Origin of the sequence: Novosphingobium sediminis, from assembly GCF_007991615.1 — a bacterium.
Classification (GTDB): Bacteria; Pseudomonadota; Alphaproteobacteria; order Sphingomonadales; family Sphingomonadaceae; genus Novosphingobium; species Novosphingobium sediminis.
The window spans coordinates 1-57671 of sequence record NZ_BJYR01000023.1 but is presented as its reverse complement, the minus strand read 5'-3'; the positions used below and the strand labels follow the sequence as shown (position 1 = coordinate 57671).

The 57671-nt window shown below is 63.9% G+C and carries 52 protein-coding genes (1 of these 52 running past the window's edge); 17 read left to right on the top strand and 35 right to left on the bottom strand.

Annotation, left to right across the window (positions count from 1 at the left end; translation table 11 throughout):
- The 5 genes in view from NSE01_RS17185 to NSE01_RS17165 are tightly spaced (at most 57 nt apart) and all read right to left on the bottom strand, a layout consistent with a single transcriptional unit that may run on beyond the window.
- Positions 1–1763 carry the 5' portion of a dihydrolipoyl dehydrogenase family protein gene (locus NSE01_RS17185; protein ID WP_147160876.1) on the bottom strand. The gene continues 388 nt to the left of window position 1, outside the view, so 1763 of the gene's 2151 nt are visible here — the first part of the coding sequence; the start codon lies at positions 1761–1763; its stop codon lies off the left edge, out of view.
- A 57-nt stretch (positions 1764–1820) separates the two neighbouring features.
- Positions 1821–2012 carry an anti-sigma factor family protein gene (locus tag NSE01_RS17180; RefSeq protein WP_246135263.1) on the bottom strand — a complete coding sequence of 64 codons (192 nt, stop codon included), beginning with the start codon at positions 2010–2012 and terminating at the stop codon, positions 1821–1823.
- A gap of 2 nt (positions 2013–2014) precedes the next feature.
- Positions 2015–2617: a sigma-70 family RNA polymerase sigma factor gene (locus NSE01_RS17175; protein WP_147160875.1), complete on the bottom strand. Its 603-nt coding sequence runs from the start codon at positions 2615–2617 to the stop codon at positions 2015–2017.
- Complete coding sequence (nrtS, locus tag NSE01_RS17170) at positions 2618–2836, bottom strand: nitrate/nitrite transporter NrtS (RefSeq protein ID WP_218033297.1); 219 nt, start codon at positions 2834–2836, stop codon at positions 2618–2620. It lies immediately after the preceding gene.
- Positions 2833–3996, bottom strand: a complete 1164-nt coding sequence (locus tag NSE01_RS17165; protein WP_170233885.1) for an FAD-dependent oxidoreductase — start codon at positions 3994–3996, stop codon at positions 2833–2835. The genes nrtS and NSE01_RS17165 overlap by 4 nt, the downstream gene beginning before the upstream one ends.
- A 124-nt stretch (positions 3997–4120) precedes the next feature.
- Here NSE01_RS17165 and NSE01_RS17160 point away from each other — a divergent pair, with 124 nt between their 5' ends.
- The 4 genes from NSE01_RS17160 to NSE01_RS17145 all read left to right on the top strand — a co-directional run bounded on the left by NSE01_RS17160 (position 4121) and on the right by NSE01_RS17145 (position 9209).
- Entirely contained in the window at positions 4121–4867 is a 747-nt protein-coding gene (locus NSE01_RS17160; protein WP_147160874.1) for a DUF1499 domain-containing protein, read from the top strand.
- 116 nt (positions 4868–4983) lie between these two features.
- Positions 4984–5376: a DUF2946 family protein gene (locus NSE01_RS17155; RefSeq protein ID WP_147160873.1), complete on the top strand. Its 393-nt coding sequence runs from the start codon at positions 4984–4986 to the stop codon at positions 5374–5376.
- Positions 5377–5466: 90 nt separating this feature from the next.
- On the top strand, positions 5467–7809 hold the full coding sequence (locus tag NSE01_RS17150; RefSeq protein ID WP_147160872.1) for a TonB-dependent receptor: 2343 nt from the start codon (positions 5467–5469) through the stop codon (positions 7807–7809).
- Positions 7810–7811: 2 nt separating this feature from the next.
- Positions 7812–9209 carry a PepSY-associated TM helix domain-containing protein gene (locus NSE01_RS17145; protein ID WP_147160871.1) on the top strand — a complete coding sequence of 466 codons (1398 nt, stop codon included), beginning with the start codon at positions 7812–7814 and terminating at the stop codon, positions 9207–9209.
- Positions 9210–9281: 72 nt separating this feature from the next.
- On the opposite strand, the gene NSE01_RS17140 is transcribed toward NSE01_RS17145, so the two are convergent.
- Positions 9282–10025, bottom strand: coding sequence for an SDR family oxidoreductase (locus NSE01_RS17140; protein ID WP_147160870.1), 744 nt, complete (start codon positions 10023–10025; stop codon positions 9282–9284).
- A 241-nt stretch (positions 10026–10266) separates the two neighbouring features.
- Between NSE01_RS17140 and NSE01_RS17135 the strand changes: the two genes are divergently transcribed.
- Complete coding sequence (locus NSE01_RS17135; RefSeq protein WP_147160869.1) at positions 10267–11499, top strand: cytochrome P450; 1233 nt, start codon at positions 10267–10269, stop codon at positions 11497–11499.
- A gap of 10 nt (positions 11500–11509) precedes the next feature.
- Here the strand turns inward: NSE01_RS17135 and NSE01_RS17130 are convergent, their stop codons facing one another.
- The 11 genes from NSE01_RS17130 to gloA all read right to left on the bottom strand — a co-directional run bounded on the left by NSE01_RS17130 (position 11510) and on the right by gloA (position 20703).
- Entirely contained in the window at positions 11510–12325 is an 816-nt protein-coding gene (locus NSE01_RS17130) for a sulfotransferase family protein (RefSeq protein WP_147160868.1), read from the bottom strand.
- Positions 12326–12370: 45 nt separating this feature from the next.
- Positions 12371–12937 carry a hypothetical protein gene (locus NSE01_RS17125; RefSeq protein WP_147160867.1) on the bottom strand — a complete coding sequence of 189 codons (567 nt, stop codon included), beginning with the start codon at positions 12935–12937 and terminating at the stop codon, positions 12371–12373.
- A 1-nt stretch (position 12938) separates the two neighbouring features.
- Positions 12939–13178 carry a hypothetical protein gene (locus tag NSE01_RS17120; RefSeq protein ID WP_147160866.1) on the bottom strand — a complete coding sequence of 80 codons (240 nt, stop codon included), beginning with the start codon at positions 13176–13178 and terminating at the stop codon, positions 12939–12941.
- A gap of 60 nt (positions 13179–13238) precedes the next feature.
- Positions 13239–13616, bottom strand: a complete 378-nt coding sequence (locus NSE01_RS17115) for an EthD domain-containing protein (RefSeq protein WP_147160865.1) — start codon at positions 13614–13616, stop codon at positions 13239–13241.
- Between the two features lie 99 nt (positions 13617–13715).
- Positions 13716–16184: a TonB-dependent receptor gene (locus NSE01_RS17110; RefSeq protein WP_147160864.1), complete on the bottom strand. Its 2469-nt coding sequence runs from the start codon at positions 16182–16184 to the stop codon at positions 13716–13718.
- A gap of 226 nt (positions 16185–16410) precedes the next feature.
- Positions 16411–16629, bottom strand: coding sequence for a hypothetical protein (locus tag NSE01_RS17105; protein WP_170233884.1), 219 nt, complete (start codon positions 16627–16629; stop codon positions 16411–16413).
- Between the two features lie 28 nt (positions 16630–16657).
- Positions 16658–17422, bottom strand: coding sequence for an SDR family NAD(P)-dependent oxidoreductase (locus NSE01_RS17100; RefSeq protein ID WP_147160862.1), 765 nt, complete (start codon positions 17420–17422; stop codon positions 16658–16660).
- Between the two features lie 13 nt (positions 17423–17435).
- Positions 17436–17567, bottom strand: coding sequence for a hypothetical protein (locus tag NSE01_RS21900; protein WP_281289530.1), 132 nt, complete (start codon positions 17565–17567; stop codon positions 17436–17438).
- 17 nt (positions 17568–17584) lie between these two features.
- On the bottom strand, positions 17585–18742 hold the full coding sequence (locus NSE01_RS17095; protein ID WP_147160861.1) for an acyl-CoA dehydrogenase family protein: 1158 nt from the start codon (positions 18740–18742) through the stop codon (positions 17585–17587).
- A gap of 132 nt (positions 18743–18874) precedes the next feature.
- Complete coding sequence (locus NSE01_RS17090) at positions 18875–20242, bottom strand: FAD-binding oxidoreductase (RefSeq protein ID WP_246135262.1); 1368 nt, start codon at positions 20240–20242, stop codon at positions 18875–18877.
- 2 nt (positions 20243–20244) lie between these two features.
- Positions 20245–20703 carry a lactoylglutathione lyase gene (gloA, locus tag NSE01_RS17085; protein WP_246135261.1) on the bottom strand — a complete coding sequence of 153 codons (459 nt, stop codon included), beginning with the start codon at positions 20701–20703 and terminating at the stop codon, positions 20245–20247.
- Positions 20704–20951: 248 nt separating this feature from the next.
- Between gloA and NSE01_RS17080 the strand changes: the two genes are divergently transcribed.
- Both NSE01_RS17080 and NSE01_RS17075 read left to right on the top strand, forming a co-directional pair.
- On the top strand, positions 20952–22163 hold the full coding sequence (locus tag NSE01_RS17080) for an acyl-CoA dehydrogenase family protein (RefSeq protein ID WP_147160860.1): 1212 nt from the start codon (positions 20952–20954) through the stop codon (positions 22161–22163).
- 6 nt (positions 22164–22169) lie between these two features.
- A complete protein-coding gene (locus tag NSE01_RS17075; protein WP_147160859.1) occupies positions 22170–23303 on the top strand; it encodes an acyl-CoA dehydrogenase family protein in 1134 nt (377 codons plus the stop codon).
- 90 nt (positions 23304–23393) lie between these two features.
- Here the strand turns inward: NSE01_RS17075 and NSE01_RS17070 are convergent, their stop codons facing one another.
- The 7 genes from NSE01_RS17070 to NSE01_RS17040 all read right to left on the bottom strand — a co-directional run bounded on the left by NSE01_RS17070 (position 23394) and on the right by NSE01_RS17040 (position 33259).
- On the bottom strand, positions 23394–24815 hold the full coding sequence (locus tag NSE01_RS17070) for an aromatic ring-hydroxylating oxygenase subunit alpha (protein ID WP_170233883.1): 1422 nt from the start codon (positions 24813–24815) through the stop codon (positions 23394–23396).
- Positions 24816–24960: 145 nt separating this feature from the next.
- Positions 24961–25743: an enoyl-CoA hydratase/isomerase family protein gene (locus tag NSE01_RS17065; protein WP_170233882.1), complete on the bottom strand. Its 783-nt coding sequence runs from the start codon at positions 25741–25743 to the stop codon at positions 24961–24963.
- A 14-nt stretch (positions 25744–25757) separates the two neighbouring features.
- Entirely contained in the window at positions 25758–29249 is a 3492-nt protein-coding gene (locus NSE01_RS17060) for an indolepyruvate ferredoxin oxidoreductase family protein (RefSeq protein WP_147160856.1), read from the bottom strand.
- 88 nt (positions 29250–29337) lie between these two features.
- Positions 29338–30072 (bottom strand): SDR family NAD(P)-dependent oxidoreductase, encoded by a 735-nt coding sequence (locus tag NSE01_RS17055; protein WP_147160855.1) that lies wholly within the window; start codon positions 30070–30072, stop codon positions 29338–29340.
- Positions 30059–31063: an acyl-CoA dehydrogenase family protein gene (locus NSE01_RS17050; RefSeq protein ID WP_147160854.1), complete on the bottom strand. Its 1005-nt coding sequence runs from the start codon at positions 31061–31063 to the stop codon at positions 30059–30061. The genes NSE01_RS17055 and NSE01_RS17050 overlap by 14 nt, the downstream gene beginning before the upstream one ends.
- The gene (locus NSE01_RS17045) at positions 31060–32214 is read right to left on the bottom strand and encodes an acyl-CoA dehydrogenase family protein (RefSeq protein WP_147160853.1); all 1155 of its coding nucleotides are present in this window, start codon (positions 32212–32214) and stop codon (positions 31060–31062) included. Before NSE01_RS17045 ends, NSE01_RS17050 begins: the two co-directional genes overlap by 4 nt.
- A gap of 13 nt (positions 32215–32227) precedes the next feature.
- On the bottom strand, positions 32228–33259 hold the full coding sequence (locus tag NSE01_RS17040; RefSeq protein WP_147160852.1) for a phosphotransferase family protein: 1032 nt from the start codon (positions 33257–33259) through the stop codon (positions 32228–32230).
- Positions 33260–33426: 167 nt separating this feature from the next.
- Between NSE01_RS17040 and NSE01_RS17035 the strand changes: the two genes are divergently transcribed.
- A complete protein-coding gene (locus tag NSE01_RS17035; protein ID WP_170233881.1) occupies positions 33427–34251 on the top strand; it encodes an IclR family transcriptional regulator in 825 nt (274 codons plus the stop codon).
- Here NSE01_RS17035 and NSE01_RS17030 read toward each other — a convergent pair.
- The gene (locus tag NSE01_RS17030; RefSeq protein WP_147160850.1) at positions 34234–35964 is read right to left on the bottom strand and encodes an FAD-binding protein; all 1731 of its coding nucleotides are present in this window, start codon (positions 35962–35964) and stop codon (positions 34234–34236) included. The genes NSE01_RS17035 and NSE01_RS17030 overlap by 18 nt on opposite strands.
- 167 nt (positions 35965–36131) lie before the next feature.
- On the opposite strand from NSE01_RS17030, the gene NSE01_RS17025 reads away from it, so the two are divergent.
- A complete protein-coding gene (locus NSE01_RS17025) occupies positions 36132–36887 on the top strand; it encodes an SDR family NAD(P)-dependent oxidoreductase (protein ID WP_147160849.1) in 756 nt (251 codons plus the stop codon).
- The gene (locus tag NSE01_RS17020) at positions 36884–38548 is read left to right on the top strand and encodes an AMP-binding protein (protein ID WP_147160848.1); all 1665 of its coding nucleotides are present in this window, start codon (positions 36884–36886) and stop codon (positions 38546–38548) included. Before NSE01_RS17025 ends, NSE01_RS17020 begins: the two co-directional genes overlap by 4 nt.
- Here the strand turns inward: NSE01_RS17020 and NSE01_RS17015 are convergent.
- A complete protein-coding gene (locus tag NSE01_RS17015; RefSeq protein WP_147160847.1) occupies positions 38545–39117 on the bottom strand; it encodes a nuclear transport factor 2 family protein in 573 nt (190 codons plus the stop codon). The two genes, NSE01_RS17020 and NSE01_RS17015, sit on opposite strands and share 4 nt — an antisense overlap.
- Entirely contained in the window at positions 39092–39886 is a 795-nt protein-coding gene (locus tag NSE01_RS17010; protein ID WP_147160846.1) for an SDR family NAD(P)-dependent oxidoreductase, read from the bottom strand. The genes NSE01_RS17015 and NSE01_RS17010 overlap by 26 nt, the downstream gene beginning before the upstream one ends.
- A 468-nt stretch (positions 39887–40354) precedes the next feature.
- Between NSE01_RS17010 and NSE01_RS17005 the strand changes: the two genes are divergently transcribed.
- From NSE01_RS17005 to NSE01_RS16995, 3 genes are all read left to right on the top strand, one after another.
- Positions 40355–41419: an AraC family transcriptional regulator gene (locus NSE01_RS17005; RefSeq protein ID WP_147160845.1), complete on the top strand. Its 1065-nt coding sequence runs from the start codon at positions 40355–40357 to the stop codon at positions 41417–41419.
- Positions 41420–41568: 149 nt separating this feature from the next.
- The gene (locus NSE01_RS17000) at positions 41569–42126 is read left to right on the top strand and encodes a nuclear transport factor 2 family protein (RefSeq protein ID WP_147160844.1); all 558 of its coding nucleotides are present in this window, start codon (positions 41569–41571) and stop codon (positions 42124–42126) included.
- Between the two features lie 354 nt (positions 42127–42480).
- On the top strand, positions 42481–43215 hold the full coding sequence (locus NSE01_RS16995; protein WP_147160843.1) for an alpha/beta family hydrolase: 735 nt from the start codon (positions 42481–42483) through the stop codon (positions 43213–43215).
- Between the two features lie 96 nt (positions 43216–43311).
- Here the strand turns inward: NSE01_RS16995 and NSE01_RS16990 are convergent, their stop codons facing one another.
- From NSE01_RS16990 to NSE01_RS16975, 4 genes are all read right to left on the bottom strand, one after another.
- Positions 43312–44139 carry an SDR family NAD(P)-dependent oxidoreductase gene (locus tag NSE01_RS16990; RefSeq protein WP_218033296.1) on the bottom strand — a complete coding sequence of 276 codons (828 nt, stop codon included), beginning with the start codon at positions 44137–44139 and terminating at the stop codon, positions 43312–43314.
- A 494-nt stretch (positions 44140–44633) separates the two neighbouring features.
- Positions 44634–45164, bottom strand: a complete 531-nt coding sequence (locus tag NSE01_RS16985) for a 2,4'-dihydroxyacetophenone dioxygenase family protein (protein WP_147160842.1) — start codon at positions 45162–45164, stop codon at positions 44634–44636.
- A gap of 50 nt (positions 45165–45214) precedes the next feature.
- Positions 45215–46291, bottom strand: coding sequence for a zinc-binding dehydrogenase (locus NSE01_RS16980; RefSeq protein WP_147160841.1), 1077 nt, complete (start codon positions 46289–46291; stop codon positions 45215–45217).
- A gap of 198 nt (positions 46292–46489) precedes the next feature.
- On the bottom strand, positions 46490–47503 hold the full coding sequence (locus NSE01_RS16975; RefSeq protein WP_147160840.1) for an AraC family transcriptional regulator: 1014 nt from the start codon (positions 47501–47503) through the stop codon (positions 46490–46492).
- 157 nt (positions 47504–47660) lie between these two features.
- Here NSE01_RS16975 and NSE01_RS16970 point away from each other — a divergent pair, with 157 nt between their 5' ends.
- Positions 47661–48227, top strand: coding sequence for a TetR/AcrR family transcriptional regulator (locus NSE01_RS16970; protein ID WP_147160839.1), 567 nt, complete (start codon positions 47661–47663; stop codon positions 48225–48227).
- On the opposite strand, the gene NSE01_RS16965 is transcribed toward NSE01_RS16970, so the two are convergent.
- On the bottom strand, positions 48194–49567 hold the full coding sequence (locus NSE01_RS16965; protein WP_147160838.1) for an MATE family efflux transporter: 1374 nt from the start codon (positions 49565–49567) through the stop codon (positions 48194–48196). The two genes, NSE01_RS16970 and NSE01_RS16965, sit on opposite strands and share 34 nt — an antisense overlap.
- Before the next feature lie 107 nt (positions 49568–49674).
- Here NSE01_RS16965 and NSE01_RS16960 point away from each other — a divergent pair, with 107 nt between their 5' ends.
- A complete protein-coding gene (locus tag NSE01_RS16960; RefSeq protein ID WP_218033295.1) occupies positions 49675–50859 on the top strand; it encodes an alpha/beta fold hydrolase in 1185 nt (394 codons plus the stop codon).
- Positions 50860–50902: 43 nt separating this feature from the next.
- Here the strand turns inward: NSE01_RS16960 and NSE01_RS16955 are convergent, their stop codons facing one another.
- Positions 50903–53374, bottom strand: a complete 2472-nt coding sequence (locus NSE01_RS16955; protein WP_147160837.1) for a TonB-dependent receptor — start codon at positions 53372–53374, stop codon at positions 50903–50905.
- Positions 53375–53791: 417 nt separating this feature from the next.
- On the opposite strand from NSE01_RS16955, the gene NSE01_RS16950 reads away from it, so the two are divergent.
- A complete protein-coding gene (locus tag NSE01_RS16950; RefSeq protein ID WP_147160836.1) occupies positions 53792–54580 on the top strand; it encodes an SDR family NAD(P)-dependent oxidoreductase in 789 nt (262 codons plus the stop codon).
- Entirely contained in the window at positions 54577–55587 is a 1011-nt protein-coding gene (locus NSE01_RS16945; protein WP_147160835.1) for an NADP-dependent oxidoreductase, read from the top strand. Before NSE01_RS16950 ends, NSE01_RS16945 begins: the two co-directional genes overlap by 4 nt.
- 68 nt (positions 55588–55655) lie before the next feature.
- On the opposite strand, the gene NSE01_RS16940 is transcribed toward NSE01_RS16945, so the two are convergent.
- Together NSE01_RS16940 and NSE01_RS16935 are read right to left on the bottom strand one after the other, a co-directional pair.
- A complete protein-coding gene (locus NSE01_RS16940; protein WP_147160834.1) occupies positions 55656–56654 on the bottom strand; it encodes an acyl-CoA thioester hydrolase/BAAT C-terminal domain-containing protein in 999 nt (332 codons plus the stop codon).
- Positions 56655–56657: 3 nt separating this feature from the next.
- The gene (locus tag NSE01_RS16935; RefSeq protein WP_147160833.1) at positions 56658–57482 is read right to left on the bottom strand and encodes a MerR family transcriptional regulator; all 825 of its coding nucleotides are present in this window, start codon (positions 57480–57482) and stop codon (positions 56658–56660) included.
- Between the last annotated feature and the right edge of the window lie 189 nt (positions 57483–57671).

Sequence of the window (57671 nt, the reverse complement as noted above, 5' to 3'; positions counted from 1 at the left end):
AGGAAGGTCGTCCACGGGATCACCCGGTAATCGGCCTTGAACCGGCGGAACTGGCCGAACAGCGCGTTGACCGAGGCATACCACGCCTGATGCGCGGCGACGTGGGTGAACTGGTAGGGCCCAGCCACATCACCCGCTGCGTAGATGTTCGGATAGAGCGTGGCGAGATAAGCGTCGGTCACGACCGTACGCTCCACCTCGACCCCGAGCTCCTCAAGACCATAGCCGGTCAGCCGCGCCTTGCGGCCAACGGCGAGGATCAGCGCATCGAAGGGGATCGCGACTTCGCCATCCGCACTCGCCGCGATCAGGCGCTTGCCATCTGCATCGTTCTCGATCCGCAGCGCGGCATGGCCGGTCAGCACCTTTACGCCCGAGGCATCGAGTGCTGCACGGGCGAGATCCGCCACATCGGCATCCTCGCGCGGTAGCAGGCGCTCTCCGCGATCCACCTGCGTCACTTCGGCGCCCAGCCGCGCGAAGGCCTGCGCAAGCTCGCAGCCGATCGGACCACCGCCCAGCATCACGATGCGGCGCGGCATTTCATCGAGCTTGGCATACTCCTCCCACAGCGTGTCGCTCGTCACATAGCCCGAGCCTTCCAGACCCGGCAGATCGGGGACCAGCGGCGCAGCACCGGCAGCGATGACAATCGAGCGCGTCGTCAGGCGCTGCGTAGCGCCATCCTCGCGGGCGATTTCGACGGTCCAGGGATCGACAATGCGGGCATAGCCCTTGACCACATCGACCCCGAGCCCCGTATAGCGCTCGACGCTGTCGTGCGGCTCCACCTCGGCAATGACCGCGTGGATCCGGCGCATGACCTCTGGGAAGCTGAAGGACGGCTCCATCGGCGTAAGGCCGAAACTGTCTGCCCGCCGCATCGCATCGGCAATGCGCGCAGACTTGATGAGGGCCTTGGAAGGCACGCAGCCATAGTTGAGGCAGTCGCCGCCCATCTTGCCGGCTTCCACCAATGTCACCTTGGCCTTCACCGTGGCAGCGATCAGCGAGGAAACCAGCCCGGCCGCGCCCGCGCCGATAACGACGAGATTGCGGTCAAACTGCTTGGGCTTCTGCCAACGTGCATAGATCCGCCGCCGCACGATCATGCCCATTATCGCTTTGCCCGCCCATGGCAGGAGGCCCAACGCAGCAAACGAGAGCAGCAACCCCGGCGTTGCGATGTCACGCAGGCTGTCGATCTGCGCGAGCTGCGTGCCAGCGTTCACATAGACCACAGTGCCGAGGAACATGCCAAGCTGGCTGACCCAGAAGAATGTGAAGACGCGGATCGGGGTGAGCCCCATCAGCAGGTTGATCGCGAAGAACGGCACCACCGGAACCAGTCGCAGTGTGAACAGATAGAACGGACCGTCGCGGGCCATGCCGGCGTTGATCGGACGCAACCGGTCAGCAAAGCGCGCCTGCACTGCATCTTGAAAAAGATAGCGCGAGGCGAGGAAGGCCAGTGTCGCCCCGATGGTCGAGGCGAAAGAAACCAGCAAGGTCCCGATCGCCAGCCCGAAGATCGCTCCTGCCGCAAGGGTGAGCACACCCGCACCGGGTATCGAAGCCCCGGTGAAGGCCACGTAAACCAAGAAGAACGCGCCAATCACCATGAGCGGGTTGTCGCGATAAGCCGTGGCCAGCCACGCCTGCTGGGACTTGAGCGTCGCCAAGGTGAGATAGTGCCCGAGATCGAGCGCAAACCATGCGGCGACGACCGCCACCAACAGAAGCAAGATACCTAGACGTTTCAAAAACCTGCTCCTGCATACGGGTTGGCCGGACACCGAAAGGCGCCGGCGCCATGCGCCCTAGTCATCCGTTTTACCCTTGTGCGCGGCAAACGCCTTGGCCGCGCCCGAAATTGTCTCAAGCTGGCGCTCGAAGTTGGTGCAGTCACTGCATATACTGGTGTGGATGCGCACTTTCATTCGCTCCGAAAAGGTCAGCTTGCGCTCGCGGCCCTGCGAAAAAAGGAACGTGGCATCATGGCAATTCAGCATGATCAGGCTCCTTCCTGGAACCAGTTGATCTGCAAGCATGCGCGCAAGGCAAGGCGGGCACGGTGCAGGATGACATGGACGTTGTTGATGGTCAGGCCAAGCTCGGCACAGATCTCCTCGGTGCCCAGTTCCACAACTTCGCGCATCATGAACACGCGTCCCTGCTGCGGTGGCAGGCGGTTGAGACAGGCATCGAAGACCGCGAGGAACTGCGTTGTGTGCAGATCGGCCTCGGGGTCGCTCCACCGCGCCGGCCGAGCCGCATCGTGCCACATACCGCGCTGATCGAACACCGCAGGCAGAGGGCCTTCCTGATCGGGCGCCGCCATCTGGCTCGCGGCAAGCGGCAGGCGCTGCCGCTTGCGCAGGATATCGGCGACCTTGTTCTTCAGGATCGCGATGATCCACGTCTTCAAGGCAGCTTCACCGCGAAAATCGGCGGCATTGCGTAAAGCACCCGCGAGCGCTTCCTGCACCGCATCTTCCGCCTCGTCATCGCTGCCCAGTTGCAGCCGGGCGAACCGCAGCATGTCCTCGCGCATTTGCGCGAGAAACTCCGGCGTTGCGCTCGCAACATTGCCCTTGATACGGACGGTCGGGTCCATTCAGCCGTTCCCCGCGAGGCGCGCCCTGCCCGCGCTGTAACTGGAGACGAGAAACGGCACGAGATAGTTGAGCCCGAAGCGCGGCCAGTCCACCCCGGCACCGTGCCAGATCGCCGATCCCTGATTGATCGCATTGAGGCACGTGCCAACGACCAGCGACACCTTTACCGCACCCGTCACGGCGGGTCTCGACATCATGTGGGCCAGCAATGTCGTCACGGTTTCCCCCGGCGCGTGGTCGTGGCGCCGGGTGCGGCGCTTCCGTGGCTGGTGTATCGGCGAACGAACGAACGGTCGATCCAATCCTTGAGGCGCCATGCCCATCGTCCGGTGCCAACGATCGGCCCCCACGAAAAGATCGCCCGTCGGTCGCCGAGCGCCAGGAGATACAGTGTGCGGCGGCGCGGCTTGTAACGCTGCACAGCGCCCTGCCCCAAGGCCGCGCGAAGATTGGCTGCGAGCACGGGGCCGGCCTTCACGGCATGGACCCCCGATCGTTCGAGCCGGCGGTCGGCACGCTCGATAATGTCGCCCGCAGCAAAGATAGCGTCATGCGAGGTGCTGCGCATGTCCGGCCCGACCGCGACGAAACCCTCCGGCGTGCAAGCAAGGCCCGATTGGGCGAGCCATAGCGGCGCGCGGCTGCCTGTCGCGGCGACGATGCAGTCAGCCGCCAGGAATCGGCCGTTCGAGAGCAGCAAGCCGCCTTCCGTGCCGACTGCATGGGCGAAATGCATGGTGATGCCGCGCTCAAGGAGAGCACACTTTGCCAGCGCCTGCACACGCTCATCATGGCCGGCGAGAAACCGTTCCTCGGGCGTAACGATCGAAACCCGGCCCATTCCTGCTGCACGGCGGTGGGCAACGCAGATCGCGAAGGCCAACTCGACGCCCGCAGCGCCGCCACCAACGACGACAATCTCCTGCGGCGGGCTTCCGGTGTCCGTTGCAATCCGGCCGCGCCATTCTGCGATGAAGCCGCACATGGGCCGCACCGGGAGCAGCCGCTGACCGGCAACAGCGAGCGCAGAAGTATCGGTTTCGCCTCCGGTCGCAAGCGACAGCAGATCGAATTCCAGAGTTTCTCCTGTCGACAGCGCAAGCTTGCGCTTCTCCGCATCAAGGCCGATCACATCGGCAAGCACCAACTCGGCACCTGCGCGTTCTGCCAGCGGCGCAAGATCGATCATCAGATCATCGGCGCTGTAGAAACCTGCCAGCCAGCCGGGAACCATGCCGGAATAGGCCGTGTAGCGCGAGGACGTCACCAGCCAGCGCCGCGCGGCGGGCAGCGGCTTGCGCGCCCAGTCCGCCAGCACGGCCAGATGCGCGTGCCCGCCGCCCGCCAAGACCACGCGCTTCATCGATTGCGAATGCATTTGCGAGCAAGTTCCGTCAGTGAAGATCAGCCATAGTCGCGCAGTATTCCAGAACCTTACAGACCACATGCCACGCTTGCACGGCCTCATTGACCGCAGGCCCGTTTCCTGATGATATCCGCCGATGGCTTCACATGCACCTGCTCCCGGCTCCAGCCGCCTCGCGCGCTGGACAGTGTTTCTCACACTGGCCTCGCTCCTCATCGCGGTAATCGGGCTGACCCTCGCGCGATACGACCTCATTCCCAAGCTCGCCGGATTCGGCGCACTCGTTGGCGGCGCTCTTGTGGCGCTGATCGCATTGTTGCTGGGACTTGCGGCGCTGATCACCACACGCCGGCGCCCGGAAGCGCGTGGCGGCAAGCTGATTCCAGCGATTCTTGTTTCGCTGGTATACGTCGGCTTCATTGTCAGCAGGCCGTTTGCCGCAGGATCGGCGCCGACCATCCACGATATCACGACCGATCTCGCCAATCCGCCGCAGTTCGAGACCATCCATCTGCGCGCAGACAATCTCGTTGGCGTGGACAGCCTCGAAAACTGGCGCAAGATCCACGGCGCGGCTTATCCTGACCTGCAGACGGTCACGATCGCCAAGCCCGTTGCGGAGGCAACCAGCCTCGCCCTGCGTCTGGCCAACGAGGCAGGATGGGAGATCGTCAGCAGCGACCCCGCGCGCGGCCATATCGAGGCAACCGCGAGTGTTTCCTACATCCGCTTCCATGACGATGTGGTGATCCGCATCGCGCCTTCGGACGATGGCAAGTCCTCCCGCGTCGACATGCGTTCGGTCAGCCGGGTCGGTGTCGGTGATCTTGGGGTCAATGCTCGCCGGATCAGAACCTTCCTCGCGGCACTCCGCGCAGCCTGAGGGGTTACCAGCCGGTCAGGGGCGGCCCGCTTCGCCGGGCCTGCCCGTTTGCAAGCAAGTTCGCGAACGGGCAACATCAGGGTGACAATCCGACAGGCTGCGCCTATAGCCCCCCCATGGGGCGTTTGCGCGCATATCTTTGCAGTCACTTCCGGCTGGCGATGCTGCTGATCGCGGTTGCGCTCGTGATCAAGGCTGTGGTGCCCACCGGTTACATGATCGGCAGCCAGGGCAAGGCGCTTACCATCCTCGTCTGCGGTGACGCCTCGGGCGACCACCTCGCCAAGCAGATCACCATTCCCGGCAAGAGCGAGGGCACGGCCAAGCCCGCCGAAACCTGCCCTTATGCCTCGCTGTCGTTCGCCTCGCTCGATGCGGGGCTTCCGGCGTTCGTGGCGCTGGCGATTGCCTTCCTGCTCCTGCTCGGATTTGCGCCCATCCGCATTCCGGCACTGGCAGGCATACCCTACATCCGTCCGCCCCTGCGCGGACCACCGGCCCTGATCTGACAGACAAAGCGGCTGCGCCCCTTGGCGCGGCCACCTGACAGATCGCACCGCGCGCGTTCCGGCGTGCGGGCCATACCGGATACCCGTTCCATGAAGACTTCCCTGATTGCGCTCGGCCTTGCGCTGAGCCTCGCTGTGCCCGCCCGGGCGCAGGACACGACCATTCCAGCCGCCGAGGCGCCGGATTCCTCCAGCCTCCCCGAGTCCTCCATCCTCGTTGTCGGTCAGCGCGATGCCCCGATCGAGATCGCCCCGCGCGGCCTCGCCGTCAGCCTTGGCGCCGAACAACTGGAGGCGGTCAACGCCTTCAACACCGAAGACCTGATGAAGTACGCGCCCGACTTCTTCGTGCGCAAACGCTACTCCGGAGACAGCAACGGTGTGCCCGGCTTCCGCGGCACGCACTCAACCCAGAGCGCGCGCACGCTGGTGATGGTCGATGGTTTCGTCGTCTCCAACTTCCTCGGCAACAGCTTTTCATTCGCGCCGAAGTGGGGCGTGGTCGGTCCCGGCGAAGTCAAGCAATTCGATGTCGTCTACGGTCCCTACTCCTCGCGCTACATCGGCAATTCGATGGGCGGCATCGTCAATATCACGACACGCGATCCGGACAGCACCGAGGCCTTCGCTACCGTGCAAGGCTTCGTTCAGCCCTATCGCCAGTTCTCGACGCGGGACGACTACTACGGGTTCTCTGCCGAGGGCGGCATTGGCCTGAAGCAGAAGAGCGGGCCGTGGTCGCTGCGCCTGACTGGCCGCTATTTCCGCAACACCGGGCAACCGATGACGTTCCTTGGCCTGAACCCGGTGGCGGGCACCGGCGGCACGCCCGTGAACGGCGCTGTGGTCGATCCCGAGCATGTTCGCGCCGCCGCTGCGGGAACCGGCATTCCCGGCGCGCCGGGCAACGCATCCAATCCCTACTTCGCCGCCCAGTCACCCGCGCGGATCACGCAGGAGCAAGCCAAGCTCAAGATCGGATATGACAATGGGCCGGTGACCGGGCAGTTCCTCTTCGCCTACTGGCACAACGAGGACAGCCAGACCGCGCCGGACTGCTATCTGCGCGACGCGGCTGGCAATGTAGTGTGCGAAGGGCGCGTTTCCATCAGCGGGCAGAGCTACACCGCCTCGGGCGCCAATTGGTCAAAGACCCTGCGCGACGAATACCTCGCCGGCCTCAAGCTCGCGGCAGACATCGCGGACAACACGACCGCTCGGCTCGCCATCTCGACCTATCAGGTTCCGCGCACCGAAACCTTCACCTCGAACGGCTACGTGGCGGGCAAGACGAACGGCGCCGGCACTCTGGCGGCGCAAGGGCCGACCGGCTGGTGGACCGGCGATCTGACGCTGGAAAACAAGACCGGCCGCCGCGCCTTTGCACTCGGCCTCACCGCCAATGCCTATCGCACCGATCAGACCCGTACCAACCTCGCCGACTGGACCAGCGCTGCGGGCCAGACCTTTGCCTCGCGCACCTTCGGCAAGACGCGCCAGCTTTCGGCCTGGGGCGAGGCACAGGTGTTCCTTGATGCGCTGACCGTGACGGCGGGCGTGCGTTATGACAACTGGCGTGCCTACGATGGCGGGCTGGCGCGGCTCGGCACCGGACCGCTGGCGGGCCAGCCGGTCGCCAATACCTATGCCGCGCGCAGCAGCGACGGCGTAAACGGAAGCCTCAGCTTCGAATACCGGCTCGGCGATGGCACCTCCTTGCAGCTCAGTCTTGCGATGGCGACGCGCTATCCCACGGTGGGCGAGCTGTTTCAGGGCAGCCTCAACGGCGATGGCAGCTTCAATCCCAACAGCTTCGACCCCGCGCTCAAGCCGGAACGCAGCAAGGACGCCAACCTTGTCGTTGCGCATGATTTCGGGTGGGTGAAGCTCACCGGTTCAGCCTTCTTCCAGCGGGTGGACAATACGATCTTCTCGTTCGTCGGCTTCAACCAGAACGGGATCACCACATCCTCGTTCAAGAACATCGACCTTACCCGCCAGTTCGGCTTCGAAGGCATTGCCGAGACGCACAACTGGCCGCTTGAGGGCATGAACATCGATTTCAACGCAGCCTACATCGATAGCAAGACCCTGCGGAATGCCGCCGCACTCGCCGCGGAAGGCGTGCAGTTCCCGCGCATCCCCAAGTGGCGGGTGAACGCGAACTTGCGCTATGATTTGACCGACAAGCTGCAAGGCTCGGTCGGGCTGCGCTATGCCAGCCGCCCCAATACCGACCTGTTCGGCCTCCAGCGCGGCGACACGTTCGGCTTCACCTCGGAACTCTTCGCGCTCGATCTGCGGCTCAACTGGCAGCTGACCGAGAAGCTGCGCGTTTCAGCAGGTGTGGACAATCTCACCAATGATCGCGCCTGGGTGTTTCACCCCTATCCCCAGCGCACCTTTCTGATCGAAGCCGGATGGAGACTGTAACGATGGACCGGACGCTTCTCTATCGCACGGTATGGCGCTGGCATTTCTATGCGGGGCTGTTCGTCATGCCCATGGTGCTAGTGCTGGCGCTTACCGGCGCGGTCTACCTGTTCAAGCCGCAAGTCGATGCCTGGGAGGAACGCGCATGGCGCGATCTTCCTGCGGCGACGACGGTCTCCGCCGATCAGCAGGTCAAAGCCGCGCTCGCCGCCTTTCCGGGCAGCCACTTCAGCTCCTACCGCCTGCCGGCAGCGGAGAACGACGCGGCGCTCGTTCACCTTGCCTTGCCGGACCACGCCATGCGCGATGTATTCGTCTCACCCGATGGCAAGGTGCTCGGCTCGCTCGATCCCGAATGGCGCGTGATGCAGGTGGCACACGATATTCACGGGCAGCTCTTCCTCGGCAAGCGCGGCAGCTGGCTGGTCGAACTCGCGGCCAGCTGGGCCATCGTGATGATCCTGACCGGGCTCTACCTGTGGTGGCCTGCCGGGCGCGGACCGGCCGGGGTCATCTGGCCCCGGCTTGCCAGTGGGCGGAAAGTCCTCTGGCGCGATCTCCACGCAGTGACGGGTTTCTGGGTTTCGGGTCTGGCGCTCGTGCTCCTCGTTACGGGCCTGCCCTGGGCGGATGTCTGGGGCAGCGCCTTCAAGGCGGTGCGTACCGAACTCGGCTGGGTAAAGGGCCAGCAGGACTGGACAATCGGCGGCGCGCCTGCGGGCGGCGACGAGCATGCCGAGCACCAGCATGGTGCGATGGCGATGGGCACTTCCGCGATGCCGATGGGCGCGCACCGCATGCCGGACGGGACGCTGATGGCGATGTCGGGCGTCTCGCTCAGCGAGATCGTGGCGGAGGCGAAGGGCCGCCACCTTCCGTTCCCGGTGATCGTCTCTCCCCCCGGCACCGCGCCGCGTTTTGGCGGCAAGGCGAAAAGCGAATGGTCGGTCCGCTCCGACACGCAGAACCGGCCCCAGCGCGTCTCCTACACCTTTGACCCCATGACCGGCCGCGAGACCAGCCATGAAGACTTTGCCGGCAAGCACGTGATCGACCGCGTCGTTGGCTACGGCGTCGCCTGGCACGAAGGGCAGCTGTTCGGCCTCGCCAACCAGCTGATCGGGGTGGCGACCGCGCTGCTGCTGGTCACGATGTCGGTCACCGGCTTCATCCTATGGCGCCGCCGCAAGCCGGCGGATCGGCTTGGTGCACCTGCCCCAACCGCCACGCCTCCACGCATGGGCGGAGTGGTGCTGATCGTGCTGGCGCTTGCTGCGCTGCTGCCGATGCTGGCGATCTCGATGGTGGGCATGCTCGTGATCGAGTTTGCCGTGCTGCGCCGTCTCCCGCGTGCGGCGAACTGGCTCGGCCTACGCATGACGGAGGCCGAAACCGGTTAGGCGCCTGGCGCACCGAAGACCGCCGCGAAGTTGTCCTCTGGAATGGCGATGGGTTTGATTGCCCTTGAACCTTCAGGCCGTTTCCCCGTTATCGATGACGAGCGATGCGCCGTTGACATGCCGTGCCTCGTCGGAAGCGAGATAGAGCACCATGTTGGCGACGTCGGACGGCTGGCCCTGGCCGTGGCCTTCCAGTTCTTCGAAGCTCGGACTGTCTTCGGGCATGTCCGCCAGTGCCCGCATGGTCATGGGCGTGCGGATGGAGCCGGCAACGATGGCGTTGCACCGGATGCCATTGGCCTGCTCGCGGCAGTACACGGCCACGCAGCGGGTCAGGGCATGTATGGCGCCCTTGGCGGCACAGTAGCCCGGGATTGCACTCACACCCTTGATCCCGGCGATCGAGCCCATGTTGATGATCGAGCCGCCGCCGCCAGCCTTCATCAGCGGAATGGCAGTATGGCAGCCGAGGAACGTGCCTTCAGACATCACCGAGTTGACGAAGCGGAAGCTTTCCAACGTGCATTCTTCGATGGTTCCGAAGTTCACGACACCGGCATTGTTGACGAGAATGTCCAGCCGGTCATGTTCGCTGCGGATACGTTCGATAATAGAGCGCCAGGCCTCTTCGCTGCGGACGTCATGAGCAATGAAGGTTGACCCGGGGATCGATGCTGCCACCGATTGCCCAAGCGCGGTATCGACGTCCGTAAGATAGACCGTCGCACCTTCGCTGGCGAGCAGCGCCGCATCCGCAGCGCCGAGGCCGGAGGCTCCACCCGTTATCAACGCAATCTTGCCAGCAACACGGCCCATCGATCTTCTCCCGATATTCGGCGGGGCACCCGCCCGGCTTGATCGGAGGCTGCCAGATAAGCCGGCACCGCACCATGCCGCTGGGTGAGCCTGACCTTGCCCAGACCTGTCATGCGCCTGTCTGCGCGTGAACGAGGCCGTAATGTCTTCCTGTTCAGGCAAGGATGCTTCGTAGGCAGGCAATCCGATTTGCCATAATCATCCGATCAGCAAGCAGTCATGCCGCCCGAGGAGCAGTTCAATGGCCACCGATGCGATCAGCTTTCTGGACCTCGATATCCGTCGCTGCCCGCATGAGGCGCATCGACAGCTCAGGGAGCAGGGTCCGGTCTACTTCGATGCATCGTGCGGCTTCTACATGGTGCTGGGCTATGACGAGGTGCGCGACATCTGCGCCGATCCGCTGACCTTCTCCAGCGTCACCGGGCAGTTGCTGGTCAAGGAATCGAGCGAACAGGCGCGCATCAACGCGGTGTTTGAAGAGCACGGTTTCGTTCCCACCAACACGCTCGTCGTGGCCGATCCGCCGCTGCACACCTTCCACCGCTCGCTCGTCGCCAAGGCGTTCAATGCGCCTGCGATCAAGCGCATGGACGATCTTATCCAGACGACGGTAGCCCGGTTGGTGAGCGAGTACGTCGCAAAGGGAGGCGGCGATTTCTACACCGATGTCGCAGCCGTCCTCCCCTCGTTCGTGGTGGCCGATCAACTTGGCCTGCCCTCGGAAGACTTCGACCTCTTCCGCACCTGGACCGATGCTGTCGTCGCCGAAGCCAATCCGGACAACACCGAGGAAGAGCAGATCGCGATCACCCGTACGATCTGCGATCTCCAGCAATACGTCTCGAAAAAAGCCGACGAATACATTGCCAATCCGGCGCCGTGCCTGCTCAGCGATATCGTCAATGCCGATGTCGACGGGAAGAAACTGACCCGGCAGGAAGTCGTCTCGATCTTCACGATCCTCATCGCCGGATCGCATGACACCACTACCAGCGCCCTTTGCGGTGCGATCTATCGCCTCGCGGTCGATCCCGCGCTGCAGGACCGGATCCGCAGCGATCCTTCGAAGATCAATGGCTTCGTCGAGGAAGTCTTCCGCTACGAAGCGCCGGTTGCAGGCCTGTTCCGCCGGGCGACCAAGGATGTCGTGGTCGGCGGCACGCCCATTCCGGAAGGCTCGATTCTGATGCTGCGCTATGGTGCGGCCAATCGCGATCCGAAGATGTTCCCGGAGCCAGAGCGCTTCGATCCCGCCCGCGCCAATGCCTCGCGCCATTTGTCGTTCGGCCACGGCCCGCACTTGTGCATCGGCAATCTCATCGCCCGCGCGGAACTGCGCTCAGTAGTTGGCACGCTGCTTCAGACGACGCGGAAATTCAGCCTGCGCGGCGGAGAGGCCGGTGTCTCATGGCTCACCAACTTCATCGTGTACGGCCCCAACCGGATCGAGCTCGATCTCGATCCGGCCTGAAGCGCGGGCCTCAGCTTTGGTGAAGGTCGAGCGCGCCGCCAAGCAGGTCCAGCGCGTCGCGGATGGGATCTGAACCGTCCCAGCCTAGCGCCGCATCACGCACGCCGTCGTAGAGCGCAGCGACAGGGCCGGCGAGCATAAGCTGAGCAAGGATCCGATTGGGCTGCCCTGCACGCTCGACATAAATCTCGAAGGCCGTCCCTTCAGGATCGATAAATTCCTGCACGATGTCGAATGTCACACCGTCCTCAGCCGCGCGGGCAATGACCGAGGCGAAATCATCCACCCAGTAGGCAAGCAGGGTGAGCGAGGAGCGGATCACCGCCACAGGATCGCGGTGCGTGATCACGATGGTCGCATCGGGAAACACGGTGTGCAGCGGGATGAGGTTCTCCATGTTCGGCGGAGCTTTGGTCAGCCAGCGATTGGGCCCGCGCATCCAGGTCAGCGCCTGCATCATCTTCTTCTCGTAGGCATAGTGCGGCGTCTGGTCGTGGGCGAAGTAATAGTGGCTCCAGCGCGGTACTCGGGCACGCCATTCGATCTGGTAGGAACTAAAATCCATGCCCTGGAACTCGATGTTCTCATGGACATGGTCGGGGTGCATTTCATGTATCGCCGCCATGTAGGGCAGCACCACATTGTTGTTCTTCCACATCTCCTTCGTCATCTCGAAGCGCGGGCTTTGCTCGATCGGACCGGGCTGTTCGCCGGGCAGTGGGAACGGGAAGCACATCTCCCAGAGCTGCGAAGATCGCAGCCGGGGGTCTGCCGCAAGCATGTTGACGAGGTGTGTCGTACCCGAACGCGGCAGGCCCGCGATCATCAAGGCCGGTGCGCTGCGCCGCGGCGGCGAGCACCTCCTCGGCCGTCATCTCGACCGGACTGCCTGAGCGATAGGCCTCCTCTTCCACCGCGTTGCGCACCGGCTTGTCGAGGTCGTCGAGATAGATCTTGGCCACGTCATCCAATGGACATCATCGCTGAGCAAAGTGCCCACGGCGGGAAGCCAGGCAGGATCAAACTGCTTGAGCCCCTCAAGCCCGGCCTCCGCCCAATTGCGAGCCCCGTAGTCATTCGGTTGGCGGTGCGTCCACGCCATGAACACGATGTAGGGACAGTCACGCCGGTTGCCGAACAGCCGGTACTCATGCTCCGGGTCGAACTCGGCAAACAGCTGGTCCTGCATCGGCGAAGTGCAGTTGATCGAATGCCGCCACGCCATCTCGACGAGTTCCAGCCTACTCCGATCGCCGGCCTCAACGTAGCGTTCCAGCATCCCGCGGGTGTAGCGGGACAGGCAGCGGAACCACTCGGTGCGGTCGAGTTCGTCAAGATCATCAAACCGCTCGACGGTCTGCCCGGCAATCTTGAGCACGTCGCAGAAGTCGCTCCATGCTTGCCCGCTCAGCAGTCTCTCGGCGGAAGCGCTGGCCATATCAATGCACAGGATCGAAGCGGATGCGGACCGCTTTGAAGGCGTGCGCCAGAACATGCGGTTCGCGGCGCTTGGCATAGACTGCCTTGATGTCCTCGTAGCGCGTTACGACAAAACCTTCCTGACCGTCGGCCATGCGCGAACGGAACACCGGGTCGTGCTGGCGCGCTTGGGCGAGCATCGGCAAGGGATCGGTGAGCGCAGCTTGCGTGAAGAAACCGTCCACTTCAGGCGCCTGCATCGCAGGCCTCCCAAAGGCTCCAATGGCTCCTGCTGCCGCCCGGCCCCGCAACACCGTTCATTAGGAAGCCCGCTCGGCTTGCGAATGGACTTCATGGCAGGGAAAGATCCGCAGCGATGGGCGGTCGAGGAAATGCTCCTCATCATCCATGAAGATCTTGCCGATCACCGGGTCAGCGATGATCCGCTGCATTTCGAGCCATGCTGCATGGTCTTCCAGCCAGATTTCGGTGATCGCATCGAACGGACTGTCGGCGACTGCGGGGTTGGGCTCCTCACCGACCTGTTCCAGAACCGGCAGCGGGTAGTTTCTGCGATAGTCGACGAAGAGATGGCCGAGATAGCGATGGGCCAGCACGACATGGCTGTTTTCGTAGTGATCCACGAAATCGGCATGGCTCATGCCGGCCTTGCGCTTCAGCAGGATCATGACCTTCATGGCCAGTCGCCCTCCCCATGAGCCACGGCACCGCGGCTGAAAGGTGCCCCGTCAGTGGCCGGCCAGTGCAAGGGCGCACCAACCGGCCATGACGCAGCCTCAGAACCGGTAGGTAACCTGTACCTGCACAGTCCGCGGCAGCTGGGTGAGGAGGAACGTGTCGGACTGCTTGCCGCCAGTCACCGTGCCCGTGCCGCTGCCCGTGCCGGTGATATCGAACACGCCGGTCTTGTACTGGATATTGGTCAGGTTCTTGCCGATGACCGCGAACTCCCAGCCGACCTTCTCGGACCGGAGACGGATCGAAGCATCAATGGTCGAATAGGCCTTCTGAAACCCGTTCGGCGAATCAAAGGCCGATGAGTTGTAGCTGCTGCTGAAGCGCCAATCGGCACTGAGACCAAGCTGGATGTCACCCGAAACCGGAACATCGTACTCGGCGCCTGCCGAGCCCGTCCACCGCGGTGCGTTCGCTGTCGCCACCCCGCCCAGTTCCTGCAGCAGCTGGTTGCCTGCCTGCCCTGGAAGCGGCTGCAGCACGCAGCCTTGCCCGATCGACTGCCCCTGCCAGCACGGCGCGAGGAAATTGACATAGCGCGAGCGGTTGTAATTCAGCGTGCCGCGCAGCGTAAGTCCGTCCACAGCGCGCGGCACGTACTCAAGCTCAAGCTCGACGCCGCGCGTGCGCGAGGAACCGGCGTTGCGGGTGATGTAGCGGATCGAGAGCGGATCGAAGTAATCGACCTGCAGGCCGCTGTAGGTATACGTGTACAAGCCGAGGTTGAAGCGCAGCTGACGATCGAACAGGGTCGTCTTGACCCCACCTTCAAAGCCCTTGGCCGATTCCGGACCGAACGACATGCCATCGCCGCGCGGGTCAGCAGGTGAAAGGATGCCGCTGTTGGAGAAACCGCCCGACTTGTAGCCTGTCTTGTAGGCACCGTAGACCGTCACGTTCGGGGTGGGCCGCCAGGTCAGCGTCGCCTCAGGAGACCAGTTGTCGAACGTCTGGTTGACGCGGAGCGTGGTCGCAGGATCGCTGGTCTGCGGCGTGAACAGGCCGGCAAGGGCCGGGTTCACGTAGGGCTGAAAGAAGCTCGACCGCTTGGTTTCATGAATATAGCGAACGCCGCCCGCAAACTCGAGGTTGGGCATCACTTTCCAGATCGCCTGACCGAAGCCCGAGATCGTCTCGCCATGGGTGTGCGAGAACTTGGTGAACGCCAGGTACTTGTCTCCGGGTGCCGCTGCACTGTTGATCAGGCCGATGAAGTTGACGAACTCGTCATGTTCGCGTTCGGTGGTCTGATAGTAGGCGCCCACCATGATGTTCACCGGACCATCGAACGAGGTCAGGATGCGGGATTCATTGGAGAAAGCCTTGAAGTTCGAATTGATCGCCGCCCACACGCCAGCGTCGCTCTGCTGGCCGTAGTCCTGCAGATAGCGGACCTTGTTCTTGTTGTAGTTGGTAACCGTCGTGAAGGTCACGTCGTCGGAGAGCTTGTAGTTGAAGGTGTTGTTGATCGCGAAGGAATCGTAGTCGCTGTAAAGCTCGTTGTCCTTGATGCCCGTCGCGCCCTTGTATTCCTTCGGCAGGTTGTTGAAGTAGGTCGTGAACTTGGCACCGCACACCAGATTGGGATTGCGCTGACCGGTCGGCCCGGCGCAGCCCAGGATCGTGCTGAAACCAGAAGCGCCGCCGCGGCTGTGCGTGCCGCTGACCTTGAGCGTATCGGTGAGGTTCTCGGTCGGCGCCCACTTCAGCGTGAGGCGGCCGATCAGGTCCTTAGTGCCGGGCTGGTCGCGGTCCGCCGGTGTAGCCAGCAGCGCTGCTGTCGCGCCGGTCGCGATATCGAGCGTGTTGTAGAAGGCATTGGTGGCAAGGTTCTTGGTGTAGCCACCGAACATGTTGGAACCGCGCACGGCCAAGCGGATACCCAGTGTCGAACTGACGGGCCCGGACGCCATGACTTCGCCGTAGAGCGACTTCGAGCGGAATTCGTAGCCGATGCGCGCCATGCCTTCGAACGAATTGCCGGGATCGGCAGTGGTGATCGAGACCACGCCAGCGGTCGCGTTCTTGCCGAAGAACAGCGCCTGCGGCCCCTTGAGCACTTCGACCCGCGCGAGATCAAAGAAGCCTTCGTCGATCGTGCGGCCATGCCCATAGTAGGCACCGTCGACGATCACGGCGACCGATTGCTCGACACCGACGCTCGAGAAGTTCGAACCGACGCCGCGGATCGTAAGCGAAGCGCCCGAGCCATTGGACGAGCGCGCGATGATGAGTTCGGGCGCCTTGGCGGCCAGTTTTTCAAGGCCGGTGATATCCTGCCGCTGGATCATCGCGGCATCGACCGCGCGGATCGAAACCGGGATCGTCTGGACATTCTCCGACCGCTTGCGCGCCGTCACCACGATATCCTGAATGCCGCCGGTCTCGGTTGCCGTTGCGGCAGGTGTCGTCGCGGCTTCGGCAAACGCGGCGCCGGGCAGTGCTGCCAGAACCGCGATGCAAGTGCCGGTCAAAAGGCCGCGCTTTGTCTTTGTGCTGCAAACGGTCATTGAGACCTCTCCCCCTGATATCTAACAGCGACCGGTTTCGTCCGGTCGCCGCACCATGCTTGGGAAGTTTATTATCTTAACGCAGGCCGCACTCCATGATTGGGGGCGCATCAGACCTTGCCCCTTTCTGCACCTGCGCGAAACATCGTGCATTTGTCGGGGTTTTTACGCTGCTCTCCATTGGATCATGACAGCCATAGGCAAGAATGGGCAGCAGAGTTCGCCGTCAAACGGTTGAGGCCCCGTCGATGGAATGGTCAGCGCCAGAGATGTATGCGCTTTCGTCCGAGATCAGGAACCGCACCAGCAGCGCCCTGCCTTCGGCCTCACGGATATCGCCGATCATCACTTGTGCGCCTTCGGCCACGAACAACCGCGCCTCGGCAGCGCCCATCCCGCGCGCGCCGCCACTGATGGCGATCACTTTTCCCTGCAAGCTGCCCAAGGCCGTTTCCTCCCGATTTGAGAGCCCGTCAGCGCGGCGCCATGCGCAGCGCTCCATCGAGCCGGATCGTCTCGCCGTTGAGCAACGGGTTCTCGATGATCTGCGTCGCCATGAGGGCATACTCGGCCGGCGTCCCCAGCCGTGGTGGATGCGGCACCGATTTCGCGAGCGAGGCTTTCACCTCTTCGGACAATCGCGCCAGCAGCGGCGTATCGAACAGACCGGGCGCGATGGTGCAGACCCGGATCGCCTTGCTCGCCAGATCGCGTGCCGCCACGATCGTCATGCCGACAATGCCAGCCTTGGAGGACGCATAAGGGATCTGCCCGATCTGCCCCTCATATGCCGCGACCGAAGCCGTCATGATCACGACCCCGCGATCACCATCCAACGGCTCGTTGCGGGCCATCGCCGCTGCCGCCAGCCGCAGGACGTTGAAGCTACCGATCAGGTTGGTGCGGATCACGCCCTCGAAATGCTCCAGCGAGCCCGGATTCCCCTCGCGGTCGATCACCCGCATGGTGTGGCCCCGACCTGCACAGTGCACCACTGCCCTCAGCGGCGCCTGTGCGATCGCTGCGTCAACCGCCGCCTGCATTGCCGCTGCGTCGGTGATATCGGCTGCCACGAACTGGACGCCGCCGCCGATCTCGCGTGCCACCTCCTCGCCGCGCGAGGTCGGCAAATCGACGATAGTGACTTTGGCACCCAATCGTGCGAGCCGCTCCGCGCTGGCCCGGCCCAGCCCCGATGCTCCGCCGGTCACCAGCGCACCAATTCCGTTAATCTCCACTTGCTCTCTCCTTCTACAGGCGTTCAATGATCGCCGCGTTGGCCATGCCGCCGGCCTCGCACATCGTCTGGAGCCCGTAGCGGCCACCCGGCTTGCCCCGGGCCATGGGCTTGCGGACAGCATCGATGATAAGGGGTTCGGCCATTTCGGATCCTCCACGCGCTAGATCGACCGCGCGATCAGCAACTTCATGATTTCATTGGTGCCGCCATAGATGCGGTAGCCGCGGGCATCGCGGTACATGTCGGAGATCGGGTATTCGGCCATGTAGCCGTAGCCCCCGTGCAGCTGCAGGCACTCATCGATGATCTTCGCCTGCGCCTCGGTGATCCAGTACTTGGCCATCGAGGCGGTTGCGGCGTCGAGCCGGCCTTGCAGCAGCTTTTCGGTGCAATCGTGGAGGAAGACCTTGGCGATGGTCGCCTGCGTCTTGCACTCTGCAAGCTTGAACTGCGTGTTCTGAAAGTCGAACAGCGCCTTGCCGAAGGCTCTGCGCTGCTTGACATAGGCAACCGTCGTTTCGAGCGCGGCCTCGATCATCGCCATTGCCTGCCAGGCGATCACCAGCCGCTCTTGCGGCAGCTTGTCCATCAGCATGGCAAAGCCCCCGCCTTCGCGGCCAAGCAGGCAATCGACCGGCACCACCATGTCCGAGAAGAACAGTTCAGCGGTATCGCGTCCGCCCTGCCCGAGCTTGTGCAGCGCCGGACCGCGCGCGAAACCGGGCGTATCGGTATCGACGATGAACAGCGAGATGCCCTTGGCCCTCGCTGCCGGATCGGTCTTGGCGGCCACGATCACCGTCTCGGCGACGAGGCCGTTCGAGATGAAGGTCTTCTGACCGTTGATGACATAGTGATCGCCCTCGCGCCGGGCGGTGGTCTTCATGCCCTGCAAGTCCGACCCGGCAGCGGGTTCGGTCATCGCAATGGCGAGAATGCGTTCCCCGCTCGCGGCAGACGGCAAGTAGCGTCGCCGCTGCGCCTCGGTGCCATACTGCGCGATATAGGGCGCGATCACCGCCGCATGGAGCGGAACCGCAAAGTTCAGCGCGTTGTGGCGGCCAAGCGCCTGCATCACCACGACATCGAAGCGGAAATCGCCGCCGCTGCCGCCGTATTCAGCCGGCAGCGAAGCGCCGAGCAGCCCCGCCTCGCCAGCTTCGCGCCAGAGCGCCCGCGGCACCATGCCTTCATCACGCCATGCCGCAGTCTGGGCGGGCCCGGCCCATTTGCGCAGGAACTGATCGACTGCATCCGCGAACAGGCGCAGTTCGTCGTCTTCCATGAAGGCAGGCTGCGGTACGTCAATGGCTGGCACGTGATGCTGTCCCGATGGCTTGAATGCGGGAAGACCCCCGCCTTGCAAGGCCTGACAGTGGAGAGAACCGGGCGCGGGTGAAAGCAGTTCCGCCAGCCAGACAAGCCGCATTTCCGGTTCAGGCAATCCCGGTCAGAACAGCACGTCGCGGTTGAGCAGGCCTGCCGGATCAAGCGCCGCGCGCACCGCCCCCATGACCGTCATTTCGCCCGGATGCTTGTGGTCCGGCAGGAAGGCGCGCTTGAACTGGCCAATGCCATGCTCGGCCGTCAGCGCCCCGCCGAACGTGCGCAATGCATCGAACATGATGCGTTCGACGTTTGGCTCCTGCGCCAGCGTATCCGGCCCGACATGGAGCGCGAGGTGGATGTTGTTGTCACCGAGGTGGCCGAACGTCGCGGTCCGCACGATGGGATAGTGCTCCGCCAGCCCGCTGCGCACCAGATCGACGAACCGTGACACATCGCGCACATCGAGGCTGACGTCGGACGAGACGAACGGGCTCATTTCGCGCACGATGCATTCCGCGCCTTCGCGTACACGCCACAGCTCGGCGATCTGCTTGTCGGAAGCCGCCAGCACGGCATCGACGACAAGGCCATCGGTGTAGACACTTTCGAGGAAGGCCTCGAACACTTGCGCATCAAGCTCGCGGTCATAGCCCATTGCTTCGATCAGGACATAGGCATGGCGGCCTTGTGCGAGCGGGCGCCGGTCCGTCCCGCTTGCCGCGACGAGATCGTAGTAGTCCGGCCACATCACCTCGAACGCGGACAGCGTCGGCAGCTTTCGCGCGCGCCCGAGCAGGTCCAGCAACGCCTGCTCGCTGTCCACCGCCACGAAGGCGACCGATTGGCTGGCCAGCGCAGGCACCAGCCGCATGACCGCGCGCGTGACGATCCCGGTCGTGCCTTCGGCGCCGATAAAGACCTGTTTCACATCGTAGCCGGTGTTGTTCTTGATCAGGCGGTTCATCGCCGAAACCACCGTGCCGTCCGCCAGCACCGCTTCCAGCCCCAACACGTTCTGCCGGGTCATACCCCAGCGCAGCACGCGGTTGCCGCCGGCATTGGTGGCGATACTGCCGCCGATCGTCGCGGTGCCCTTCGCGCCAAGATCTATCGGATAGAACAAGCCCTGCGCGGCCGCTGCGTTCTGCAGCGCTTCGATGGTGACGCCCGCACCCACGACCGCAAGGCTGGTCACCGGGCAGATTTCCTCGATGACGTTCATGCGCTCGAGCGAGATCGCGATCTCGTCTGCCCCCACGAATGCGCCCCCGGCAACCCCCGTCCGCCCGCCGTGCGTGACGACGCATTGGCCGCGTTCATGGCACAGCCGCATCACCGCAGAGAGTTCTTCGGTGGACGCCGGCCGTACGATCAGCGGACCTTCGGGAGGCACGTTGCGAAACGGATCGCACGAACGCATGCGCACATCGTCCCCCGTGAGGAGGCCGCGGTCACCGACCAGCGCGCGGATTTCAGCAGCGAGATCCACGTTCAGCCATCGCCCGCCACAAAACCGGCAGTCTGGATCAGCTCGATGGCATAGCCGTCCGGGTCCTTTACGAAGGCCAGCGCAGGCGCGCCGGGAAGCAGATGCTTGGGCTCGGTCGTGATCGCTACGCCCGCCGCGCGGAGCCGGTCGCAGGTTGCGAACACATCCGGCACGCCGATGGCGACATGGCCATAGCCGCTGCCGTGCGTGTAGCCCTCGGCGTTGGCAGGGTGATCCCAATTGTAGGTGAGTTCGATGGCGCCGCTATCGAAATCGTCGGTGAAGTTCACGAACACGATGGAGAACCGCGCGGCCTCGACATCGACCCGGCTCAGCACCACCATGCCTAGCTTGTTGCAGTAGAAATCCAGCGAGCGGTCCAGATCGGCAACGCGGATCATCGCATGCAGGATGCGCGGCCGCTGCGCATCCTTGCCCCAGATCCAGTATTCTTCCTTCAAGGTGCAATTCCTCCGCAATCGGCGTCACCCAAAGGTGAACGAGAGAGAGCTTACCCGAGGGCGCAGCGCAGCGGCGTATCTGAACCTCATCCGCAACTTGTCTGAGAGTGAAGCGGCCCCCGCGCGCCACATTGCTCTGCCCCGCACTGTCTTTTGCTCCCCATCGCAGAGCGGGGGTCAGACGCTGGCCATTGCGTGCCGATGCTGCAAGCACGGGAGCACTCGACACGGCAGCGAAAAGGCACCCCATGAACTTCGACATTGCGCCAGAGGACGAAGCCTTCCGCGCCGAGGTGCGCGCCTTCATCACGGCGCACCTTCCGCCCGATATAGCCCGGCGCGGCCAGCACGATTACCATAGCGCGCGCGAGGATGTGCAGCGCTGGATGCGCATCCTCAATGCCAAAGGGTGGAGCGCGCCGCACTGGCCTGCCCGTTTCGGCGGCACCGACTGGAGCCCGCTGCGCAAGTACATCTTTCAGGACGAACTGCGGCGTGCCCGCGCGCCAGTGCTCGATCGCTGCGCGCTTGATCTGCTGGGCCCGGTGCTGTGCACATTCGGTTCGCCGCAGCAGCAGGCCCGCTTCCTGCCCCCGATCCTGAACGGCGACGAGTGGTGGTGCCAGGGTTTTTCCGAGCCCGGCTCGGGATCAGACCTCGCTTCGCTGCGCACCCGTGCCGACCTTGATGGTGATCACTATATCGTCAACGGCCAGAAGATCTGGACCTCGGAGGCCCACTACGCCGACTGGATCTTCGCGCTCGTGCGCACCGATCAGACCGTGAAACCGCAAGCCGGCATCTCGTTCCTGCTGATCGACATGAAGTCTCCGGGCATCGTGCGCCGCCCGATCTGGTCGATCGACGAGGGGCTCACGCTCAACGAGGTGTTCTTCGACAACGTGCGCGTGCCGGCGGAGAACCTGATCGGAGAACCCGGAAGCGGCTGGGGCTATGCCAAGTTCCTCCTCACGCATGAGCGGACCACGTCGGCCGTCGTTTCGCATACCAAGCGCGATGTCGATCAGGTTCGCCATCTCGCCGCCCATGCCCGCGCAGGTGATGGCCTGTTGATCGATGAACCGGCCTTTGCCGCCAAGCTGGCCCGGCTGGAGGCAGAAGTGATCGCGCTCGAGTGGTCGGTCATGCGCGTGCTCCATGCCGCGGAACATGATGCGGCGGGCAATGCAGTGGCATCGCTGCTCAAACTGCGCGGTTCGGAACTCAGCGAGCGGGCCGCGCTGCTCGCGGCAGAAGCGCTGGGCGATCACGGACTGGCGGCCATGCCCGATCCCGAGGGGCACCACATACTTCATGGCGACGGTCTCTCGCCGGGCTTGACCGATGACGAGGCCATCGGCGTGACGGCGAAGGCAATGTTTCGCCGCGCCACCACGATCTACGGCGGCGCCAGCGAAATCCAGCGCACGCTCATCGCCAAATCCATTCTGGGACTCTGACTGCACATGGACTTCAACCTTTCCGGCGAACAGCAGGCTCTGGCAGACAGCGTCGCCCGCTTCACCGCGCGCGACTACAGCTTCGAAGCGCGCCGCCGCCTTATCGAGGCAGGCACCGGGCTTGACCCGCAGCACTGGCAGACCTTCGCCGAGCTTGGCTGGCTGGGTGCGGGCCTTGCCGAAGACGCGGGTGGCTATGGTGGCGGCCCGGTCGAGAACATGATCATCATGGAAGGGTTCGGCCGGACGCTGGTGCTGGAACCGTTCCTGCCGGTCGCGCTGTTCGCCGCCCAGACCCTCGCCGCGCTGCCAGCTTCGGCACTGCGCGATGAGCTTCTCACCGGCATCGTGGCAGGCGATGCGCTGATCGTTCCTGCTCACGGCGAACTGGCCGCGCGGGGTGCTCCAGATCATGTCGAAACCACTTTCGCCAACGGACGGATCACCGGAACCAAGTCGCTGGTCATCGGTGGACACGCGGCGACACAGCTCATCGTTTCGGCGCGCAGCACGGAGGGCATCGGGCTCTATCTGGTCGACCCGGCAGCCGACGGCGTTTCAGCGCGGCGCTACCGCCTGCTCGACAACCAGCATGCCGCCGACCTGCAGTTCGACGAAGCACCGGTCCTCGAAACACTCGCCCACCCCGGCGAGGGTCTTGCGGCAATCTCTACCGGGCTGGCGCACACTCTTACGGGCCTGTGTTCCGAGGCGGTCGGCGCGATGGACACGGCCATCCGCATGACACGCGACTACATCACCACGCGGCGCCAGTTCGGCACGACGCTCAGCACATTCCAGGCCCTGCAACACCGCATGGCGGACATGCTGGTCGAAATGGAACTGTCGCGCTCGATCCTCTATCAAGGCATCGCCGCGCTCGACCAACCCGGCGCGTCACGCGACCGTGGGCTCGCCGCGATGAAGGCCATCGTCAGCAGTGCCGCGCTGTTCGTGGGGCGGAGCGCGGTGCAGCTCCACGGCGGGATCGGCATGACCGAAGAGCTCGCCATCGGGCACACCTATCGGCGCCTCTTCGTAATTGCGGGACAGTTTGGCGGGGAGAGCCTGCACCTCAAGACGCTGGCGGGCCTGCCTCGGTCTTTCTGGCAAGAAACAACCTCGCCTGCCGCCTGCTGAGCGGAAAGACAAAACCCCCGATCCAGCAAGCCGGATCGGGGGAGCATGGCCTTCAGATGTTGGTTCCAGTCCGGGAGAGGCTCCGGCCGGTCACTTCAAGCCATTGAGGTATCGATAGTATTCATCGAAGAAGTGGCGAATGCGGATTTCCTGCTCGCTGTAGACCGCCCCCTTGTAGCCCTTGGAGTGCAGCCCCTTCTGGACGCGCGGCACAAGCGCTCTGTCCTGGCTGATGACCGGCCCAAGGTTCACCATGTCGTTGGTGTCGATATAAGTGCGCGGCAGGACTTTCTTGCCCGATAGGTCTGCGTTCTCGACCGCCATGAACGAGGGCAATTCGCCAATCCCGGGCACTGCATAGACCTGCACAGTGTAGATGCACTTTTCGGGGTCGCTCGGATGCGGGAGCCAGTTCTGGATGAAGAACCCTTCGGGGTGCAGAAACATCTCGGTCGTCGGGAACACGCCGAAGCTCCAGTCGTCCACGAGCTGCCCTTCGGTGAACTTGGAGTAGTCGATCGCGTAGTCCTTCTTGGCGAGCTTCGCCTTGATGATCGCGCCGGGCACCTCGCTCCAGTGGGTCGGCCATTCCGCTTCGGGAATGCCGGCCTCGCGCAGGAAAATCTTGTGCTCCTCGACCAGACCGCCCGGCAAACGGCTGATGTATTGCGGGCTCGGGCTCATGAACTGGTAGACGCTGATGCCGTGGCCGTTCTCGAACAGGTCAGTCTGGGCGTGATAGGCATCGACCGCCGGGTAAAGCTGCGGATGGGTGGCCTGAACGTGGTAGCCTTCGATGAAGGCCTCGTGCGCCGTCTTCCAGTTGGCTGGCCATTCCTGCTGTACATCGCGGATGCGGATGACCTTCTCGAGGTCGTAGGGCTCCATGTGCGCCAGAAAATCCCGGCCAAGCCAGTCCTCAAGCTCGGGCGCTTCGTCGTTCAGCGTCATGAACACCCAGCCGCGCCAGACGGCGGTCCGCACCTTGGGCAGGTTCAGATCATGGCACAGCGCTTCCTCGCGAAAGGTCTCGCGGTCCTCGATCTTCAGCAGTTCGCCAGTGTTGGAAAACTCCCACTTGTGAAACGGGCAGACGAACTTCTTCGCGGAGCCGAAGTCCTGCTCGATCAGCCGCGTGCCGCGATGCTGGCAGACGTTGTACATCCCTCGCACCGACTGGCCCTTGCCGCGCACGATGATCACGGATTCAGGCCCACGATCGACCTTCATGAAGGCATTTTCCTTCGGAATGTCGTTGAGATGGCCAGCCAGCAGCCAGACCTTCGACCAGATCAGATCCCACTCCTGCTGCATCACCTCGCGCGAGTAGTAGACGGCCGTATCGGTATGCCGCGCCGTGCCCAGATCGCGCGAAGGCCGCTTCTTGTGCAGCGCGCGCGTATCCTTCCATTCCGGCAGGACGTAGCTTTGCCGGTATGGTTCGTAATCGAGCGGCTCGTAGGGCTCCGCGAACCGGAGATGGTCATCATCGCGAACGCGTTCTTCGGTCATCCCAGCACCCATTTCCTGCGTACGCCGGTTCCGGCGCCAACAGCTTCAGGTTTTGCCAGAATCGCGATGGCAGTAAATGGATGCGCCCGCGCGCGTCTTGCCTAGAACTGCACCCTTCGGTTTCTGGCAGCCCCCGGCAGGACGGCTAGGCCTTGCGAGCCTTCATCGCCGCCTGCGCAGCCTCCACCGCGCCGCGTACTTCCTCGCCGCTGATCACATCCATCTCGTATGCGAACGAAAGCTCGAACGCCGCGCCAAAAAGATCCCGGCTCAGCCGCGAGAACGCCCGCTTCGTGCCCCTCACGCCGCAGCGTGGCAGTGCGGCAATGCGGCGCGCGATGGCCTCTGCGGCGGGCAGCACCTCCTCTGGCGTCTCGACCAGATCGCTCACCATGCCCATTGCGTGCGCTTGCTCTGCGGTGATCGCGTCACCCGTGAGCAGGTAGCGCTTGGCCCGCATCACGCCCACGCTTTGCGACCACGCCATCAGCCCGCCGTCTCCCGCCACCAGCCCCAGCACGACATGCGGATCAGCGATCTTCACCTGCCGCGCCGCCACCACGATATCGCAGCATCCGATAACCGATGCCCCCAGCCCGACAGCGGCGCCCTGCACCGCCGCGATGACCGGATAAGGGATCGCCAGCAGCCCTTCGATGATCGCCAGCCCCTCGCCGGTCAGCCGCAGCCGTAGCGCTTCGGACTGATTGGCGCGCAGCATCATGTCGAGATCGCCACCTGCCGAGAACGAACGCCCCTCAGCCGAAATGACCAGCGCAGCAAGATCGGTGCGCGCCGCCAGCGGTGCGATCGCCTTAGGAAACTCGGCGTGCTGCGCCTCATCAAACCGGTTGTGCAGATCGGGCCGGATAAAGCGGAGATGGCCGATCCCGTCTTCGACACGGAACGAAAGCGTTGTGAATTCCACAGGTCCAATCCTCCTCAGGCGGCAACAGGTTCGCGCACGCTGGCAGCGGCATTCTCGAACGCGGCCCGCAGGGCTGGAAGGCGGGCTTGATAGTCTTGCAAGCTGGCATGCTTCACCGGACCATAGCCGCGCACGTCCATCACCGCAGCCACAAGCTCCGTCGCCGCGGCAAGGTTCGCTGGCGACAACCCGCCAGCCACCTCGCGCACCAGCGCGCGGTATTCGGCAATCAGCGTACGCTCCGCGCGGCGCTCGGCGGTGTAGCCGAAGGGATCGAACGCGGTGCCGCGCAGGGCCTTGAAGCGCCGCAGCACACCGAATAGCAATCCCGCCCAGGCACCGAAGCGGATCTTGCGCGGCCGCCCGGTGACGGGATCGGTGCGGCTGAGCAGCGGCGGCGCCAGATGATAGCTCATCCGGAACGGCCCCTCGAACTGCTCGGTGAGCGCCTCGCGGAAGCGCGGATCGGCATGGAGCCGCGCCACTTCATACTCGTCCTTGTAGGCCATGACCTTGGCCAGCCCGAGCGCAGCGGTCCGCACGAATTCATCTGCCCCATCGCCAGCGCTGCTGCGCCCCACAATCCCGGAAATCTCATCGATGAACGCGCGGTATTCGGCAGCATAGGCTGCGTTCTGATAGTCCGTCAGCAGGGCCGTGCGGCTTTCCAGGACGCCGTCGAGGGTTGCGAGTCGCCGCGCGAGATCTGCCGCCGGATCATGCGCATCGAATGCCTCGGGCCGCACTGCCGCCAGTCGGCCCAGCGCCAGCGTGCGCAGGTTTCCGGCTACGTTCGCGCCATTGAGCCGGATCGCCTCCTCCAGCGCATCGAGCGAAACCGGCAATAACCCCTTCTGCAGCGCAAAGCCCAGCATCAGGAAATTGGTGGCAATGCTGTCTCCGGTCAGCGTGGTTGCGAGGCGGGTGGCATTGAGATCGTGGATAGCGCCGCCGCCCAGCGCCTCGGCCACGATGGCGCGCAAGGCATGTTCGCCCATGTCCGCATCGCGGTTCGTCTGGAACTCGCCTGTGGGCGTCACATCGGCATTGAGCACCGCCACAGTCACGCCGGGCCGGACGGTCTTGAGCACGTCCGCGTGCGAGGCGACGACGAGATCGCAGCCGATGATCACGTCGGTCATGCCCACGTCCAGCCGCGCAGTGTGGAGCGCACTCTGATCCGGTGCGATCCGCAAATGACTGGTCACCGCACCGCCCTTCTGCGCCATGCCAGTCTGATCGAGCACGGTGCAGCCCTTGCCCTCAAGGTGCGCCGCCATGCCCAGCACCGCGCCGACGGTGAGCACACCCGTCCCGCCGATGCCGGTGATGAGCACCGAGTGGACTGCGCCCTCCCCCGCGATGGCGGGCCTCGGCAGGTCGGCGATCATTGTGTCGAAATCCGCGCTTCCTGAATTGCCGCGCTTGGCAATCTTCGCACCCTCGATTGTCACAAACGAAGGACAGAAGCCCTTGATGCAGCTGAAATCCTTGTTGCAGGAGGATTGGTCGATCCGGCGCTTGCGGCCAAACTCGGTTTCCAGCGGCTGGATGCTGACGCAGTTGGACTGCGCCGAGCAATCCCCGCAGCCTTCGCAGACCGCCGCGTTGATGAACACGCGCTTGTCCGGATCGGGAAAGGCTCCCTTTTTGCGCCGACGGCGTTTCTCGGCAGCGCAGGTCTGGACATAGACGAGGCCTGAAACCCCTTTTCGCGTCCTGAGATCGCGCTGCACCGCATCGAGCGCATCGCGGTGATGGACCGCAACACCGGGCGGCGGGCGGTGATCGCCGGAAAAGTCTTCGGGCTGGTCGGTCACGATCACCACCGGCGACACGTTCTCGGCGAGCAACTGGCGGACGATATCGAGCGGCGTGGGCGCGCCTTCGACCGGCTGGCCGCCCGTCATCGCCACGGCATCGTTGTAGAGGATCTTGAACGTCATGTTGGCGCGGGCCGCCACCGCCTGCCGGATCGCGAGCACGCCGGAATGGGCATAAGTGCCATCGCCCATGTTCTGGAAGATATGCGGCCGATCAAGCAGCGGCCCTGCCGAAACCCATGGGATCCCGTCGCCGCCCATCGGCATCGGCATCAAGGTCCGCCGCTCCGGCATGAACGCGGCAAGGCCGTGGCAACCCACCGCGCTGATCGCGATGCTGCCATCGGGCAGGCGCGTCCCGGTGTTATGAGGACATCCCGAGCAATAGTAAGCCGGGCGCAGCTTGGCCCCGCCACCGATCCGCCGCGCGCGTTCCGCCATCTCGGCGAAACGTGCCGCGCGGTCCGACAGATCATTGCTCGCGATGCCGAGCGCCTTGAGCCGCCGCACCAACGCTTCGCGCACACTGGAGGGGTTCAGTTCACCCACGCTGGAGAGCAGCGCTTGCCCCGCCTCATCGCGCTTGCCGGTAAGGATCGGGCGTTCGCCCTCCGGCAGCGCAAACAGCAGCCGCGCGGCCTGCTCCTCGATCACCGGGCGCTTTTCCTCGATGATCAGGAGTTCACGGCTGCCCCGTGCAAAATCGATCAAGCCTTCCGGCTCCAGCGGCCAGATGAGGCCCGGCTTGTATACCCGCACCCCCAGCGCGGCGCAGGCCGCCTCATCCAGCCCCAGATCATCGAGCGCCTGCCGCAGATCGCGGTAGACCTTGCCCGCCGCGAGGATCGAAAGAACGCGGCGCGGCGCATCGATCACCACCCGGTCGATCCCGTTGGCCCGCGCAAAGGCTTGCGCGGCCGGGAGCCGCCGGTTCACCGCCCAATCCTCCTGCGCCAGCGGGGAGCGCATCTGGCGCAGGCCAAGGCCTTCGGGCGGGAGTGCGAACCCGGCGGGCCGGATGTAGTCCTGATGCGGATCGGGGAGCGGCACCGAGGCGGAAAAGTCGAGCGTGTCGGTCACGGTCTTCAGCGCGACATAGAGCCCGCTGTAGCGCGACATTTCCCAGCCAAGCAGACCGAAGCTGATGATCTCCGCTGCATCGGCCGGATAGAGGATCGGGATGATCGCAGCGATCAGCGCATGTTCGGAGCCTTGCGCACTGGCCGAGGATTTCCCGCCATGGTCGTCCGCCGCCACCACCAGCACGCCGCCATCGGGAGACGATCCCTCAAGGTTGCCAAGCTTGAGCGCCTCCATCCCCCGGTCTGCACCGACATGCTTGCCATACCACAGTCCGAACACGCCCTCGAACTCGGACTTGCCCATCCAGGTGAGTTCCTGGGTGCCGCGCACCGCCGTTGCAGCAAGCTCTTCGTTGAGCCCGGGAAGGAAGGTGATGTGGTTCTGCTCCAGCAGCGCCTTCGCCGCCCACAACGCCGCATCATAGGTGCCGATCGGCGATCCGCGATAGCCGGAGATGAAGCCGGCGGTCCGCTTGCCCCGCGCCGCATCGCGCCGTGCCTGATCGAGCGGCAGCCGCGCCAATGCCTGGATCGCGGACATGAAGACCCGCCCATGGCTTTGCGTATACTTGTCGTCGAGCGTGACAACGGATTTGGTCATCGATGTTCCAGACTTGGCGTGGCACCATCTTCTACAGCAGACAGCCCGCGCGGTGAGTGGCGCATTCTTGTCTGGGCCTGCACTGCACCTAGGGCAGCAGGCGCCCGCCATCGACCACGAGCACCTGGCCGGTCATGTAGGCCGCAAGGTCCGAGGCAAGGAACAGCGCGGGCCCGGCCATATCTGCTGGTGTGCCCATGCGGCGCATGGGGATCTTCTTGAGCTGCGCCTGCAAGCGCTCCGGCTCGGCGGTGGTGATGCGGGTCAGCTTCGTATCGACCAGCCCAGGCGCGATGCCGTTGATGCGGATACCAAGTTTCGCCCAAGTTTCTCCCAGCGTACGCACCAGCATGTGCGTTCCCGCCTTCGAAGCCGCGTAAGCTGGATTGCCGATCGAGCTGTGCAGCCCGGCAATCGAACCGAACACCACTGCCACGCCTTGCGACGCGGCTAGCAGCGCTTCCACTTTCATGCAGCAGGCCATCACGCTGTTGAGATTGACGTCGACCACCTTGCGGAAGGTCTCCATCTCGAATTCCTTGCGCGAATAGGCCACGGTGCCTTGGCAGGTCACCAGAACGTCAAGCTTCTCGAACGCAAGCGGCTCGCGTGCCACCGCATCGAAGTCCGAGACGTCCACTTGCGCGTAGTGAAGCCCGGTCAGGTCAGAGCCGTCCTCGGCGCGGTAAGCCTCGCGCGGGCGGGTGCCCCAAACGTGGACCTCGGCTCCCTGTGCCCGAAAGGCCTGCGCCACGCCGTTGCCAATCCCGCTCGATCCGCCCACGACGAGCACCGTACGTCCGCTGAAATCAAGCTCGAGCATGGGCTTCTCCCGAAGCAGCGCCGACCATTTCGGCCAGATGGAGCCGGATGAAATCTGCGGTCGTGTCGACAGGCGCACAGCGCCGAACGGCTCCCAGCCGACCAGCCCAATAGCTTTCCGAACCGAACGCCAGTTGCCACTGTTTCAGGCGCCGGGTCAGCAATTGAAGATCGTATTCCTCGGTCACGCCGATTGCCCCGTGCACGGCATGGGCAATCGCGACAACCTGATGCGCTGCCTCGCCCGTCCGGGTTTTGGCCATGGCCACCCGCACCGGATCGAAATGCGCACCCGCCATACCGATCCGCGCAGCGACTTGTGCCGAAACCACTTGCTCTGCCATCACGGCCAGTTGCTGCTGGATGGCTTGAAACTTGCCCAGCGGGCGCCCGAACTGCACCCGCTCGTTCGCATAGCGTACCGACATCTCGAGCAGGCGGGCCATCGCACCTGCCATCTTGGCTGCGGTCAGCCCGGCAGCGAAGACCGCCAGGTCGATCGATCCTGCTGGCACCGCAAGCACCTCGGGCGCATCTGCGGCCACGCTTCCGCCGCCTGCGCCGAAAGGGTCCGGGCCGACATCGCCAAGCGCGACCAGCGCGATGCGATCATCTTTCGGCACCAGCGCATGGGTCGCGGCGGCGGCCAACGGGATGATCGCAGATGGCGGTGCAAGCACCACAACTGCATCCTCCGGGAGCGCCGCACCGCGCGCGGCCAGCAAGGCGCGTGCCGTCATCGTCTCGGCAAACGGAACCGGCAGGCACACCGCGCCAGTCGCAGCCACCAGCGCAAATACGTCGTGCAGTGCCAACCCTGCGCCGCCTTTGTCTTCCGGAACCAAAGCATCGAGAAATCCCGACGCGACCAGATCCCGCCACATAGGGGGTACTCCGCGGCAGCCTTCCGCTGCACGCACCGCTGCGGGAGGGGCAATGTCCGCCAGCAGGCGCCGGAACGGCACTGTCAGCATGGCGTCCATATCGCTCATCGCAGCCCGAGCCCCCGCGCAATCATGCCCCGCAGAATCTCGCGCGTTCCGCCGCGCAGCGAGAACACGTGATTGAGTTGCAGCAGGAACGCGAGCGTGCTCATGAGGTTTGCATTGCACGCGAGGTCGGGCCGCTTGCCGATTGCATCGACGATGCCCACCGGGATCGCCTGTTCCAGCTCCGTACCCAGATCCTTGATCAGCGCCGCTTCGGTCAGCGGCGATTCTCCGGCAGCGAGCTTGCCGGTGATCGCAATCGACATTGCCCGCAGCGATCCGAGCCGCGCCACCAGCCGCCCCAGCAACTCGATATCCGCTGCGTCGGCATTCTCATCCAGCGTACTGGCCCAAAGATCGAGCAGCACGAGGCTGGAATACATCCGCTCCGGCCCGCTGCGCTCGAAGGCCAGTTCGGCGTTCACCTGCGCCCAGCCATTGCCCTCCACTCCCACCAGCGCATCGGCGGGAAGCGCGACATTGTCGAAATGCACCTCGCTGAAATCGCTCTCGCCCGTGCCGAGCCTGATCGGTCTTACCGTGATGCCGGGGAGCGCAAGGTCGATCAGGAACTGCGAAAGGCCGTTGTGCCGGTCCTCCGGCGTTCCAGCCGTGCGCACAAGCGCGATCATGGCATCTGATTGGTGGGCATAGGTCGTCCAGATCTTCGATCCGTTCAGCCGCCAGCCATCGCCATCGCGCACCGCCCGAGTGCGCACGCTGGCAAGGTCGGATCCAGCATTGGGCTCGCTCATACCGATGCAGAAAACGATCTCACCGCGGCAGATTGCGGGCAAATACTTGCGGCGCTGCGCTTCGGTTCCATAGTGCAGCAGGAGGGGGCCCGATTGGCGGTCGCCGATCCAGTGCGCAGCGATCGGTGCTCCGGCCGCGAGCAATTCCTCGACCAGCACGAACCGCGCAAAGGCATCGCGCCCGCCGCCGCCATACTCCTTCGGCAAGGTCAGCCCAAGCCAGCCACGCTCGGCAAGATCCCGGCTGAATGCCCGGTCAAAGCCCGTCCAGGTGCGCGCGCGGTCCCGTCCCGACATTCCGGCGAGACGCTCTGCGAGGAACGCCTTAATCTCGCCGCGCAAGGCTTCAGCCTCGGGCGGCAGCGCCGTCTCCGGGAATGCGTCGATCAAGGCCAGCATGGAGCGGCCCCCATCATTCGTTGTTGTCCAGAGTCCGCAGGGCCCGGCCGATCAGGCTCACCGCCCCCTGGTGCAGACGTTCTCCGACATCGCGCGCGGCAAGACCAGCACTGGCGCGGGCGTAGGTGCCTTCAAGGATGATCGCCAGCTTGTAGCAGGCCAGCACTTCGAACCACACGAGATCATCCATCGCGCGGCCCGTGCAGGCGCCGTAGTGCGCGATCAGTTCGTCCCGCACCGGAAACGCGTCCCAAGGTTCGACCTTCAGGCTGAGCGGCCCTGATCCATCAGGGTCCGGCCACGCGGCCAGCAATCGGCCCAGATCGAGCAAGGGATCACCCAGCGTCGAAAGTTCCCAATCGAGGATCGCGGCGAGGTCCCCCTCGGGCGAGAACAGCACGTTGCCGATGTGGAAATCGCCGTGCATCAGCCCGCGCTGCCACCGCAGAGGCTGGTGCGCCGCAAGCCACGAGCCGAGCACATCTACCCCATCAAGCCCGCTCGGGCCTCGCCAATCGGGAAACTGCGCATAGCTTTCAAGCTGCTTGCGCCAGCGCGGAACCTGCCGCTCGATGAAAGTATCCAGCTTGCCGAAATCGGCCAGCCCCACCTCAAGCGGATCGACGGCAGCTATCGCCGCAATGCCCTCGACCATCGCCAACCCCATCCGCCGGCGCACGGCAGAACTGGCGAGCGCTGCCTCACTCAGACCAAGCGCCGCATTGAAGCCAGCAACTGCATCGGTCAGCAGGAACGGAGCGCCAATCAGGTCCTTGTCGGCCGAGTGCCCACGGAAACGGGGATGGGGAACCGCCGTGCCGGCGAGACAGGCAAGCACGCGGGCTTCGCGCAGAATTGTCTGTTCAGCCTCGGGCCGCGCATGGATGGCCGGGCGGCGCAGGACCAGCTCCTCGCCGCCGATGGCAATCCGCAGCAGGATATTCTGGGTGCCTCCGCTCAGCTGCTCCACCGACGTGATCGCACCCGTGGCGATCCCGCCGGCATTCAGCCACACCTCGAGCCGGGATCTGCTTGCCTCGTCCATCTCGGCGTGATCCCAAAAGCCATGGCGGCGCGCAACGCACAAGACTTGCCTCTGGAGGACATGAGGCTTGGCTTGGCGTTTTGCCGAGTTGCAGCGATGGGACACGCTGATATGTTTTGCCTCGATCCGACGAAGACTTCGGATCGGGAAGTCCAGCGGGGCGAGCTGTGCCACAAGGTGATAACGAGAATGGACGGCAGGAACCGCGTATCGGCACGGTCGCGTCCACGGTCGCCATTCTGCGGCAGCTTGCATCCACACCCGCGCCGCTCGGCGTCAACGCCATCGCGCGCTCCCTATCCCTGACACCAAGCTCCTGCTTCAATATCCTCAAGACGCTGGTCAGCGAAAACATCGTCGATTTCGATCCCAACACCAAGCTCTACACACTCGGCGCAGGGCTGGTGTCGATCGCGCGCAATGCGCTTGATCCGGATGCCGCCTATGAGATCGTGCGGACACGGCTTGAGGTCCTCGCCGAAACCTGGGGGATGACCGCAGGTTTGTGGCGGGCGCATTCTGACCGCATCCTGCTGGTCGGCTATGTTGCGGGCGCCCGCATGATGCGCATTCAGATGACCGTGGGGCAGCGCTTGCCCAAGCTGATCGGCTCTGTCGGCCGGTGCATGGCCGCCGCGATGGACCTTGACCGGGAAGAACTCGCCCGCCGGTTTGCGGGGCTCAGATGGGAAAGTGCGCCGAGCTTCGACGAATACTGCGAGCAGGTGGAGGAAGCAAAGCGGCAGGGCTGGAGCATCGATCGCGGGCAGTTCGTGCGCGGCGCGACGACCATCGCCGTGCCGCTGCAGCGTGAGGATGGCGATCTCAAGTACTGTCTCGTCTCCACGATGTTCACCGGCCAGCACGATGACGACAAGGTCCCGCTCATCGTCAAGGAACTCCAGCAGATCGCTCGCTGGGCTTCCCGCCCGATCGACGGGTCGGGCGTCATCCAGCAGCCGCCCTTGCGGCAGTCAACGCGCTCCGTCTGATCCCGCGTCGGCTGCGGATCGCGCATTGCCTCGCCCCATCGCCGCATCGCGCCCTGCCCTCCGGCCCGAGAATACCCCGTCCGCCAGCGAGAGCCCGCTGATGTAGCCATTTGAGGGCAGGCCCATGGCCGCGCGTCCGGCTGCATATAGCCCGTCGATCGGGGATCCGTCAGGCCGCAGGACCACGCCTCGCAATTCGTCGACCGCAAGGCCGCCGAGCGTGAAGAAGATGCAGAACGAATAGGGATTGCCGACCGAGGTATTGAGCGCCCGGTAGGGCCCCCTGCCGAGCGGGCGCACGTAGTCGGGGTTCTTGCCCATCGGATCGCCCTGCCCCGCGGCAATGGCTGCATTCAGCTGCGCAACACTGGCTTCCAGCCGATCTGCCGGAACACCGATCCTGCCTGCCAGTTCTGCCAGCGTGCGCCCCTTGCGCGTGCCGCCAAGAAAGAGGTTCAGCAGCGCTGGCGCGAGGTAGGGCTTGAAGGTGCCATCGCCGGTCGGGATGCACTGGCGCAGCAGCTTGCGGTGCAGATCGCGGTCGATGATGATCCAGGCATCGCCATCGGGCTGGTCCATGATCGCCCCGCCCAGCAGCGCGTTATACGCATCCTCGTTGACGAAGCGCTCGCCGCGGCGATTGACGATGATCCCCTGCACCAGCGCATCGGGCGGCGCGATCATCCGGCTCAGAAACGCGTGATCCATCTTGCCGACCGCGCCGCCCGCCGAAACACCCAGCTGAATCCCCCCGCCGCTGCATCCCATCGAGCCGAGCCGCATCAGTGCGTTGTTGCGATCCGCAAGGCACGGCATGTGCGCCCGCACCATGCCAACGTTGTAGCCAAAGCCACCGGTCGACAGGATCACACCGCTGCGTGCGCGGATGCGCTGCCGCCGCCCGACCAGCAGTTCGAATGCCAGCGCCTCGGCAATCGCCTTCTCCGCGCGCGCCGTGTTGAACGGGCGCATCGGATCGACTTTGGCATAGAGCGCCTGATGCTTGCGGCGGTCAGCCGGATCGACAATCTCGATGAGCTCGACACCGATCACTGCACCTGTGCTATCGAGGACAAGTCGCTGCACCCGGCTATGCGTCCTGACCGGAATGCCGAGGCGCTCGGTGGCCTGCCTGAGGCCATCGAAATAGGCATAGCCCGTCCAGCCGGCCCCCTTGGTCCGGTGCCCCCGCGCGGCAGGCGCCGCCCTGGCCGCAAAGGCCGGTACTTTCTCGTTCCCCGCGTAATAGAGATACTTGTCCTCGGGCGGATAGTTGGTCTTCCCGCTGTAGAGCGATCCTTCAAAGCCCAGCCCGTGCCCGGCCAGCCACTCGATGTTGGCCACGCTTTCCTCGCAAAAGCGCCGCAAGGTTGCCTCGCTCACCGCACCCTTGCACTCCTGCTCCAGGTAGCGGAACATTTCTTCCGGGCTGTCGGCCACGCCCGCGTCCTGCTGAAAGCGCGTGCCGCCACCGGCATAGTAGACACCGCCCGAATTGGCAGTTGAGCCGCCGCCCTCGAAGCGTTCGACGATGAGCACGCTCGCGCCCCGTTCGCAGGCTTCCAACGCCGCAGCCGCGCCGGCACCGCCAAAGCCGACCACGACAACATCTGCAGTGGTGTCCCACAACAGATCATCGGCAGACCCGGTGACCAGAGGCTCCTCAGCCACAAGGCCCCGCCCCGCCACCGCCGCCAGCTCCGTATGTGCCATCCTGCTGTCACCTCCCCGTCAGCCGCCATCCTAGCCTTCACCGCTGTGCAAGGTGTTGCCCCATCCTGCGCCCTGCATTGCTTGGCGCTGCATCCCGCCGCTTCGCGCTTTGCAGCCGCCGCAGGTGCATGAGACGCAAGGCTTCGGACCAACGTGGGAGAAGGCAGATGGATCGCAGCGGGCAGGTTGCCCTCGTCATCGGCGGAACCGGTGCGCTGGGTGCAGCGATTGCGGCGCGCCTCGCGTCCGAAGGTGCGGACGTGGCGTTCACCTGGCACCGCAATGCAGACAAGGCCGCCGCGCTGGAGAAGACCATCGTTGCCCACGGCCGCCGCAGCCACGGCGCACAGGTAGCGCTAGACGATGCCGCAGCGGTCGGCGCATTTGTGGGCGAGGTGGTCAGCCGGTTCGGTGGGCTCGATACGCTGGTTTACGCGTCCGGACCGGCGTTCGAGCTCGCTTTTGTCGCCAAGGTCCCGCCCGCTGACTGGAGCCGGGTCATCGATGCCGATCTCAAGGGCTGCTTCCACGCCGTGCACGCCGCGCTGCCGCACTTGCGCGCGCGGCGCGGGTCGATTGTGGCGGTCACCGCTGCCGGAGTGGAGCGCGCCATTGCCCGCGACATCCTCTCGCTCGCCCCCAAGGCCGCAATCACCGCGCTCATGCGCGCCATCGCGCTGGAGGAAGGGCGCAATGGCGTTCGCGCCAATTGCGTGGCGCCGGGCTATATCGCAGGCGGCATCGGGCAGGACATCATGGACGCCGTCGGGCCAGAGATGGCCGCCACGCTGGTCAAGGCCGTGCCGCTGCGGCGCATGGGCACTTGCGAAGAAATCGCCGACGCGGTCGCCTATCTCAGCTCGGCACGGGCCGGTTACATAACGGGCAACACCCTGTTCGTTTCGGGAGGCATGGAGCTTTGACCGGGCCCGCGCGCATCACCTATCGCGCCATGCCCGGCGGGTGGAAGGTCCGCTGGGACGAAGACCGGGCGACGCGGGCACGCGCGGCAGGTGTCTGGCCGGATCGGACCATTGCGGACATGGCAGCCGATCTTGCCGCACGCAGCCCAGAGCGCCTGCACATGATCGACGGCGACCACGCGATTACCGTCGGCGAGGTCCATGCATTGGCGAGCAGGTTGGCCGGCGCCTTCATTACGGCCGGACTTGCGCCGGGCGATACGATCGCCTTCCAGCTGCCCAACTGGTGGGAAGCAGCCGTCATCAACCTTGCTGCCGCAATGACCGGGCTGGTGGTCAATCCCATCGTCCCGATCAACCGCGATACAGAAGTCCGCCTGATGCTCCAGACTTCGCGGGCAAAGGTGGTCTTCATTCCGGGCGAGTTCCGCGGCTTCGATCATGCAGCGATGCTGGACCGGGTGCTGCCCTCGCTCGACATGGCGCCGACAGTCGTTGTGGTGCGTGCAGAGAAAGGCCGGTTTGCGACTTTCGACGATCTCCTCACCGCGCCGCCGCTGGCTGTCGTGCGCGAAGTTGATCCCGATGCGGTCAAACTGCTCATGTTCACCTCGGGCACGACCGGGCGGCCCAAGGCGGTGCTCCACAGCCACAATACGCTCCATGCCGATAGCGTGCGCATGGCTGCCGCGATGGCGGTCACCGCTGACGACACGATCTTCTGCCCCTCGCCGATCACCCATGTCAGCGGCTATCTCTGGGCGCTCAACATGCCATGGGTAACAGGTGCGCCGGTGGTTTCGCTGGATACCTGGAAGGCAGGCGCGGGGTTTGAGTTGCTGCGCCATCACCGCTGCACCGTGATGCTGGGCGCGACCCCCTTCCTGCGCGATATCGTCGATGAAATCGAGGCGCGCGGGGAAACGCTGCCCGATCTACGCAACTACATCTGCGGCGGGGCTGCAGTCCCGCCCGCCTTGATCCAGCGCGCAGCGGAAGTGCTGCCCAATTGCATCCCATGGCGCACCTTCGGCGCGACCGAGACGACCACGATCACACGCGGCCCTGAAACTCGCGCAGACTTGCGTCTGGGCGCCGAAAGCGATGGCCGGCTCTATGGCGTGGACGTGAGGCTGAAGGACCCGGTGTCACTTGCCGAACGAGGACTGGATGAGGAAGGCGAACTCTGGGTGCGCGGACCCGGCGTGACGCTGGGCTATGCCGATCCTGCCGACAATGACGCCGCGTTCGATGCCGATGGCTATTTCAGGATGGGCGACCTCGTGCGGATCGTGGAGGGCGATCACATCGTCTGCACCGGCCGGGTCAAGGATCTCATCATCCGCGCGGGCGAGAACATCAGCGCCAAGGAAATCGAGGACGTGCTGCTGGCCAGTCCGCTCATAGCCGAGGCCGCCGTCGTCGCCATGCCCAGCGCCCGCACCGGTGAAGCGATCTGCGCCTTCATTGTCGCCGCGACGGGCGCGCTGCTGACCCGCGAGGATATCGATACGGTGATGGCGGCAGCCCTGCTCGCGCGGCAGAAGATGCCCGAGCACGTGGAGTTCGTGACCGATCTGCCGAAGACCGCAGCGGGCAAGGTCCGCAAGGATGACCTGCGCGCCCGTGCCGCCGCCATCGCTGCATCGAAGTCAGCCTAACTGCGCTTTCCGCGCGTCGGGCCGACCGTCAGCTCCGTCGCCACGCGCGCAGGCGGGCGCTCGATCACTTCGAAGATGCGCTGGTAGCCGATGCTGGCGATCAGCCATTCGCCCGCTTCCTTGCGGTATGTCTCGAAGTAGTAGCCCGCGCCGGTCATTTCCTCGCCGCCTTCGATCCGGGCATAGTCGAACACCGGGTTCGCCTCGGTGAAATAGACGATGTCCTGCAGCCGCCAGATGCCCTCGGCGGTCGTCGGACCAGTCAGTTTGATCTCGGGATGCAGCGCGACATGGCTGCTGACAAAGGCTGGCGGGATCAGTTCCCGCAGGAAATCGACGATCTGCCGCCGCCCGGTGTGCGTGAACGCGCCGCCGGTATACCACGCGTGGGCATCCTCGGTGAAACAGGCCTCAAGCACGTCCCACTGCTGCGTATCGAGCCCGCGCAAGTAGCGATACTTGAGCTGCGTGATCTCGTGAAACTCGATCAGGTCCTGCACCGTCGTCATCGTGGTAATCCGCCCCTCCCGGCTTGCCGCGCGGTCATGCCGCGCAAAGGTTTCCGCCATCGATGCGAAAGTTCGATCCGGTGATCCAATCACCGCCCGGCCCGACCAGAAAGCCGACCATGGCGGCGACTTCTTCCGGCCGTCCCAACCGCCCGAGCCTGACCCCTACCATCTCGGCAATCGCCGGCTCGATTTCGGCCCAATCGCGCCCGGCGTTCTCGGGCATGGCCATGAAGTAATCCTTGAGCAGGGGTGTCACGATGTAACCGGGCGAAACAGTGTTCACGGTCACGCCCTCTCCCGCCACGGTCATGGCCAGACTGCTCGTCAGCGCGGCGAGCCCCGCCTTTGCCGCGCAGTAGGCCGGAACCTGATCGGGCATCGGACGCTGCGCTGCGATGCTGCCGATCTGGACGATGCGTCCCCACCGCTGCCGCCGCATCTCGGGAAGGAAAGCATTGATCAGCCGCACCGCGGAGGCCAGATTGGTCTGGAAGCTCTCTTCGAAAACTTGAGCCGAACTGTTTGACCAGCCCTCGTTGCCGGCGCCGCCAGCGACGTTGACCAGAATTTCGATGGCGGCCACATGGCCCAGGGCTTGCTCGGCAACACGGCCAGCCGCCGCATCATCCGTCAGATCCCCGATTGCCACATGGGCCGAACCGCCTGTCGCCCGGATGGCCGCCGCAACGGCTTCGGCCCGCGTTCCATCGCGGCCATGAACCACGACGACCGCACCTTGCCGCGCCAGTTCGGCCGCGATGGCTGCACCAATGCCAGACGAGCTGCCCGATACAAATGCCGTGCGACCTGCCAACGTTGAAGCCATCGCGCTTGCCCTTCTCGATCAGGCCCTCTGGCCACAACACGAAGATGGCAGCGGCAGAACAGCGCGAAAATGCACCTGCATGCAGCCGCGATTGTCCGTCCCTGCATTCCGCGCACCCGAACCGGCAGGACAGCGAAGCGGGTTTGCACGCAGGCGCGAGACACGGGCGCAACCATGCGCAAGTCCATGTTCAGTGTGCAGAATTACCCGAAATAGGCCTTCAGGCGATCTGCCGAACGGCCCTTGGCAACAACGCGCGACTCATGATACACATTCTGCTCATTGGATAACTATTCTCAGAATTGCCGGAATCCGCGCTTTCGATGAGTTCTTGAGCGACGGCCTCGCCCGGACAAATTCCGGGAGATCAAGGTCGGACCGAGTTCATCCACGGTGCGACAACGATGAGCCAGAAAATGCCAGAGAGTGCCAACAGGCACCAGCGGCCAGAGGGGTGAGGATCGGCGCATGCGAACGCTATTCAATTTCCGCGGAAGTGATGCCCAGGAAATGCGGCAGACCTACAGCCGTCTTGTCCGCGAAGAGTTTTACGATGGCGAGCTTGGCACCGATACATCCGATGTCCTCGACCTTCGCGTGGACAAGGCACTCGGCGATCCGATCGGTCTGCTGCGCGTGCGCTCGAACATCGGCATTTCCTACCGCCGCACCTGGTCGCATATCCGCAGCAACAATGTCGGCGTCCGCGTGATCTGGTTCATCCGGCGCGGTTCGCTCAAGCTCGTGAGATCGCAAAACTCCTGCTCGATTTCGACCAGCGAATGCGCGATCCTTGATTCCGGCCAGCCGTTCTTCGCGCAGGCCACCCCTGATGCCGAAGGCGTGTTCGAAGCGACGCAGGCCGTCGTCCCGGCGCGCCTGTTTTTCTCCCACCTCCCCGGCGCAGTCGAGTTCGACCAGCCCTTCACGATCGATTCCGAAGACCACAAATTCATCTGGAAGCTGCTCGATCTGCTCATGGGTGAAGGCGAGCACATCACCAAGAGCGCGGCGGAACCGCTGGTCACGGCCTTTCTTGAAGCCCTCGCCAGCAACATCAGCGCACTGACCACGCCGCTTGCCAACCGCAAGGAAAAGCTGGTCGACAAGCGACTGGCCGATATCGAGGCCTATATCACCAAGCATGTGACCGACCCGGACCTGATGTACGACGACGTCGCCATCAACTGCGGCATTTCACCGCGCTACCTGTGCTACGTGCTCAAGGCCAACAACACCTCGTTCTCCAATCTCCTGTGGGGCCAGCGCCTGCCGTTGGCGCGCGAATGGCTGGCCAAGCCGGAACTGCAGGATTTCCCGATCCAGGAAATCGCCTTCCGCGCCGGGTTCAAGAGCGCGGCGCATTTCAGCCGCATGTTCCGCGCAGCCTACAAGGTTTCGCCCAAGGAATATCGGTCAATGGCCCTCGCCAACAACACCCTGTTGCAGGATGGCGGGCGGGTGGCTGCCAATGACGAGGCCTTCGGCATGATTGCCGACGGCCTGCCGAGGAACCGCGCCGAGGTGAACTGATCTTGGCGCGCGGTGCCTTAGCGCTGCAAAGATTTGCCCCTGCCCGCAATCACGCTTGATCGGGGTTCCGAAGCCTCTTGTCTGCAGCGTGCCGACCCCGCATCGATCAGCGGAGGGACGGCGACAGGCAATGTCCTGGAGAGGCTGATATGTCTGACAACAGCATACTTGCGCGGCTTGATCGGCTCGAATCCTGCGAAGCCATCCGCACCTGCCTCCACCAGTACGCCCGCGCGATCGATCGCCGTGACGGCAAACTGATCGACACGATCTTCTGGCCCGATTCCACGGTGGAGTATGGCATCTACAAGGGCACCGGCGGTGAATTCTCAGGCCTCATCCACGAATGGATGGACGGCGGCTTCAAACTGACCGACCATCTCCTCGGCAATGTCACCATCACCGTAGAGGGTGACCGCGCCCACAGCGAAGCCTATCTGCTCGCGTTCCACCATCTCGTCCGCGAGGATGGCACGATCTTCGACTGGCTGGTCGGAGGCCGCTATCAGGACCGTTTCGAGCGCCGCAATGGCGAGTGGCGCATCGCCTTCCGCCGACTGATCTATGACTGGTACCGCGAATGGGACGACACGCGTGACTGGGCGGTAGGGCTGATGGGCGTGACTAGCGAGCACGCGCAGACCGGTGTGCGCGCACCGGATGGCTGGCTTGAGCGCGACACGGTCTTGAACGCCGACCTGTCGTAAGCTCGTTTGCATATCCCCACGACTCTCCGAGCACCGCAGTGACCGTCCCGGAACGAGCGAAGACGGACGAGATGAAGCGCAAGAGGTTTGCGGACGAGCAGATCGTTGGCGTGTTGAAGGAGGCAGAGGCCGGCGTGAAGTCCGCTAACCTGGCACAGCGGCAAGCCACGGATGATGGCCAGCGACGCGGAAACGATCTTTGCAATGGGATCAGGCATGCCTCATCCCACGGCTCTAATCAGAACTGAATGAAAGTCCCGTGGCAGGTCAGCCATTTCAACATCAACCTGAATCATGAACTGACATCATGGCAAAGCTCGGATAGCCACAAAGCAGCCAAGGCTGAACCTTCACATGCCGAACTCTGTCGGGATCATCTTTGTCGGACGGAACAATCGCACCAAGCGATCCGATACACTTGAAAAGGTGGAAGCGGCACTCAAGGCCGATGGCGTAAGCGTTCACTCGTTCACCGCGCCCCGCATCATAGCTTCCGACCGCATCAACAAGAGATTAGCCCAACTCTGGCCGGCAGTCGCAGCGAGTTTCGATCGCACGCATCCATTCCATCTTCGAATGCTGAGGTTGCTTCTCAAAGGCTTGATGGTCCTTTGCGCGAATGAGCGCTGGGATTTCGCCAGGGCGCTGTTTCTGCCAAAGTCGCTCACGGCAGTGCAAGAGCTAGCACGCTTTGTAAGCCGCTCCCCATTTCGCAAGGTCCACCTGATTACACACTCGGCTGGAGGGATCACGGCTACGAAGATCTCAAAACACCCCAAGATCGTGAGTATCTGCTGCTTCGGCTATCCCTTCAAACACCCAGAGCACCCGTCAGAAAGCTATCGCGTCCGACATCTGGCCGAGGTTTCCAAGCCGTTCCTGATCGTTCAAGGCACTTCCGATGAGTATGGGCCGCCCTCGCCCAGCCTCAGAGCGATACTTCCGCCTCATGCGCAGATCGTCGCACTCGACTGTGGTCACGACTATGCCACCATCAGCGACGCTGAGTTTGAGAAAATGTGGATCGCCCTGCAAGATCTCATTGCCGAACCAAAAGGTGCCCCGAACGCTCGTCAGCTTCAAGGATAGCTCGGCCTATCGCCTCCGGCTGCAGCAGACCTAACTGCGCAGCTCAAAACTGGGCAAATGGCAGCATGACATTGGCGGCACGGGCTTTCCGAGGGTTCAACCGGCGCTCATTCCGCCATCCACTGAGAAGTTGGCGCCTGTCACATAGGGTGCTTCGTCCGACAGAAGCCAGCAGATGGCGCGGGCCACGTCTACCGGCTGCCCCAGCCTTCCAACTGGGATCATGGCATCAAGTGCATGGGCATCACCACCGGTTGCGCGCAGCAGGTTGGGGGTTTCCGTCGCACCGGGGCAAACCGAATTTATCCGAATGCCGCTGTTCGCATAATCCAGCGCGGCGGCTTTGGTGAGACCGACAACCCCATGCTTCGCCGCCACATAGTGCGCGATTCCGGCCACGCCCTTCAGGCCGAAGATAGAGGCGTTGTTGACAATCGCACCGCCGCCACCTCGCAGCATCAGCGAAATCTGCGCCCGCATTCCGTTGTATACGGCCTTCAGGTTCAAATCGAACACCCAGTCAGACTCGTCGGCAGGCGTTTCGTGCAGTGGCTTGAAATCGGCGTGCCCGCCTGCATTGTTGACCGCAAGATCAAGCCGGCCTAATTCCTGTCCGATCCATTCCATAAGACCTTCCAGATCGGCCCGATCGGCTACGTCGGTCGCGCGGATTACCGCCTTGCCGCCATTGGCCTTTATGCGATCCGCCGCAGCGCGAATGCGTTCCTCACTGCGCCCGGCAAGCACCACCGTTGCCCCCCGCGCGGCAAGGAGCTGTGCAGTAGCTTCCCCCATGCCACTGCCGGCTCCGGTAACGACCGCAATTTTCCCCTGGAACGGCATGAACTTCGATCCTCTAACGTTGGTGATCAGACAGGCTGGGCCATAGCTTTCGAGCCTGCATACCTGCGTCGATGCGACCATCGATACGTCAGTTTCTGGCTTCCACAAAATCGATGCCGGGATTTTGATGTTCAGCGCATCCAGCTTTGTGCTTGGGAACGGCTAGGGCGGTAAAGCATTAAAAAACTTCAAAAACTGATAAAATGTTGGCTACCCAGCGCCCGTAGCTCGGCTGCGCGATTGACCGCCCAGCACAGCCCAAAACCATGTGATAAGCCTTGCGACTGGATTTTCACCATCTCGGACCACGCAAATCACTGTTGCCATTTGGAAATTAGGTAGCGGCGGAGAGCTCTTTGGCAGGGCTATAAGCAATTGATATCAAATTTCTTTATTAGCCAACTCTCGTCAACACCCCCTGCCCTGCGACCTTTTCGACGACCATTGCGCGAACCGAAATCAGCCGATTTCCAACGTGGGCGCGGACGGCATCGAGCATGTTCCGCCGACACCCATGGCATGGTGTCGGCGGTGTGTGATCAATTCGCTCGGGCCGCAGTTGCGGCAAAGGGAACTTATCCTTCGATTGCGTGTGCCTTGCCGCCCGAAATGTACGGCACCTTCACGCCCTTGTTCGCGCCGGTCCACATCTTGATCAGATCCAGCACGGTTGCGGCATCGAGCGTCGAATGGAACTGCCCATCATCGGTGAAGCCGATGTTGGACCCGTGCACGATGAACAGGACGACGGTGTCCTCGGTGTTGGTCGCCGGCACTTCGAAGGTGTGCATCGAGGATGCGGGCTCATAAAGGTACGAGCCCGGCACTTGCACCTGATCGGGATACTCGCTGTAAAACCAGCTACCCTTGAGCGTGTAGCCATGGACCGAACCGGTATGAAGGTGGGTTGGCATCGTGATGCCGGGGGCAAAGATGCCCATGACGACCCAGACCCCCGCTTCCGCATCGATCATCAGCGGCTGGAAGCTGATGCCGGGGCCGGCGCCATCCTTGAGGATCGGAATATCGTTGACGTTGAGCGTCAGGAGCTCGTCCTGCGGCAAAAAGCTGACGGGCGCGTTCTTGGCAGCTTTGGTCTGGGTCATGCTGGTCTCCTGCAATGGAATGGGCCTGCCGTGATCGGCGAGGCTGGTGTTCACGGGACGATCACGATCTTTACGTCCTGTTCGGGGTCCTTGAGCCGCGCGAACGCGTCTTCCACGCCGTCCAGCGGAACATGGCCGGTAATCAGCGGGGCGACATCGAGCTGTCCGGAGGCGATCATGCTGAAGGCCTGCGCATATTCCTCCAGCGTGAAGGCGATGCAGAAGACCAGGTCGACTTCCTTGATGATGCCGTAGGACGGGTAGAACTGGTCCAGTTCCATGCACAATCCGGCCACGACGATCTTGCTGCACGGCGCCGCCCCGTTCAGGATCTGCTGGATCATGCCGGGGATGCCGACGCATTCGAACACGATCGACTGGCGATAGGCATGGCCGGGGAACATCTGCGTCTGACGTCCGATATCGGCGACGTCCGTGGCACCGGCCAGCGCCTTCCAGCTGTCGTAGGGCGAGGTTTCGCGCGGATCGACGACCACATCGGCGCCCATGCGATGCGCCATGGCGCGGCGTGAAGGCGAGAAGTCTGCCGCGACGATCGGGCCGATCCCGCGGGCCTTGAGCACCGCGATCACGGCAAGGCCGATCGGGCCGCAGCCGATCACGATCGGCACGTCCTTCATCCCCGGATTAGCGCGGCCGACGGCGTGGATGGCCACGGCCAGCGGTTCTGCCAAGGTCGCCAGATCATTGGGCACATGGTCCGGCACCGGCATCAGGAAGGGTTCGGACAGCAGCATGTATTCGCTGTAGCCACCCGGCGATTGCGGGCTGCCGAAGACGAGCGAGGCCGGTGGATCGCGCAGCAGGAACGGCACCGAAACCGCGCGCGAACCGGGGGCCAGCGTCTTGCGACAATCAGGCCCGTATTCAAGCACTTCGGCGCAGATTTCGTGGCCGAGGATGACCTTGTCGTCGAAACCGAACAGATCGATCCCCGCGACCTTCTTCGCGCTGTCGAGCAGTTCCCGGCCATGCGCGACGCAGTGGATATCGCTGCCGCAGATGCCGCAGGCTAGGGTCTTGACCAGCACTTCGCCGGGGCCGGGCTGCGGGATCGCGAATTCCTCGACCGCCAGCTTGCCCGATTGCATGACAACGGCGCGCATTACCGCATGCCCGTTTGAGCGCGGCCGGTGCGGCAGCTCGGCGTTGAGAGCGTCTTGATCATTTCAGTCCTGTCCCTGCAGCGGCATCGGATGGCGTGCGCTTTGTTCAGTGGATAGGACGATACCGGCTGAAGGTCGTTCCAGCTTGCCTTTCAACGAAGAAAATTTGATTTTTGACGACGCAGTTTTACATCGGCCTCAGGACCTGGCGAGGACGGCCTGCCGGTTCTGCCGCGAAACAATGAGCTGCCGCGGGGTCATGCCATACCAGCGCTTGCAAGCACGGGTGTAGACGCACTGTTCAGCATAGCCGAGCATGGCAGCGATCTGCGAGACGCGGTTGATCCGGCCCGACAATTGCCATGCCATATCCTTGCGCACGCCATCGAGGATCGCCTCGAATGTCGTCCCCTGCTCGGCCAGCCGCCGTTGCAACACGCGGGGGTGCACGATCATCGCCTTGGCCACGCTCGCTAGGCTGGCCTGATCGATCTTGAGCATGCGGTGGATCAGTTCCTGCACATGCTCAACCAGCGGCAGCGCCCCGGCAACTTGCGAAAGATAGTTTTCCGCCAGCGCAAGGATTGTCGGATCGCGGCCGGGGATCGGCTTGCTCAGCATCGCCAGCGGGAAGTGGATGGCATTGTGTTCGCAGGCAAATTCCACCGGGCAATGGAACACGTCGCGGTAGACCTCGCGCGGCGACATTGCGCGGTGCTGCATCGTCACGCGGATCGGCGCGAAATCATCGCCGAGCATCAGGCGCAGCGCATCCATCGTAAGCGCGAGGCCCTTCTCGATCCAGTGATCGCGGAACGCCATCTGCCGCAGCGCGATTTCCAGCGTGAACACGGCGGTGCTCTCGCGCCGTTCGAGCTTGGCGATATCGGGCGGCGCGCAGTGATAGAGGTAGCGGCACACTCCATCGAGCGCATCGGCCACGGTGGCGGCATGGCGGATCAGCACGGCCACCGGGCCGAGGCTCTGCACGCCCTGCCGCTGTGCCAGCCGCATGGCGAAATCGGGGCGGCGGAGCGCGTCCGCCGTCACGCCCATCAGCGTTGCCACGTCGGTGTAGTTGACCAGCCGGTCCGGGCAGCCTGCCGCCGCCACATCGATCCCTTGCCCGGTGAGCAGCGCCTCGGGATCGCCTCCCAACTCTTTCACGAGCGGGATGTAGTGCAGCAAGACGGTTCCGCTGATCAGGTCCATGTCGTCAAAAGCTAAATCAAATTCGCTTCTTATCAATCTTGTTTTTGTGCGCGTCGCCCTGCTGCCATGACCACAAGGCAGAGTGGCATTTTTCTGCGATGCCCATTATATATGATGCTGAACATGAAGCGGGTTCGCCCGATCGGAGTTACGTGGAATGAGAGTGAGTCGCGAGCAGATGGCGGCCAATCATGCGGGTATCCTTGAGGAAGCCAGCCGCCAGTTTCGCGAACGCGGCTTCGATGCCGTTACCGTGGCGGATGTGATGAAGGGAGCCGGGCTGACGCATGGCGGCTTCTATGGCCACTTCGAATCCAAGGACGATCTGATCGCCAAGGTGCTTCAGCACCTCCTGGCCCGCGGCGAAGGGCCGATCGACGATCTGGCCGCGTGGCAGCAGACCTACCTTTCACCAAAGCACCGCGACGAACCCGCGCTCGGCTGCCCGGTCGCGAGCCTCGCTGGCCTCATGGGCCAGCAGACGCCTGACGCGCGAACAGCGATGGCCAAGGGCATTGAAAGCCAGATCGAGCGCCTTGCGGAGGCTATCCCGGGCTCGACCGCCGAAGAACGCCGCCGCGCTGCCATAGGGCAGTGGTCCGCCATGGTCGGCGCGCTGGTACTCTCCCGCGCGGTGGGCGATGCGCCCTTGTCGCACGAACTGCTGGATGAAACGCTGCGTTGGCTCGATCAGCGGAACCATGTGCCCGAACGGACGGCCTGAAAGATGGTCAGGCCATAGACTACCAGTCCTAGTGCAATTCCGGCGAACAGGCCGTCCACAGACCCAGTCAGGCGCACGAGCATCCAACCGCCGCCAAGCGCGATGAAGATGCGTACGAAGCCCGCCATCAACGGCCAGGTCAGCCGCCCGGCCCCTTGCGAGGCGAAGTAGAGCGAGAGGCCCAGCCCGAAGAAGCCGTAGAACGGTCCGACCATCCGGAGATAGGCGCTGCCGGTGCGGATCATGTCCGGGTCCGTGCTGAACAGGCCGAGCCAGGCACCCGGCCAGACTGCGGCGATCAGGCCGATGGCTTCAGTAAGCCCGAAGGCCATTGCGCCGCCCGCCAGCGCGATCTTCACCGCCCGTTCCTGCTGGCCCGCACCGATATTGGTACCGACGAGCGCCACCAGCGGCGCACCGATCCCGAAGATCATCGGCACAAGCAGATATTCGAGCCGCGCGCCGGTGCCGTATCCCGCCACCGCGCCAACGCTTGCAAAAGAGGCGACAAGGGCGGTTGCGCCACCGATGGTGAGGTTCGTCTGGATGGATGTGATCGCCGAAATCGCGCCGACCCCGAGAATGCTGCCCAGCGCCGTGCGATGCAGGCGGACCCAACGGAACCGCACCGAGCAGCGCCCCGCCAGGATGTACCAGGCCAGCGCCGCCGTGCCGAACACGTAGAACAGGATCATCGCGACCCCGCCGCCGGCAATGCCCATCGCCGGAACCGGTCCGAAGCCGAAGATCAGCAGCGGCGAAAGCGGTACGAGGAACACGAGGCCGATGCAGATCACCACGGCAGGAAACAGGATGTTGCCGGTGCCCCGGATCACGCTGGCAAGCGCGTTCATGATCCAGATGAACACGTTCCCGCCGAACACGATGGTCGAATAGACAAGCGCCGCTTCAAGCTCGCCGCCGCTGCTGCCCATCACCCGATAGATCGGACGGCCAAATAGCAGGAAGATTGCGGAAAACATGAGGCCGATGGCGGTGTTGATGACCAGCGCATGGAGCACCAGCCCATCGGCATCGTCGCGCCGTCCGGCCCCAATCGCCCGCGCCACGGCCGAGGAAATGCCCCCGCCCATCGCTCCGGCGGAAATCATCGTCATCAGCATCACCGGCGGGAACGCCAGGGCCATGCCCGCCAGCATATCGGTGCCGAGCCGCGAGACGAACCACGTCTCGATCAGTCCGGTGGAGGATTGCGCCACCATGATGAGGATATTCGGCCAAGCCATCGCCAGCAGCAGCGGCACGATCGGAGCCTGCAGCAGGCGCTGCGTGCGCAGGTCTGCCCGGGTTGCGGTGGCGGGTGTGGACGTTTCTGTCATGGCTCAGGACCGCCGATACATGATGTTCAACATAAAAAGTCAAGGCGCGTTTACGCTTCCTGACAGCACGCTGCGCATGCGTTCTCCAGGTCGTGAAATGCAAAATAATGGTCACGGGAAGGCAAGCTCTGCTGCGGGGCTTCTGCCATCCTTTCGCGCCGGAAAGCGGGCGCGCCTTGCTGTGCGCAGGCCGCGCGCTCCTGTTTCATCACAGATCGGAAGGCTCCACGGCGATGCACTCGGAATGGCAAACTCGCAGCGTTCAGGCGAATGGCCTGCGCATTCACCTCACCATGGCCGGATCGACCGGGCCGGTGGTCCTGCTGTGCCATGGCTTCCCGGAATCATGGTATTCGTGGCGGCACCAGATGCGGGCGCTGGCAGCAGCCGGGTATCGCGCCGTGGCGATGGACATGCCCGGCTATGGCCGTTCCTCCAAGCCGACGGCCCCCACCGCCTACCGGGTGAACGCCATGGTCGAAACCTGCGTCGGCGTAGTCCACGCGCTGGGGGAAACCGATGCCATCATTGTCGGCCACGATCTTGGCGCTCCGATTGCCTGGACGGCGGCGTGGACCCGGCCCGAAGTGTTCCGCGCGGTGGCGGGCCTCAGTCTGCCGTTCGGCGCACGGGGTATTGCCTGCCTGCCCGGCAACCCGTTTGGCGAGAAGCGGCCCGAACAGGCGGTGCGCGAACTCGCCGGGCCGGGGATGATGTTCTACCACGAATACTTCACGCTTCCCGGCGATGTTGCCGCAGCGGAGGCCGAGCGCGATATCCGCAACTGGCTTACTTCCACGCTCTACACGCTCTCTGCCGACCGCCCCCTGCCGCCCGAACTCGCCGGGATCGACCTCACCACTCTGCCCGATGAAATAGTGCGCCAGTTGGTGCGCGCAGCCATGGCGGTGCCGCAGGGATCGGCGCTGGGCTCGGTGCTCGAGCTGCCGGACGTGCTGCCGCAGTGGCTCGATCAGGCCTCGCTCGATTTCTGCGTGGCGGAACTCGAATACAGCGGCCTGCGCGGGCCGCTCAACTACTACCACAATGCCGAACTGGACTGGGAAACGCTCGGCCAGCATCAGGGCACGCCGCTCACCGTGCCTGCGCTCTATATCGGCGGGGACCGCGATATCGTGACGGTGTGGAGTCAGGAGGCTCGGACCCGCGCGGGCGAGGTGATGACCGACCTGCGCGGCGCGGTGATCATTCCCGAATGCGGCCACTGGATCATGCAGGAACAGCCGCAGGCCACCAACGAAGCGCTGCTCGGCTTCCTCAAGACGCTTTGATCGCTGACGGGAACCCTCCCGCTGGAGGGTTCCCGCAGCTTGCTCAGAACTTCATGCGGGCCTGCACTGAAATCTGCCGTCCCTGTGCGAAGATCCCGGTCAGGGAATTGGAACCGAACAGCCCGGCCGCAAGCGGCACCGCGCCGCCATAAGTCAGCGGGCGCTTGTTGGTGACGTTCTTGGCAAACAGGGCCAGCTGCCAGTTTTCCGAATCCGGCGAGAGCGCGAGGCGAAGGTTCACCATCGCATAGGCGTTCTGCACCGCCTTGGGATCATAGAGCGGCGAAGCGTCGTACCGACCCTTGTACGAGACGTCCGCAGCTGCGTTCAGCTTGTAACCCGTGAACACCGGCATGGTGTAGTCAACTGTCGCGGTCCCTTCGAACTTCGAAACGAGCTGAGCCGGCTTGCCGTTGTAGCTGCACAGATCAGCCACCCCATCGCCGTTGAGATCGGTGGTCGGCGTCTGGCCGAAATAGCACTGGCCATTGGGATAGTTGGTGAACTTGAAATCGGTGAAGGCGCCGGCAGCCGAAATCGACAGGCGAGGTGTTACCGCCCAGCGTGCGTCGAACTCGATCCCCTTGACCTTCGCGGCAGCAGCATTGCCCACATTGTACCCGAGAATGCCGTCGAAGATCGCGACCTGCAGATCCTTGTACTTTGTCAGGAACGCGGCGACATTGAGCTGCACGTTGCGTCCGAGGCTGAATTTTCCGCCGACTTCATAGTTCGTCGCCTGCTCGTCGCGGAACTGGAATGAATCCGCCAGCGTCGCCGAGATCGACTTGTTGTTCGAGCGGAAATCGAACCCGCCCGATTTGTAGCCGCGCTGCCACGTGGCGTAGACCATCTGGCGCGGCGCGAATTCCCAGCGCACCTTCACGTCAGGCGAAAAGCGGCTGGTGCTGAACTTGCCCGAAATCGGAAGCTGGCCCAGCTTGCCGATGAAGAACGCACCCACCGGGCCAAGGTTCGCAAGGTTCTGCGAGGTGATGCCGAACAGGTTCGCATAGACCAGCGGCGCCGCGAACTGCGCGGCTGACAGATCGGCCCCATTGATATCGAGGATCGCGAGTGAGCGGTCGGCGCGCTTGCGATCATAGGTATAGCGTCCGCCCAGCTGGACAGTGACGCTCGGCAGGACGTGAATGTTGGTCTGGGCGAACGCCGAATAGACATCACCCACGATATGCGCGGTGCGGGCCGCCTGGGTGTCGGCGATCAGGTTGCCGAAGCCGGGCGCCTGCGCGTTGATCGCGCCAATCAGCAGCGAACCATTCGGCACGACGATCTGGTCCGCGTACTGCTGATCGCTATGGCCGTAGTAGGCGCCGAGGATGAAATCGAACTTGTCGTATTCGGGCGAGATCAGCCGGATTTCCTGGCTGGTCTGGTCAAAACGCTCGTCGAAACCGGCGGTGAAGATGTTGGCACCGGTGAAATCGCAGTCGCAGTTGTCGTAGTACTTGAGCCGGGTGAAGGCACTCAGGCTCTTGAGCGTGTAATCGCCCAGCTTCCAGTCCAGCCCGAGCGAATAGGTCTCAAGCCGATTGCGCGAGGTTTCGCCAATTGCGGCCCTGCGGCCATCGAACTTTTCATCCAGCACGTTGTCGGGCTGGCCGAACACGTTGAACAGGATCTGGCCATAGGTCAGGCCCTTGAACGGCCCTGTCGCGATCGGATCTGAGACAAAGGTTTCGCCGGTGCGGCCCTTGCGGTTGAACTGCGAAATCTCGACCTTGGCGGTGGCTGTCAGCGTGTCGGTCACATCAATCTCGGCCGTGCCGCGGCCGCCAATTTCCTCGAGCGCCGGATTGCGCCGCCCGGTCGCGAGATTGCGATCAAAGCCCTGCGAGGAACGATAGCGCAGTGCGCCGCGTACGCGGATCCGGTCGCTCAGCGGCCCCGAGATGTGGCCTTCGGTGGTGAAGTCCCGCGCGTTGAACTCGTAGGAGGTCGAAAGCCCGGCTTTCAGCGTGCTCGTTGGCCGGGCCGTGGTGATCGACAGGGCCCCCGCCACGCTGTTCTTGCCAAACAGGATCGACTGCGGTCCGCGCAGAACCTCGATCCGGTCGAGATCGATAAACGGCGCCTGCACTTCCTTGGCACGCCCATAATAGACGCCGTCGATGTAGAGGCCAACGGACTGCTCGAAGCCCTGATTTTCGCCCGATCCGATACCGCGAATGAAAATGCTTGTCGTGATGCCGACCTCGGTGAGCTTCAGGTTCGGGACGAAGTACTGGATGTCGTCGATGCGATTGAGGCCCTTGGATTGGACCGCCTTGCTATCCACCACAGAGACCGAAACCGGCACCGTGCGCAGGCTTTGCCCGCGCGCCTGCGCCGTGACGATGATTTCCTGAAGCCCGCTAGTCGTATCCGCCGTTTCCGCAGAGGCGGCAGAATCTGCTTCCGGCTGCGGTGTTGGCGCGGCGGTCGCTTCCGCCCAGGCCGGTGTGGCGCAAATCGTGGTGAAGGCGGCACCCGCCAGCAAGATGGTCTTGTTCATTTTCCCGCTCCCATTTTCTGCGCCGCGGTCTTGAATGCCGCCGCGCCCTGCTTGTTTCTGATCGGACCGGGGGCAGTGGCTTCAGGGCGCTGCCTGCCGATTTGGCACAGCCGCGCCTGCAAGCGCCGGGCTATGCCCATGCGCCAGATGCATCCTCAATCCCCCGCAGGCCGGTGTTGTCCCGCTTCTTGTGGTGCTGGTTACTGCCCAAATGCAGCGCGAGAGACTTGTCTTGAGGTGAATATAATTTGATATTTCACGACAGAGTGTGAGCCTGATCCGCAGCTCAAAATAGGCTCGCGAGAAATTCCGCGGGGCGCATTGACATATTGATGATGAGCATCATATTCCAACAAACATGATATCTGTCATCAAAAAATCACCCTCGAAAATTCGTCTCGAAAGGACACCCACGAAATGACCAAACCCGCCGTCCTCATCACCGGCGCCTCCTCGGGCATCGGCGCGACCTATGCTGATCGCTTCGCCCGCCGCGGCCATGACCTCGTGCTCGTGGCGCGCAATGCCGATCGCATGGAAGAACTGGCCGCGCGTCTGCGCGCAGAGACCGGTGTCACCATCGATGTGATGCAGGCGGACCTCGCGGTGGACGCCGATGTCGCCAAAGTCGAAGCGCGCCTGCGCGATGACAAGCGGATTGGCGTGCTCATAAATAATGCCGGCTTGGCGCTTGCCGGGGCGTTCGAAGCCCAGACTGCTGCCGACCTTGCGCAGCTGGTGGGCGTCAACACCGTCGCAGTCCTGCGGCTGGCCCACGCGGTCGCCCCGCGCTTCGTCGCTGAAGGCGCGGGCGCGATCGTCAACATCGGCTCGGTTGTCGGGCTGGTGCCGGAATTCGGCCAGACGGTTTACGGCGCGACCAAGGCCTTTGTGCAGTTCCTTTCGCAGGGCCTCGCCCACGAACTTGGCCCCAAGGGCGTCTATGTCCAGGCCGTGCTGCCCGCTGGCACCGCCACCGAAATCTGGAGCCGCGCCGGCGCAGACCCCTCGCAGGTGCCGCCGCTGATGGACGTCGGCGCGCTTGTGGATGCCGCGCTCACCGGGTTTGATCGGCGCGAGGCGGTTACCATCCCGCCGCTGCAGGATGGCGCACAGTGGGATGCCTATCAGGGTGCGCGCCTTGCCATGGTCCCGAGTTTTGGCGCGACGGTGCCCGCACCGCGCTATCTTGAAGCAGCCCAGTGAAGGCATACCTCCTCGATCGCTACGGCAAGCAGCAGCCGCTGCGGCTTGCCGTAGTGCCCGATCCCGTACCCGGCGAGGGCGACGTGTTGATCGAGGTTCACGCTGCCGCGCTCAATCCGCTCGACAGCAAGATCCGCGATGGCGCGTTCAAGCCCCTGCTGCCCTACAAGCCGCCGTTCATCCTCGGCCACGACGTAGCGGGGCGCGTGGTGCAACTGGGCAAGGGGGTTACGCGCTTCGCGGTGGGCGATGAAGTCTATGCCCGGCCGCGTGACGGGCGGATCGGCACGCTGGCCGAACTGATCGCGGTTCCCGCCGCCGATGTGGCGCACAAACCGGCCAACATCTCCATGATCGAAGCCGCGAGCCTTCCGCTCACCGCACTCACCGTTTGGCAGGCGCTGGTCGAGGATGGGCGCGTGGCGGCAGGGCAGAGCGTGCTGATCCATGCCGGATCGGGCGGAGTCGGGGTCGTGGCGATCCAGCTGGCTCGGCATCTTGGCGCAATCGTCGCAACTACGGCGGGCAGTGCCGGGGCAGACCTCGTCCGATCGCTCGGTGCCGAGCATGTGGGAGACTACCGCAAGCAGGATTTCGCCGCAGTCCTGCCGCCGCAGGACCTGATCATCGCCAGCCAGGATGCCGCCACGCTGGCCTGCTCGGCCGATCTGCTCAAGCCCGGCGGGATGCTCATCTCGCTGTCAGGGCCGCCCGATCCCGCCTTTGCCCGCGCACAAGGGCTGAACGCGCTGCTCCGGCTGGTGTTCACGGGGATGAGTTGGGGCATCCGGCGCAAGGCCAAGGCGCGCGGCGCGGAATACCATTTCCTGTTCATGCGGGCGAACGGTGACCAACTCGCCGAGATTGCCAAGCTGGTCGAAGCGGGCGCGATCAAGCCGGTCGTCGACCACACGTTCGCCCTCGAGGCCGTCAACGAGGCGATGGCCTACCTCGATCAGGGGCGGGCCAAGGGCAAAGTGGTGATCGATTTCGCCCGCTCTGCTTGAACCTGCTCGTCAGCCACCAAGCGTTCGTAGATGACCTCGAGAGCGATCGCGCCCAGCAGCAATACCCGTCATCGATCGGTCTCCTTGTTGGCAGCAGGGGCCAGCGCCTGCTTCAAGAAGGCGATGGTGCGCGGCCAGCCATCGGCGCGGGCAGCGACGTTCCCTTCTTTGCTGCCTCCAAACATCGTGATCATCGCCGGCACGCTATCACCGGCTGGCAGTTGCGGCCCGACCCCGAAATGACCGGCATCAGGATAAGCAAGCAAGGTTGTCGCCAGCGCATTGCCTTGCTCATCACGGCGGGCCTTGACGGCGCGCGCCATCCGGCAGGAGGGCCACAGTTTGTCGTCCTCACCGCACAACAACAGCACTGGCCCGGCGATCCGCTCAACGGGAATCGCTGCCTCGGGATGTTTGGCCGCATCGGCCAGCGCGGGGCCGTAGATGTCGCCGTTCCAGCCCACCGTGGTGATCGGCAGATAGGGAACGGGCTTGCCGCCCTCGCTCCAGCTTGAGGTCTTGACCGGGGCGAAGCTCCAATCGAACCCCTGCCACGCGACCTGCGAGGGCACGGCTGCGACGACAGCGGTGATATCTGCCCTCCGGCTTGCCACCAGCAACGCGGCTTCGGCTCCCTTGGAGGTGCCCATGATCGCGAGCCGCGCGGGATCGACACCGCTGTGGGCCTTCAGCCAGTCGAGCGCGCCGGTCAAGGTCTCGAGCGGAACCAACTCGAAGCGCTTGGGCTGGCCGGGTAGGCGGTAGTAAGCCAGCGCGAAGACCGCAAAGCCTTCCTGCGCCAGCAGACGAGCCTGCCCGTCAACCGCAGCGCCGAGCCCCCCTTCCGACCCGCCCAGCAGCAGGATTGCAGGACGCCGCCCCTCGCCTGCGCCGGGATAGAAATTGCCGACCAGCGTCGGCAGGCGGATCGGGGTGCCGCCTGCTCCCGGATCGACAAGTTCGATCGGTGGACCCCAGGGATGCGCCGCCAGCCATGCCCCGCCCGCGGTAACCAGAGCCACGCCGAAGCCGAGCGCGATGGCGCCCCGTTTCAATGCCTTGCGCATGGCTCAGCTCTCCTGCGCCGCAGGGCGGGTGAACCACCCCGGCAGAGGTCCAATGTCCTCGCCCCGGTCCATCGCCGCCCGCGCCGCGGTCATGATAAACTCCCACACGCGGCTGCTGAAACCAGGATCGACCTTGCCTTCCCAGTTCGCCATGTCCGCATACATGCGGGTCGTGCCTTCCCACATTGCCGGAGTCGCGTTGCGGCTGAAGGGTTCGAGCAGCGCGAACCACTCGCGCACGAAGACGAGCGCGGCATCGCTGCCCGGCTCCAGCGGCAGCGCCGCCTCGATCCTTGCACTGAGCGCGCGCCACTGCTGCTGATAGGCCTCTTGGCTGAACTCGGGCACCTCGGCCATGCGCTCGCGCCAATCGGCCTGTTCTTCGGGGGTGTAGTACTGGTCCACCACGTCCTGCCAGGCTTGGGACTGGTCGGTCATGAGTTTCTCTCCATCACGAATGAGCGAGCAAAGCGTCGCGGCATCGAGCGGCTCGCCTCGGCCGATGCGGGACAATGCGGTGTCGATCAGGCCGATGGCGTCGGCGATCTCTTCGGCCTGTTCGGCGAGTCGCTTGCGCTGCGCGCCCAGCATGGCGGCCAGATCGATCGGCTTGCGATCGAACAGGCGCTTGATGTCGCCAAGGCTGAGCCCGGCCTTCTTGAGTGCTACGATGCGCTGGATCCGTTCGAGCTCCTCGGGCCCGAACCATCGCCGGCCCGAACCGGTCCGCAGCGGCGTAATCAACCCGCGCGCCTCGTAAAAGCGCAACGCGCGAGAGGTCAGGCCGGTGCGGCGGACAACTTCATCGATGGGGAACGAATCACTCATGCGCCCTGTCTAGCGGTTGACGCTGGGTCAACCTCAAGCTCCGAATTCAGGGATATTGTTGACCGCGGTCCAAGTTGGCTTTGTGGCCGCATTCATGGTCAACTAGGTCGGCCCACTAATTCTGTTCGTATAGGTTCGTAGGTCATGGCCTTCGGACTGGGGTTGAATTGTAGCATCGCCAGATGGCGT

Coding starts and splice junctions, on each gene's coding strand:
- NSE01_RS16960 (WP_218033295.1), top strand. CDS start 49,675: ATGGTCACGGGAAGGCAAGCTCTGCTGCGGGGCTTCTGCCATCCTTTC.
- NSE01_RS17110 (WP_147160864.1), bottom strand. CDS start 16,184: ATGACCGTTTGCAGCACAAAGACAAAGCGCGGCCTTTTGACCGGCACT.
- NSE01_RS17150 (WP_147160872.1), top strand. CDS start 5,467: ATGAAGACTTCCCTGATTGCGCTCGGCCTTGCGCTGAGCCTCGCTGTG.
- NSE01_RS17060 (WP_147160856.1), bottom strand. CDS start 29,249: ATGACCAAATCCGTTGTCACGCTCGACGACAAGTATACGCAAAGCCAT.
- NSE01_RS17165 (WP_170233885.1), bottom strand. CDS start 3,996: ATGCATTCGCAATCGATGAAGCGCGTGGTCTTGGCGGGCGGCGGGCAC.
- NSE01_RS16970 (WP_147160839.1), top strand. CDS start 47,661: ATGAGAGTGAGTCGCGAGCAGATGGCGGCCAATCATGCGGGTATCCTT.
- NSE01_RS17140 (WP_147160870.1), bottom strand. CDS start 10,025: ATGGGCCGTGTTGCTGGCAAGATTGCGTTGATAACGGGTGGAGCCTCC.
- NSE01_RS17040 (WP_147160852.1), bottom strand. CDS start 33,259: ATGGACGAGGCAAGCAGATCCCGGCTCGAGGTGTGGCTGAATGCCGGC.
- NSE01_RS17010 (WP_147160846.1), bottom strand. CDS start 39,886: ATGGCTTCAACGTTGGCAGGTCGCACGGCATTTGTATCGGGCAGCTCG.
- NSE01_RS17175 (WP_147160875.1), bottom strand. CDS start 2,617: ATGGACCCGACCGTCCGTATCAAGGGCAATGTTGCGAGCGCAACGCCG.
- NSE01_RS16955 (WP_147160837.1), bottom strand. CDS start 53,374: ATGAACAAGACCATCTTGCTGGCGGGTGCCGCCTTCACCACGATTTGC.
- NSE01_RS17155 (WP_147160873.1), top strand. CDS start 4,984: ATGGGGCGTTTGCGCGCATATCTTTGCAGTCACTTCCGGCTGGCGATG.
- NSE01_RS17145 (WP_147160871.1), top strand. CDS start 7,812: ATGGACCGGACGCTTCTCTATCGCACGGTATGGCGCTGGCATTTCTAT.
- NSE01_RS17120 (WP_147160866.1), bottom strand. CDS start 13,178: ATGCAGGCGCCTGAAGTGGACGGTTTCTTCACGCAAGCTGCGCTCACC.
- NSE01_RS17160 (WP_147160874.1), top strand. CDS start 4,121: ATGGCTTCACATGCACCTGCTCCCGGCTCCAGCCGCCTCGCGCGCTGG.
- NSE01_RS21900 (WP_281289530.1), bottom strand. CDS start 17,567: ATGGCCGAACCCCTTATCATCGATGCTGTCCGCAAGCCCATGGCCCGG.
- NSE01_RS16995 (WP_147160843.1), top strand. CDS start 42,481: ATGCCGAACTCTGTCGGGATCATCTTTGTCGGACGGAACAATCGCACC.
- NSE01_RS16990 (WP_218033296.1), bottom strand. CDS start 44,139: ATGGTCGCATCGACGCAGGTATGCAGGCTCGAAAGCTATGGCCCAGCC.
- NSE01_RS17015 (WP_147160847.1), bottom strand. CDS start 39,117: ATGGCGGAAACCTTTGCGCGGCATGACCGCGCGGCAAGCCGGGAGGGG.
- NSE01_RS17070 (WP_170233883.1), bottom strand. CDS start 24,815: ATGACCGAAGAACGCGTTCGCGATGATGACCATCTCCGGTTCGCGGAG.
- NSE01_RS16950 (WP_147160836.1), top strand. CDS start 53,792: ATGACCAAACCCGCCGTCCTCATCACCGGCGCCTCCTCGGGCATCGGC.
- NSE01_RS17050 (WP_147160854.1), bottom strand. CDS start 31,063: ATGAGCGATATGGACGCCATGCTGACAGTGCCGTTCCGGCGCCTGCTG.
- NSE01_RS17055 (WP_147160855.1), bottom strand. CDS start 30,072: ATGCTCGAGCTTGATTTCAGCGGACGTACGGTGCTCGTCGTGGGCGGA.
- NSE01_RS17005 (WP_147160845.1), top strand. CDS start 40,355: ATGCGAACGCTATTCAATTTCCGCGGAAGTGATGCCCAGGAAATGCGG.
- NSE01_RS17135 (WP_147160869.1), top strand. CDS start 10,267: ATGGCCACCGATGCGATCAGCTTTCTGGACCTCGATATCCGTCGCTGC.
- NSE01_RS17180 (WP_246135263.1), bottom strand. CDS start 2,012: ATGCTGAATTGCCATGATGCCACGTTCCTTTTTTCGCAGGGCCGCGAG.
- NSE01_RS17125 (WP_147160867.1), bottom strand. CDS start 12,937: ATGGCCAGCGCTTCCGCCGAGAGACTGCTGAGCGGGCAAGCATGGAGC.
- NSE01_RS16940 (WP_147160834.1), bottom strand. CDS start 56,654: ATGCGCAAGGCATTGAAACGGGGCGCCATCGCGCTCGGCTTCGGCGTG.
- NSE01_RS17080 (WP_147160860.1), top strand. CDS start 20,952: ATGAACTTCGACATTGCGCCAGAGGACGAAGCCTTCCGCGCCGAGGTG.
- NSE01_RS17025 (WP_147160849.1), top strand. CDS start 36,132: ATGGATCGCAGCGGGCAGGTTGCCCTCGTCATCGGCGGAACCGGTGCG.
- NSE01_RS17115 (WP_147160865.1), bottom strand. CDS start 13,616: ATGAAGGTCATGATCCTGCTGAAGCGCAAGGCCGGCATGAGCCATGCC.
- NSE01_RS17130 (WP_147160868.1), bottom strand. CDS start 12,325: ATGATCGCGGGCCTGCCGCGTTCGGGTACGACACACCTCGTCAACATG.
- NSE01_RS17030 (WP_147160850.1), bottom strand. CDS start 35,964: ATGGCACATACGGAGCTGGCGGCGGTGGCGGGGCGGGGCCTTGTGGCT.
- NSE01_RS16935 (WP_147160833.1), bottom strand. CDS start 57,482: ATGAGTGATTCGTTCCCCATCGATGAAGTTGTCCGCCGCACCGGCCTG.
- NSE01_RS16980 (WP_147160841.1), bottom strand. CDS start 46,291: ATGCGCGCCGTTGTCATGCAATCGGGCAAGCTGGCGGTCGAGGAATTC.
- NSE01_RS16985 (WP_147160842.1), bottom strand. CDS start 45,164: ATGACCCAGACCAAAGCTGCCAAGAACGCGCCCGTCAGCTTTTTGCCG.
- NSE01_RS16975 (WP_147160840.1), bottom strand. CDS start 47,503: ATGGACCTGATCAGCGGAACCGTCTTGCTGCACTACATCCCGCTCGTG.
- NSE01_RS17045 (WP_147160853.1), bottom strand. CDS start 32,214: ATGCTGGCCTTGATCGACGCATTCCCGGAGACGGCGCTGCCGCCCGAG.
- NSE01_RS17075 (WP_147160859.1), top strand. CDS start 22,170: ATGGACTTCAACCTTTCCGGCGAACAGCAGGCTCTGGCAGACAGCGTC.
- NSE01_RS17000 (WP_147160844.1), top strand. CDS start 41,569: ATGTCTGACAACAGCATACTTGCGCGGCTTGATCGGCTCGAATCCTGC.
- NSE01_RS16965 (WP_147160838.1), bottom strand. CDS start 49,567: ATGACAGAAACGTCCACACCCGCCACCGCAACCCGGGCAGACCTGCGC.